Source organism: Glutamicibacter sp. MNS18, assembly GCF_026107515.2.
Taxonomy (GTDB): Bacteria; Actinomycetota; Actinomycetes; order Actinomycetales; family Micrococcaceae; genus Glutamicibacter.
This window is the reverse complement of record NZ_JAPCHW010000001.1, coordinates 1-57,465: the sequence shown is the minus strand read 5'-3', so window position 1 is coordinate 57,465 and position 57,465 is coordinate 1. Positions and strand designations below refer to the sequence as shown.

Sequence of the window (57,465 nt, the reverse complement as noted above, 5' to 3'; positions counted from 1 at the left end):
GCCTGGAACTGTTCCACATAGGAATCCATGCGACCTGCGGTGGTCGGCCCGAAGGATCCCGAAGCCATGCCATCGGGGGTCTTGGCCGGGCCGGCATAGTAGACCGGGTGGTCCTTCAGGTATTGCGGCATCTCCTCGCCGGCATCCAGCCGTTCCTTGATCTTGGCGTGCGCGATATCGCGGGCCACCACCAACGGGCCGGTCAAGGACAGCCGGGTCTTGACCGGGAACTTGGTCAGTTCGGCCAGGATCTGATCCATTGGCTTGTTCAGGTCGACCTTGACCACCGATCCCCCACCGGTGCCCGAGACGCCCTGGCTGTCGTCCCCGTAGGCGGCCACGGCCGGGTGGGACTCGTCCGGCATGAAACGGGCCGGGTCGGTTTCCAGCTGCTCAACGAAGATGCCCTCTTCGGTGATCTTGGCCAGCATCTGGCGGTCGGCGGAGCAGGAAACGGCGATGGCCACCGGCATCGAGGCACCGTGTCGGGGCAGACGCACCACGCGCACGTCGTGGCAGAAGTACTTTCCGCCGAACTGGGCGCCGATCCCGAAGTTGCGGGTCAGTTCCAGGACCTTCTCCTCCAGATCGGTGTCGCGGAATCCGCGTCCGGTGATCGCCCCTTCGGTGGGCAGAGAATCCAGGTACTTGGCAGAACCGTACTTGGCGGTCTTCAGCGCCATTTCGGCGCTGGTGCCGCCGATGACGATGGACAGGTGGTACGGCGGGCAGGCCGCGGTCCCCAGCGAGCGCAGCTTCTCGTCGAGGAACCTCAGCATCGAGTTCTCGTTCAGGATGGCCTTGGTTTCCTGGTACAGGAAGGACTTGTTGGCGCTGCCGCCGCCCTTGGCCATGAACAGGAACTTGTAGCTGGTGTCCGCCTCGGGCTTGGTGTTGGCGTACAGGTCGATCTGTGCCGGCAGGTTGTTGCCGGTCTGCTTTTCATCCCAGGTGGTGATCGGGGCCAGCTGCGAGTAGCGCAGGTTCAGCTTGGTGTAGGCGTTGTAGATGCCGCGGGAGAGCGAGATCTCGTCCTGTTCCTCGGTCAGCACCCGCTGTCCGCGCTTGCCCATCACGATCGCGGTTCCGGTGTCCTGGCACATCGGCAGGATGCCGCCGGCGGCGATGTTCGCGTTCTTCAGCAGGTCCAGGGCCACGAACTTGTCATTCGGGCTGGCTTCCTCGTCGTCGAGGATATTGCGCAACTGCTGCAGGTGGGCGGGGCGCAGGTAGTGCGAGATGTCGCGCAGCGCGGTTTCGGCCAGCAGCTCAAGGGCTTCGGGAGCCACCTGGAGGAAGTTCTTGCCGTCCGGGCCGGTGACGACAGTGACACCCTCGGCGGAGATCCTTCGGTAGTTGGTGGTGTCCTGGCCAATCGGCAGGAGGTCTTCATAACGGAATTCAGGCATGCTCGGTCCTTGCATCTCTTTGTGGTTGCTCGTCTGTCATTTTAGGCGCAATTGGCAATTTTGCGGATTCCGCGGTTGCACGTGACGTTGGCACCACGACATGCTTGGGGATATGAGCAACCAGAAACCCGATCCCACCAATGCTTCCGGAGCTTCGAGTGAAACACCGCACTCCCCCGGGGAAGCGTCACCGACCCCGGACCCGGCGGGCACCATCAACCACTTCGAGACCGTGATTGCCGCCGGGTTGAACAAGCCCGAGCTGTCCGGGTCGGTGGTCGGCGCGTTCATGAGCGCGGAAGTGTACTTCCTGTCCCGGGAGGAAGTCACCGGCGAGAACCCCAATGCGCAGCCGTTGCTGCTGAGCAATGCGGCTGGGGCGGCGATGGTCGCGGTCTTCACTTCCCTGGAACGCATTCCCGGCGCCTATATCGACCAGGCCCCCTATGGGGTGAAGGTCCAGGGCGCGGCGATCATCCGCTCGCTGTCGAAGACCGGGGTGGTCATCAATCCGGGCGATGAGTTGAGCTTCCAGATCCCGGCGGACGGGGTGGCGGTCTTGCAGCAGGAGCTGCTGGACCACGGCGGGGATGGCCGCTAACGCCACACCCCGAGGGAATATGTGACTCTGATCATATTTCACCCCGTGATGGGGGCGGGAATTCCGCGCAACAACTGGCTCCACGCCGCTCGACGGAACCTGATCGGGATATCAACAGGTCATCAACTTGGAAACCACCATCAGTGGTGCGCTATGCTGGGATACGCCCGGGCCGCCAGCAGGCCGCTCGGAGCATTGCGGGCGTAGCTCAATGGTAGAGCGCTAGCTTCCCAAGCTCGATACGCGGGTTCGATTCCCGTCGCCCGCTCGCATGAATCAGACGCCGGGGTCCCATGGGACCCCGGCGTCTGGCGTTTCCACGACAGCTGCCCCATCGCGAATCCCTGGAGGTCATTGATGACCGGAGTGTTATCCGGATTCTCGATCATCTGGGTTGTCATCCTGGTCGGCTACTTCGTCGGACGCACCGGGGTCCTGGGCGAACAGGGCCGCTGGGTACTGAACCGGTTGACCTTCTTCGTCGCCAGCCCGGCCCTGCTCTTCATGACCATCGCCGATTCGGAACCCACCCAGGTTCTCGGGCCGCTGCTCTGGATTGCGACCATCTCCGCGTCACTGACCGCGGTGGTCTACCACCTGGCTACCTTCAAATGGCTCAAGCGGACCCCGGCCGAACGTATCATTGCGGCAATGAGCGCCTCCACGGTGAATTCCGCGAACCTCGGGCTGCCCATAGCCTTGTACGTGTTGGGCGACATGTCCCATGCCGCACCGGTCATCCTCTTCCAGCTGGCGCTCTACCAACCGGTGAACCTGGCCATGCTGGATGCGACCACGTTGACCCACCGCACCACCTTCCTGGCCCTGCTCACGGCCACGGCCAAGAACCCGATGATCATCGGCTCCATGGCCGGGCTGGTGGTGGCGCTGAGCGGCTGGCAGGTGCCGCAACTCGTCCTGGAACCCATCGAGCTGATTGCCGGGGCCTCGATTCCGGCGATGCTGTTGGCCTTCGGCATCTCGCTGGTGGGGTCCAAACCGCTGGATCGGGCCACCGGTCGACGGGCCGACGTGGTGGTCGGTACGGTGGCCAAGCTGGTTCTCCATCCGCTCATCGCCTGGCTGCTGGCCGCCTTTGTCTTCCAGCTGTCCACTCCGATGGTCATCTCCTCGGTGATCATGGCCGGACTGCCGACCGCCCAGAACATCTTCGTCACCGCCTCACGCTACGAACAAGGAGTGGTCATCGCCAAGGACACCGTCATGTTGACCACGATCTGCGCGATCCCGGTGATGATGCTGCTGGCCTCGATCCTGGGGATCTAGCCGGCCCGCCCCGGGATGATGAATATTTATGACCCGCCCCTTCCGATGCCGGGACACTTTATCGGGCCGTGGGGAATACTGGATGCTGACGGCAACGTTATGCCGTTTGAACCACACCCGCTTTCGAGTCCCGCTGAGGTCAAAATGAAACGATCCCTGACTGCCCTTTCCACTGCCGCCGTACTGGCATTGACACTCAGCGCCTGCGGCTCGGGTGGTTCCGGGGATACCCAGGGCCAGTCCGATTCACTGCTGGAGCATGTACAGGAATCCGGTGTGCTCACGGTGGGCACCGAGGGCACCTACCGCCCGTTCTCCTACCACGAGGGCAACGACCTGGTCGGCTTCGATGTGGAGATCATCGAGGCGGTGGGTGACAAGCTGGGCGTGGACGTCCAGTTCGAGGAAACCCAGTGGGACGGCATCTTTGCCGGGTTGGACGCCAAGCGTTTCGACGTGATCGCCAACCAGGTCACCATCAACCCCGAACGCGAGGAGAAGTACCTGTTCTCCGCCCCGTACACCGTCTCCAACGGCGTGGTGGTGACCGGCAGCGACAACACCGACATCACCTCCTTCGAATCCCTTGAGGGCAAGACCACCGCCCAGTCGCTCACCAGCAACTGGTACGAGGCCGCCCAGGAAGCCGGAGCCAACGTCGAGGCCGTCGAGGGCTGGGCCCAGGCGGTGACACTGCTGAAGCAGGGCCGTGTGGACGCCACGATCAACGACAAGCTCACCTACTTGGATTCCCAGAACACCAGCCCGGATGACTCGATCAAGATCGCCGCCGAGTCCGAGGAACAGTCGAGGGTCGGCGTGGCACTGCGCCAGGAGGACAGCGACCTGCGCGACGCCATCAACACGGCCCTGGAGGAATTGCGCAGCGAGGGAACCCTGGCCGAGATCTCCGCGAAGTACTTCGACGCCGACGTCACCGAGTAAACGGGTGGCTCCCCGGTAGCCCCTGCGTAGACTTGCCCCTAGGACCTTTCCTGGGGGCAAGTGCCCGTGATCAGTGAATCGGAAGAAGGACAATGGACGAGACCTGGCAGTTGGTGCTTGATTCGCTGTGGCCTTTGGCCAAGGGAGCATTGACCGGAACCATTCCCCTGACGCTGGCCAGTTTCTCCCTCGGGCTGATGCTGGCCTTGGTGGTGGCACTGATGCGGATCAGCACCAGCCGGGTGCTCTCGGCGATTGCGCGGATCTATATCTCTATCATTCGCGGTACCCCGCTGCTGGTACAGCTGTTCGTGATCTTCTACGGGTTGCCTTCCCTGGGCGTGACCATCGATCCGTGGCCCAGCGCCATCATCGCCTTCACCCTGAACGTGGCAGGCTATGCCGCCGAAATCATCCGTGCCGCGATCCTCTCGGTACCCAACGGGCAGTGGGAGGCCGGCTACACCATCGGGATGTCCCGGACGCGGACCCTCTACCGGCTGATCCTTCCCCAGGCGACACGGGTGGCCATCCCGCCGTTGTCTAATACCTTCATCTCGCTGGTGAAGGACACCTCGCTGGCCTCGCTGATCCTCGTCACCGAAATGTTCCGCCGCGCCCAGGAGGTCGCGGCGACCTCGCTGGAATTCATGACCCTCTACCTCACTGCAGCGGCACTGTACTGGGTGATCTGCCTGGTGCTGTCCACCATCCAGACTCGTATGGAAGGCAGGCTCGAGAAGTATGTCGCCTAAAACCGGATCTCCCCTGCTCACCGTCACCGGCCTGCACAAGTCCTTCGGCACCAACCAGGTGCTGCGCGGCATCGACTTCACCGTGCACGAAGGCGAGGTCCTGGCGCTGATCGGCCCGTCCGGCTCCGGGAAAACCACCGCTTTACGCTGCCTGAACGGGCTGGAAATCGCCGACAACGGAGTGGTGGCCTTTGCCGGTGGCCCCTCGGTGAGCTTCCACCCCGATACCCGAAAGAAGACGGCAAGCATCCTGCGGCAGCGATCGGCCATGGTGTTCCAGGGCCACCACCTCTTTCCGCACCTGACGGTGCTGCAGAATGTGAGCATCGGCCCGTTGGAAGTCCAGCGGCGCCCGAAATCCGCGGTGCTGGAGCAGGCCGCCAAACTGCTTGACCGTGTGGGATTGGCCGAAAAGGCGTCGGCCTTCCCCTCCTCGCTCTCCGGCGGTCAGCAGCAACGGGTGGGGATCGTGCGGGCGCTGATGCAGGAACCGGATTTGCTGCTGTTCGACGAGCCGACCAGTGCGCTGGATCCGGAGCTGGTAGGCGAAGTGCTCACCGTCATCAAGGAACTGGCCGCCGAAGGCTGGTCCATGGTCCTGGTCACCCACGAGCTGGCCTTTGCCCGGGATGTGGCCGACACCGTGGTGTTCATGGACGGTGGGCACGTGATCGAGCACGGCCCGGCGGCCCAGGTGCTACGCAACCCCGGCAACCAGCGTACCCAGTCCTTCGTCCAGCGTCTGCTCAACCCGTTCTGACAAATCCTGGCCGGGCCTCCCGCCGTGAAACACGCAGGCAACCGGTCCGGGACAGGCACGGGCGCGAGGGATCTCCGACACGCGTAAACGTCGCCGGGCCGGTCGTTGATTTAATAACTGGACTGTACAACCGCTAGCCTTAGTGGGACATGAACGAACCAAATCCCGTGACCCGCATCGCCTTACGCTGGGCTCTTGCCGCGCTGGCCGTCGTGATCCTGCTGATCCTTTCGATCATCATTTCCAATCGCACGGTCTTTTCGGCGTCCGCCCAGGTCAAGACCCTCCAGCAGTTGTTGGTCGAAGGCCGGGGCGGTGAGGCGCTCGGGTTGTTGAACGCGACCGTCCCGGAAGGGGATGCGGTAGCCCTGGATGGCGTGGTGCTCCAACGCACCCAGCAGGGCATCACCGATTTCACGGTTGACCGGCCACTACCCGATGCCCAGGACGCCGATCTGGTGAGCGTGACAGCGCATTACAAGGCCGGCGGGGTGCCGATGGAGTCCAGCTACCGGCTGCGCCACGACGGGAAGTCCTGGTTCTTCTTCGACACCTGGAAGTTCGAGGAAACGGTGCTGCCAACCGTATTGGTCAAGGCCAATACGGTCAATGAGATCGAACTGAACGAACAGAAGATCCCCCTGGACCAGGGGCGGACCACCCTGCCGGTCTTTTTCCCTGCGGTCCTGGATGCCGGCTTCGAAACCAGGAATTTCCAGGCCGACACCCGGGGCATGGTGGTGACCGGGCCTTCGGATGAGCCGGTGGAAATCGCATTGCGTACTGAGCCGACACCACATTTCACCGAAACGGTTAACCAGCAAGTCCGGGACTACCTGGACAAGTGCACCGAGCAGAAGGTGCTGATGCCCAGCAACTGCCCCTTCGCCTATCACACCTCCGCCCGGGTGGATGCCGAGTCCATCAACTGGAAAATCGCCGACTACCCCGATCCCGAGGTCTCCTACTACGACGGCACGTGGGTTCTCGGACCGCTGACCGTGACCACCGAACTTCATCTGACCGAACAGGACCTGCGCACCGGGGCCAAGGAAAACAAGGTCATCAAATCCGATTTCGGGTTCAACGCCAAATTGGAAACCAGCACCACCGAGGTCAGTGTCCGCCCGCAGTCCACGACCGAGCAGCAGGTGGCTAGCGCGCCCGCCAGGTAAGGATTCGTTGCATCTGCCGGCGCAACGGTATCGCATCGGCCCGGTATTTCTGCCACATCACCACGGCGAGCACACCGGCGATCAGCGACAGCCCACCACCGACCCCCACCGCCATTCGCGGTCCGAAGAGCGTGGCCAGCCAGCCCACCAAGGGCGCACCGAGCGGCGTCCCACCCTGCACCACCATCAGGTACAGGGCCAGCACCCTGGCCCGGTAATGACCGGGGACCGATGTCTGGACCATGACATTGCAGCTGTTCAGGAACGTCAAGGCGAACAGTCCCACCGGAACCAGCGAGAGCATGAACAGCGTATAGCTGGGCATCAGGGCCGAGGCCAGGGCGCTGGCGCCGAAGAAGACTGCTCCGAAAATGATGTAGCGCCATCTGGGCCGGGAGCGCCGGGCCGCCAGCAGCGCCCCGGCAAAGGTCCCCACGGCCATCACCGACCCCAGGATCCCGTATTCACCGGCCCCTACGCCGAAGACCTCCGCGGCCATCATCGCGTTGGTCAGCTGGAAGTTCAGGCCGAAGGTGCCCACCACGAAGGCCAGCGAGAAGATCAGCAACAGGTCCCGCCGGCCACGGACAAACCTGAAGCCCTCGACGATCTGGCCCCTGCCGCGCTCGACCCGCGTGGCAGCAGTGATCTGCTCCCGGTCAAGGGCGGTAAGCGAAAACAGCACGGCAATGAACGAGGCACCGTTGATCAGGAAGGCCGGCCCGGTTCCGAATGCTGCGATCACCAGCCCGGCGATACCGGGCCCCGCCAGCCGGGCCAGGTTGAAGTTGGCGCTGTTCAACGCCACCGCGTTGGTCAGGTAGGAGCCCGGGACGATCTCGGAGACAAAGGCCTGACGGGCCGGGGCGTCAAAGGCCGAGCCGATGCCGAGGGCCGTGGCCAGCAGGTACACATGCCATAATTCGGCGGAATCGGTAATAACCAGCACTCCCAGGACCAGGGCGCACACGGCCATGAAGCTCTGGGTACAGAGCAATACCTTGCGTTTGTCGTAGCGGTCCGCGATCAGTCCCGCGTAGGGGCCCAGCACCAGCACCGGCAGGAACTGCAGCCCGGTCACAATCCCGGTCGCCGTCCCGTCATGATCGGTCAGCTCGGTCAGCACCAGCCAGTCCTGGGCCACCCGTTGCATCCAGGTGCCGACATTCGAGACGAGAGCGCCAATCACCCACAGGCGGTAGTTGCGGATCGACAGTGCCCGGAACATCTTGCTCGCCACGAATTCACATAGCCGAAACGCTCAGGTCCCGGCATCCTCCTCCCGCACCAGTCTAACCACATGCCGCCGGTCGTCCCGCGTGGGCGTGGGCGGCTGGGGCGCGGGCGGAACACTTGGCGGTCCACCCACCGAATATCGCGGCGCCGGCCCGTCAAATGGTATTTTCGATGCGGACCAAAGGAGCAAGCAGATGGACAACAAGAACGGCCTCATGGAACTGGGCGGTGCCACCCGCCGCATCGGCGACAGGCTCATCCTCGAGTTCGACGAGGCTTCCAGCAGGCGATTGCCCAGCCGCGGACAGGTCGCGGTGCAGGGCACCATCAACGGGCAGGAACACACCCTGGTCATCGAACCCGACGGGCGGCGCGGGCATTGGCTACCGCTTGACCGGCCCGAGGCCGCGGCCCTGGCCTCCGCGCCGGGCCAGCAGGTAGGTTTCACGGCGCAGCTGGCCGCCCGGTGGCCCGAGACCGCTCTTCCCGCCGATCTGGCCGCCGCGCTGCAGGAGGCCACCGATCTGGAAGACACGTGGCAGTCGTTGACCCCCATGGCCCGCTGGGAATGGGTGCGCTGGGTGAAATCCACCAAGAACCCCGATACCCGGCAACGCCGGGTCGAGGTCAGTATCTCCAAGCTGCGCGATGGCAAGCGCCGCCCCTGCTGCTTCGACCTGTCCTCCTGCACCGATCCGGAGGTCGCCAAGAGCGGCAAACTGGCCCTTTGACAAGGCCGGCGACCGACGCACCGCACCGGTCGCCGGGCACAAGCCAAACCCTCCCAGAATTCCAGGTATCCGGGGAGGGTTTGGCTGTTGCCGGCTAGTTCACGCCGCGCAGATCCAGCGCCAGCTCATCCTCGCCCTCGGTATCCAGCAGCACCGGGATGCCCCAATCCTGCTGGTACAGGTGGCAGGCCGCGTGGTCCGGGATATCGCCGCCCGGTTCGCCGTCGCAGGCCGCTGCGCGGGCGGTAATATGCAGTACGCCTTCGGAGACCTCCGGATTCAGCTGCAACGTACGCAGCAGGCCCACCGAGGTTCCGCCGCCCTCGAGCAGCAGTTCCTCTGGGCTGGAGGAAATCTTCAACTGGGTCGGGTCGCCCCACCGGTCATCGAGTTTCTGCCCGGTCGGGGCGGAGAAACGCACGGTGATCCGGTGTTCACCGGCGCGGACTTTGGTGCGTGGACGCTGGGTCTGGCTGGCCCCCTCGTCAACGTTCAGGGCCTCGGCCGGAACCGGGATACGCACCAGCTGGTGGGCGTTGGTTTCCACCACCAGCAGGACCGGGTCGCCGTCCACCGAGGTGTCCAACAGGACGTCCGCCGGTTCCTTCAGCCCCTTGGCCAGGGTGGAAACCGTCTTGGTCACCGGGTCGAAGCGACGCACCGCCCCGTTGTAGGAGTCGGCAACGGCCACCGAACCGTCGGGCAGGTTCGCCACACCCAACGGGTGCTGCAGGCGCGCCTGCTCGGCATCGCCGTCACGGAATCCGAAGTCGAACAGGCCGGTGCCGATCGCGGTGCTCACCGTGTCGGCGTTCCCGTCCTCGCCCACGGTGATGCTGCGCAGCGCGCTGGTCTCCGAATCGGCAACCCAGACGGTTCCCTTGTCGTCGATGCTCAGCCCCGAGGACTGGGCGAACCAGGACTCCAGCGCCGGACCATCGGCCAGCCCTTCCAGCCCGGTCCCGGCAAAAACGCTGACGGCGCTGGTACGCGGGTCGAAGGCGAAGATCTGGTGGGTACCGGCCATGGCGATGATGACCTTGCCGTTCGGGTGGTAGACCACGTCCCACGGCGAGGACAGCGAGATGTTGGTGGCGTCGGTTCCCAGCTCGATCGGCTGTTCGGCCTTGCGCGCGGTCTCGGCGTCAAGCAGTCGCTGCACCCCGTTGCCGGCCAGGGTTCCCACCTCGCCGGTGTCCAGTTTCACCGAACGCAGCCGGTGGTTGACCGTATCGGCCACCACCACGTCATAGCCGACCTGTTGCGCCAGTTTCTGCGGCAGGACGGTCAGCCCCTGCAGTTCGTTGAATTCTGCGGTGGCGGCATCACCATCGGCGTAGCCGCGTTCCCCCGAGCCGATGGTGCGCACCACGGTGCCCAGGTCGTTGGCCAGCTCCACCAGGCGGTGGTGCCCGGAGTCTCCGACCAGGAAGTTCCCGTTGGCCAAGGGCACGACCTTGCCCGGAAAGCGCAGGTCCCCTTCGCGTGCCTCGGGGGCCACGTAGGGTCCATCGCCGCGGTGCAGGGTTCCCTTGGCCTCGTGCTCCGCGACGAGTTCATCCACCAGGGATTCCAGACCGGAGGCGTGACCTTCACCGGAGAGGTGGGCCACGATGTAGCCTTCCGGATCCAGCACCACCAGGGTCGGCCAGGCACGAGCCGCGTAGGCCTGCCAGGTCTCCAGTTCCGGGTCATCCAGTACCGGGTGTTCGATCTGGTAGCGTTCCACGGCGGCGGCCAGCGCCTCGGGATCCGCCTCATGCTCGAACTTGGGAGAGTGGACACCCACGGTGACCAAAACGTCGCGGTACTTCTCTTCCAGCGGTCGCAGTTCATCGAGCACGTGCAAGCAGTTGATGCAGCAGAAGGTCCAGAAGTCCAGGATCACGATCTTGCCGCGCAGCGCCTCGAGATCCAGTTGCTGTCCACCGGTATTCAACCAGTTGCGTCCGACCAGTTCGGAACCGCGCACCTTGTAGGAGGTGCGGACGGAAGAAGTTTCAGGGCTCACGGTGGGGGCTCCTCACATTGACAACGGGATTACCGGGATTAACCCAATGGTAGTCGCGTGTATTCCGCGATCGCGCGAGGATGACGTGAGGCTACGCAAGCGGCATCCCTCCGACCCCGCAGCCGCACCAGGCATTAACGGGTTGACCTGGGTCTCGGCGTGATTCCCGGGGAACCTCCGGCGGTTGAGAGCACGCTCACCCCGACCGTTGGGAGACATGGATGGGGTCGGGTAACGGGCACGGCAGGAGGACGCCTCAGCGCAACAGGTTCCACGACGGTGCCGGGCTGCGGCGGTACCTAGAGTTGGGCCAGGACGCTGTCCAGGATCTGCTTGCCCACCAGGTTGATGGTGTCATCGGCCAAGGAGGTCCCCGACATGAAGGACACCATGGCCACGTACTGCCCCGTGCTCTGGATCAACACCACGGTGTCCTGGGCGGTAGCAGAGTTGCCGCGGCGGGTGTAGGACAGCTGCGATTCGACCCCGTCCACACCCGGGTTGCTGAACTTCAGGGTTTCGGTGAACTCCACCCAGTTCAACTTGATCGAGGAGCAATCGGTGCGCATCTTCAGCACCGTGCGGAAGTGCTCCTCCAGATCCACCCGATCCTCCAGTTCGGCCACCTCGATCGATCCCGCCACATTGCCGGCGGCATTGGTGAAATCGGTGCGCGCCACCTCGGTTCCCAGCTGGGCCGGTGACCAGTTCAGGGCCTCCAACGGGCCCTCGCATTGCCCCGGCAATACCACCACATCAGCGAGCGTATCGGTCGGCGGCTTGGCCAGTTCGGCCAACTGCTCCTTGGTGATCCGCTGGGACTGGTCGAATCCCAGTTCGGCGGCAAACACGGCGCCCACCTGGGTCGCCAGATCCACGGTACCCAGGTCTTCGGCGGTTGGTTCGCCGGGTGCGCCCTGATCGGTGTCCGGCTGCGCTGTCGGGCTTTCGGTCAGCGCCTGGTGCAGCTCGTCCTGCGGCATGTCCTGGGGCTGGGCCTGACTTGAGCAGGCGGTGAGCGCAAGCCCACCGGCCAGCACCAGGGCCACCCCCACTTTGGTTCGGCTAGCGGCCACGATGCTCCCTCTGGTCGTGTTTCTTCAGTTGCGCGAACATGGCGTTGTATGCTGCCAGTTCGGCATCTCCATCGCGGTCCGCCTGCCGGTCCACGCGTTTCTTTTCCCGGTCGTCGCTGCGCGACCAGGACACCATTACGGCGATGGCGATCACCAGGGTTGGCACTTCGCCGATGGCCCACATGATCCCGGCACCGACCACCTGGTCCTCCAACGCGCTACCGCCCCAGGTGCGCCCCATATTGCCGAACCAGTCCCCGGCCAGCAGGGTTTCCATGCCCATCAGCGCCACCCCGAAGAAGGCGTGGAACGCTACCGTGGCCAGCAGGATCAGCAACCGGAACGGATAGTTGAAACGGAACGGGATCGGATCGGCATCGATATGGCTGAGCACGAACAGGTATCCGGTCAGCAGGAAGTGCACGATCATCAGCTCATGTCCGGCATGGTACCGCATCGCCGGTTCCAGGATCGGGGTGAAGTAGAAGATGATGATCGACCCGGCGAAGTTCACGGCCGCGAAGATCGGGTGGGTGATGACCTTGGAGTACCGGGAGTGCACCAGCCACAGGATCCATTCACGGGCCCCGCGGGTTCCATCGGTACGGCTGGGCAGCACCTTCAGGGCCAGGGTGACCGGCATGCCCAGCACCAGGAAGATCGGCACGATCATCGTCAGGGACATGTGGTCGATCATGTGCACGGAGAACTGGATCTTGCCGTAGACGGCCGGGGCACCGCTGGTGACATAGAACAACGCCACCAGCCCCACAATCCAGCTGATCAGGCGCAGTACGCTGGCCTGGTCCCCACGGCGGCGGAGGGTTATGAATGCCCACAGGTAGAAGGAGAGCAGGAAGACGATGATCGCTGCCCATAACCAGTCGATGCGCCACACCGTGAACCAGCTGGAACTCACCAGTGGTTCGGGTAGCTCATAACCGGTCAGCAACCGGGCAGGGGTGGCTTCCACCGGCGGGGTATCCGGGGTTGGCGGCGGGGTCCGTGCCAGCACCGTGGCGACCGACATGGTCGCACCCATCAGAGCCACTTCCACCATCACGACCCGCCAGGCGGCAGCCAACGCGCCGAGCTTTCCGGCCAGGAGCCTGGGGATAATCCAGTTCCGGTGGGCCAGGCCCAGGGCGCCAAGCGCCAGGGTCAACACGATCTTGGTGATGACCAGCCCGCCATACGGGGTGAGCCACTGCTCCGGGCTGGTGATGCGGATCAGCGCGGAAACCAGCCCGGACCCTGCCATCAGCACGATGGCCAGCGCGGCCATGGTCGAGTAGCGGCGCAACACCACACCCAGTAGCAGCGGACGGTCCTGGTAGCGTCCCGGGGCCTTGCCGGCCAGGGTGGGGGTCAGCAGGCCCAGCACCATGATCCCGCCGAACCAGAGCACCACGGCCAACAGGTGCAGGCCAATGCCGTTCACCGCCGCATAGTGGTCGTCTCCCCCGGCGGCGTGCCCGATGAACGCCAACGGAACGATCCCCAGGAAGGAGAACGCCGCGCTGAGCCCGACCCCGAGCTGCGAGCGGACCGCCAGGGCCAGCGAGGTGACGATTGCGGCGATCACCACCATCCAGGCCCAGGCCCGCCCGGTGGTGATCTGCAGGATGTAGTCCAGGATCGCGGACGTGTAATTCGCGGCGAAGCTGATTTGCAGGCCTGCCAGGTCCCAGAAGGTCAGCAGCATCACGCAAGCGGCCGAAAGCGTCCAGATCACACCGGCACCAGCGGCGATATTCAGGGCACGGGTGAATGAGGGGTGCTCTTCACCGGCATCGGTATGGGGATTCTCCGGAGTCGGACGCCGCGACTTGGTACTACGCGGGATGATGCAGGCAGCGAAAACCAGGCTTGCGATCGCAATGGACATCGCCGTGTGGTGGATGACACGGCTAATCGGCAGCACCCAGCGCACCAAGGCACCGGGATCGGCCAGCAGACGTGGCGCGGCAATGCCACTGACCAGCACCGCCAGCAGGAACGCCACCACCATGAACAGGATTCCGGGCAGGACGAAGCGGCTCAGGGAAGGGGCATCGGTACCCGGGGATACCTGCCGCGGTTCGCGTGATTGTGTGGCCATAACCTCTCCATCATCTCATTGTGCGCACCGTCGGGCCGTTGCCCTTACGGCGCGAGCGGTGCATCTCACACCGGACGGTCCCCCGCCCGTGGCGGGGGACCGTCCGGTGCTAGCTGCGCCCCGCCGCCTCGAACAGCTGCTGCCCCAGGTACATGCCTTCCGCGACCCCCGGAAGGATCCCGTAGACCGCCGATCCAATCGGCGTGGTCCATTCGTTCAGCGCATCCAGTTCGGCCAGCCTGCTCTGCACCGGAATGAAGCTCTCTGCCACATCCCGCTGGTAGCTGGCGAAGAGCAGACCGGCGTTGGAACCGTCCAGATAGCTGTATCCGCGACGCCACAGGACCTCCTGAGCACCGTGTGGCATGGCCCGCGCAACATGGGCGTGCGCCGAGATCCGCGGCAGGCCCATCTCGTTGACTGCGTTCAGGTCCACCGGATCCTGTACCTGGTTTCCCGAAAGCGGGGAGCCGTCGGTTTGCCGGCGCCCCAAGGCGAAATCACGCCCCGGCCGGTCCACTTCATCCCAGCTATCCAGATCCATGGAGATCCGCCGCAGTACCAGGGTGGTCGCGTCGGGGAACCAGGTGTCCCCCGGTTCGAATCCGAACACCGCGATCTCCCGGTTCCCGCCCACCGGGTTGTTGATCCCGTCAACCTGGCCGAACAGGTTTCGGAACGGGGACCCGGCCGGTCGCGATGACGTGGCGTGGGTGAACCCGCGCTGCTCGAATTTCACCGTGGTGATGGAGCGCAGGTTCTTGCGTAACGCGCGCACCGCATGGGCAAGCACCGTGGGGTCCTCGGCACACAGCTGGATGATCACATCGGATTGCCCGTACTCCTCGCGCAGTTCATCGATTCCGAAGTCCGGGAGTGGGCCCAGGCTGTCGGGGGCCAAGGAATCGCCAATCAGTTCGATCATCGTTCGGCTCAGCCCCACCGTGAGGGTCAGGTTCGCCGGCATCACGGCCATTTCCGGCTCGGTGTCGGCCAGGACCCCCTGCCCTGACATCAGCCGCTGCGCGTCCTCGGTGAGCAACTTGAGAATGGATCGCAGCCGTTCGCGTTGCCCGGAGGCGTCCAGGTCACCGGGCACCAGGTCGATTCCCAGAAACACCGCATGGGCCTGGGCATCGTCCAGGATTCCGGCCTGGTGGCGTCCGTGGAAACCACGGTAGCCGGCGGAAGGTGCCGCCGGATCCGTGGTGTTCCCGGCCTCGGCCCTCCCGGTGGTGATCTGGCCGATCCCGAATCCGCCGACCAGCCCGCCCAGCGCCGCGGCCGCCGAACCGGTCAGCACCACTCGACGTGAGGGCCGGGGCGCGGGGTTTGTCATCTAGTGGCCGCCTTCCCCGTGTTCCGCCTGCTCGGCGTGATCCGCATGCTCCCCGTCGCCGTGGTAGCTTTCATTGGCACCGTCGTAGTTGCGGATGGCGAAATCCACATCCTTGCTTGACCCATCGGAGAAGTTCAGCGTCAGCGTGGAGGTTTCGGCCGGAACCAGGGGCTCGGACAGGTCCATGTACATGATGTGGTTGCCGCCCGGGGCCAGTTCCACCCGGTGCCCGGCGTCGATCAGCAATGGGCCGTCGATCTGCTGCATCACCATGTCGGTTCCCTCGCCGTCCATTTCATGGATCTCCATGGTGGTTCCGTGGTCCTTCTCGGTCACCGATTCGAGTTCCACGGGCAGTTCCGAAACGTTGTTCAACATCGCGAACGCTGCGCTCATCCCCGAGTCTGCGGCCTTCGCCCAGCTCTCGGTGACTTGCAGGGCGTCGGCCTGGAGCGGTGAATTATCGGGTTGTACCGCTGCTTCGGAATCGGTGCCCTGCGCGCACCCGGTGAGCAGCAGGCCCGATCCCAGGGCCAATGCGCCCAGGGTCTTGGTGGTCTTCTTGGAAAAAATCATTGGGAATTCACTTTCGTGCACACCGCTTCCGGGCCATGGCGGCCTGGGGCATCGCCCGTGACCCTTGTGGGGTGTGGCTGGTAGGGCCCTGCCCGGCGCTCGTGGGGGCGCCGGTGGGCCTGGGAAGGGGAAGTTACCTGGTGTTGTTCCGGCGGGTGAAGTTCACCAGCACGGCGATCGCCGTACCGGCAATGGCGACACCGATGACGATCCACAGCACGGGGCTGATTCCGCCGGTCGCGGCGGTCTCATCGGCCGGAGCGGGTTCCTCGGCGGGGGCTGCGGTGGATTCGTCGGCGGATACGGTTTCAGGGGCGGCGCTTTCGATCGGGGCGGCGGAGTTCTCGCCGCTCTCAACCGTGAAGCTGATGGCCTTTTCAATCGGGTGGCCGTCCGAGGAAATCACCCTGCTGGCCACGGTGTACTCGCCGCTGACCAGTTCGGTGGCAGGGGTGATGTGCACATCACGTCCTTCGACCTCGAAATCGTTCCCGATCTCGTCCCCCGCCTGGTTGCTGATGACAACGACGGTTCCGCCGTCATCGGCCAGGGTCTGGAGTTCGCCTGAGAAGTTCAGGACGATCTCCTTGGGGCTCTCGGTCAGGGTTGTGCCGGCCTCGGGAGTGGAACCGATCAGTTCATCGTGCGCGTGGGCGGCTGTACCTATCGTAAAGAGGGCCAACAGCGAAATCATCGCGGCGGCGAAAAGCCGGGTCAGGAGGGTACGTTGGCGGGGTATGGCAAAGCTGTTCATGGATTCGTGTCCTTTTCCCTGCCCGTGGGGCTGATGCCGCGGTCTGCGGGCAGGGCTTGGTATTGATGTGCTGGTTCTAGGCGTGGATCAATACCGTGGACGGTGGGCCACGAAGCAGGGGCAACGAATCCCTGTCCCGGGAGAGGAACGGGTGCCGCTGGACATCAACGGCCGCAGGCTTGTATCCCAATGGCAAGGCCAGATGCAATACTGCCAGGATGCGGCGGACCGTAGCCAGGCTCAGGGTGTCAACCAGGGCCACGGCAATCCGTTCGCCCTGGCGCAGGATGAAGATGCTGACCACAGCGGCCAGCAGGTGGGCCAGGACCATGGAATTCGATTCCGGGGCCCCTGCCGCATTCGTCACGCCCAGGGCGGTCACATGGTGCGCATGGGCGCCGGTCCCGGTGGTGGCCACCAGCTCGGCTCCCTGGTGGGACATCACCGACAGCGCGAAGTGGTACATGCCCTGGCTGGCCAAGGCCACCAGGCTGGTGGTCAACAAGTTGATTTTTCGCCCCAGCAGGGCCATGGCGATAACGGCAGAGATACAGGTGATCAGCAGCATGACCACGGCGGAAGCCGCCGTGGGGGTGGCTTGGGCGTGGGCCGCGAACGCGGTCCACGAGCACACCGAGGCAGCGATCCACCCGCGCACGACGCGAGGTGCTGCTGAGCTGTTATGCATGCTGTCCTTTGCTGGCCGGTCCACCACCGCAATCTATTCTACGACAGGTAGAAGCCGGGGTGAAACGCAGGCAGGAGCCGCGAGTTAAAACTATTGCGGGTGGCCTCCTGTTCCCAGGAAGCCACCCGCAATATTTGATACCTCATACGGCATCACAAGTCTGAAAAGAGACTACTTCTTGGCGACAGCAGCCTTCAGCTTCGAACCAGCGGTCAGCTTGACCGAGTGGCCAGCTGGGATCTGGATGGCTTCGCCGGTCTGTGGGTTACGACCGGTGCGAGCTGCACGGTCGGTGCGCTCCACTGCCAACCAACCTGGGATGGAAACCTTCTCGCCCTGGGAGATCTGCTCGACGAAAACATCGAACACGGCATCCAGCACACCGTTGACGGCAACCTGGGAGTTATCGGTCTTTGCTGCAACAGCAGCAACAAGTTCGCTACGGTTCATAGCCAATGTATGGTCCTCCTGGACTAGTTTTCCTTGGCCCGTTCAAGCCTTGGACGCCACGCGGTCGCGCGGTCTTCTAGAAAATGAACCTATCAAATGATTCGGGGCGAAACGCTCGAAATCACCGGAAATCTAGGGATTTTTTTGGAGATCGGACGAATTTCACGCTCAGCGGAGAGTTCTGGGAGGCAAATGGATGCTTCCGGGGTGTTTCCGGACACGTAAAGGCCCATTCGGCGCGTGTGTGGATTCTCCGCGCACCCTGTGCCTGGGTGCCCACCCTGTGCCGTCCTTGCCAGCTACCCGATCCCTCAGCGGGGTAGTCGACCTGCGGTGCCCCACGGGTGCCCTCAGAGTTCGAAGGGGTCCAACCCGTCGTTGGCTTCCGTGAACATCTCCCACACCGGGTCCAGCAGCTTCTTGCGACGGGTCAGGTTCGCCGGTTTCACCATCCGTGTTTGTCCCGTGGATAGCCATTGTGGCCCGAGATAGATGCCTCGTGCGGTACTGGATATTCCCGGATTCAACGCCGCTTCAACAATCGGCACCACACCGTGGTGCTTGCCCTGGGCGAACCCGCGCTGAAGTTGCCCGACGAACCGCTTGCCGAATCCGGGGTCGTTAACACCGGGCACCTGCACTGTCAGGCCGGATACGGAATAGCCCGGGTGCACGGCGATCGATCGTGCGGGCCAGGACAACAGCTTGAGCCGGTGGTCCAGGCCCAGGGTGAATGACTGCAGGGCCGCCTTGGATTGTGTATAGGAACGATAGGCACCGTACCCGTGGTGCAGCATCAGGTTCTGTGGTTGGGCGGGCAGGATCCGGGTGGCCATCGAGCCCAGACCGATGAACCGTAGCGGACGCGCCTTGAACTGCGGTGCCAGTTTCCCCACCAGCCGGACATGGCCGAGGTAGTTGGTGGCCATAACCAGTTCGTGTCCGGCAGCATTCTCCTGCCTGCTGGTCGGGGTGTGGATGATTCCGGCGTTGGCGATGATGATATCCAGGTCTACCGGTTCCAGCTGTTCGGCCAGCCGGTCCACCGAGGAATAGTCGCTGGTGTCCAGGAGTCTGGTGGTGATTTTGGCGTCGGGGACCCGTTGCTCGATCTGCAGCCGGGCCCGATCGGCCCGCTCGCTGGATCGACAGGCCATGATCACATGTGCACCACTGGCGGCAAGGGCCAGGCTGGTGAAATAGCCCAGACCGGCATTGGCTCCGGTCACCAAGGCGGTTTGCCCTGCTCCCCAGCCTTCCCACCGCATCCGGTTGGCATGAACGGAGTCCAACGGCTCGCCGTGGCCAAGCTGCTCCAGGGACCCGTAACGCGGTGTTGTGTTCATGCTTTCCACGCTACTACGCGCGCCGGTCCGCCATCGGTTTCCTTCCCCAGGGTGTTGCCCGGGAGCGCCGGCGATGAAAGCATGGATGGATGGGCAGCGAATCCGAATATCCGCAGCGTGATGCATCCCTGAATGCGGCGCGCTACCGGGCGAAACGTGCGGACCAGACACCATTACCCGTTGATGAATACGCGCAGCGCACCGGGCGACACCACCCGGTGGAGGAACCGCGCACTCCACTGCAGATCCATGCCGCGGACGAGGCGTGGGAAGTGGCCAATTCCGTATTGGATGAGGCCTTTGCCCGGGGGGACTTCGACAATTTGGCCTTGGCCGGGCAGAAAATCGATCATCTCATTGGCGGTAATGATCCAGATTGGTGGATCAAGGGCCTGATGCAACGCGAAAAGATCAGTGGCCTGGGCCCGCCGGCGCTGACCCTTCGCGTCGAGGACCGGCAATTGGAGCAGACCCTGGACCAACTCGCCGGGGAGGCACAGGTCCGTGAGTACCTATTGGACTTCAACCGCAGGATCATCGAAGCCCGGCGCCAGTTGCAGGGCGGACCTCCTGTGGTGACCGATGTGCGGGATCTGGACGTCGAGGTCGCCCATTGGCAGGCCCGTCGGCGGGGACGGGCCGCGGAAGCGGAACCACAGCCCCTCCCCCAGGCACGCCGCCGCTGGTGGCGTCGGCGGGGTGACTCTTGAGTTCTGCTGGCGGTTGAAGCCCCGCCGTTGTGGATAAACGAGAACACCGCCGCCCTTCCCCGTCTCGGGGATGGGCGGCGGTGTTCGCCAGGGTTCTAGACCCCTAGGCTTTGGTGCTTACCAGGAAGACTTGGTAATGCCCGGCAGCTCACCGCGGTGAGCCATATCGCGGAAGCGAACACGGGAAATACCGAACTTCTGGAAGGTGCCGCGTGGGCGACCGTCGATCGAGTCGCGGTTGCGGACGCGAACTGGCGAAGCGTTGCGTGGAAGCTTCTGCAGTCCAACGCGGGCCGCCTCGCGGGCCTCGTCCGATGCGTTCGGGTCAACCAGGGTCTTCTTCAGTTCGAGGCGCTTTTCAGCGTAACGCTCGACGATGACCTTGCGCTGTTCGTTCTTTGCGATCTTGGACTTCTTGGCCATGTCTTAGCGCTCCTCTCGGAATTCAACGTGCTTACGGACAACTGGGTCGTACTTCTTCAGAACCATGCGGTCTGGGTTGTTACGACGGTTCTTGCGGGTCACGTAGGTGAATCCGGTACCGGCGGTCGACTTCAGCTTGATGATCGGACGTACGTCCTTATCCTTCTTCGCCATGTTAGAGCTTCACACCCTTCGCAAGCAGGTCGGTGATGACTGCGTCGATACCGCGCACGTCGATCAGCTTAATGCCCTTGACGGACACGTTCAGGGTTACCTTGCGGCGCAGGGAAGGCACGTAGTAGGTCTTCTTCTGCACGTTCGGATCGAACCGACGCTTGGTGCGACGATGCGAGTGGGAGATGCTGTGTCCGAAGTTCGGAACTGCACCGGTCACCTGGCATACAGCTGCCATGATCACTCCTCAGTTAGTAGTAGTAAAATTTGACGGTACTCGCGCGTAATGCGGGACCGAATCCCACATCACTGATGCGTTAGTGAGTCCCGCCAACCAGTGAAACACCGTTAATACTGCACACTATGAAGGTAACCAGGCTGGGTGAGAACCAACCGAAGCGCCTTGAAGTATGTAAGACGGTGAACTTCGCAATCTGTCGAGCATTTTCCCCGTACTCGGGCGATCACGATATTCGGTATTACGGGCTACGCGCACACGCTTTGCCACCACCGTAGGGGCATCACGAAGCGCGCGATTAACGCCTACTCATGATAGCCAGTTAATCTCCGGCAATCCAAATCGGGTTAGGCCGGATCCAGGATCCAATGTTCCTCGTCCAGGGCCCGGACAATCTTTCGCGAAATCCGCGAAAGATCCTTAACATCCTTGTCATCCAGCGAATCAAAGACCAGGGACCGCACTGTTGCCACATGGTGCGGAGCTATCTGCACCAGCACGTCCCAGCCCTTGGTGGTTAATGAGGCGATCTTCACACGGGCATCTTCCTTGGACTGCAACCGCACGACCCAGCCGCGTGCTTCCAGCTTCTTGACCACATGTGAAAGCCGGGACAGCGAGGCGCTGGTTCGCGCCGCCAGATCAGTCATGCTCAGGTTGCGTTCTGGCGCTTCGGAAAGCATGGCCAGCATATGGTAGTCGAACAACGTGATGCCCTGCAGTCCTTGCAGATCGGTGTCCAAGACCCCCGGCAACAAGGTGAACAGGCTTTGCAGTCCCAGCCATGCCTCGCGTTCCTCGTCGTTCAACCAGGCCTGCTGTTCGTCCATGGCTCTGATTCCTCATTCATTCTCGGTCTGTTCGGTGCGTGGGTGGCTCCCAACAGTCCAGTGTAGACGTTTCCGTATCGTGGGACGGCTGTATCTCAAGATGGTGGGCTTACGCGCTTCCAGTACGCCCTGCAGCGAACGTGTCGGGGTTCCAGCCCTCCAGCCCCGGCTGGCCTACTGTGCCTTTTCCAGCGCCTTGCGTTTACGGTAGGACATGATCTGGGCGATGATGACCACGAGCAGGGCCAGGAGGAACATCGCCGAACCGATGACATTGGCCTGGGCGGGGATACCACGGGTCGCGGCCACGTAGATGAATTTCGGGAAGGTCTGCACGTTGCCCGAGTTGAAGTTGGTGATGATGAAATCATCGAAACTCATCGCGAAGCTGAGCATCGCCGCGGCGATGATCCCGGGCAACAGCAGTGGGAAGGTGACCTTCCAGAAGGTCGTGCGCGGGTTCGCGTAAAGATCTGCGGCCGCTTCCTCCAACCGCGGGTCCAGGGCCGAGACCCGGGCCCGCACCGTGACGATCACGAAAGCCATGCAGAACACCACATGGGAAATCACGATGGTGGTGAAGCCCAGTTCCCATCCCAGGTTCAGGAACTGCGCCAGCAGGGCCGCGCCGAGCACGACTTCGGGTGTGGCCAGCGGGAGAATAATCAGGATATCGGTGGCATTGCGGAACCGGAACTTGTAACGCACCAGGCCCAGGGCCACGCAGGTACCCAGCGCGGTGGCGATCACCGTGGCCAGCAAGCCGATCTGCAACGAATTCACCAGGGATTCGCAAACCGCCGGAGCGCCACAGGGGTTCTGCCAGTTCGACCAGGTGAATCCCCGCCATTCCAGGTTGGTCCGGCCGGCATCATTAAAGGAATAGACGAAGATGTAGGCGATGGGCACCAGCAGGTAGACGAAGGCCAACCCTCCCAGCACCGGAATGATCCAGCGTCCCAGCTTTTGTTTCATCGTCAGCTCCTACATCAATTCCCTGGTGCCGAAGCGCCGAATATAGATGATCACCAGAATCAGGATCGAGACCATCAGCACGAAGCTCAGTGCCGCGGCTCCCGGGTAGTCGATGACCCGGAAGAATCGTGAGTCGATGACCTGCCCGATCATGGTGGTGTTGCGGTTGTTGCCCAGCAACGAGGCATTGATATAGTCACCGGCCGCGGGAATGAAGGTCAGCAGTGTTCCGGCGAAAACCCCCGAGGCGGACAAGGGCAGGGTGACCTTGGTGAACGTGGTCACGGGGTTGGCGTACAGATCTCCGGAGGCCTCCAGCAAGCGGGTGTCGAGCCGATCCAGATTGGCGTAGATCGGCAACACCATGAAGGGCAGGAAATTGTAGGTCAGACCGGCAACCACCGCGATAGGTGTCGCGGTCAGGTGGCCATCGGCAGGCAGCAGGGACACCGCCTTCAATGTCTGGGCGATAAACCCCTCATCGGACAGGATCTGTTTCCACGCCTGGGTCCGCAGGATGAAGCTGGAGAAGAACGGGGCGATGAGCAGGACCAGCAGGATCCCCTTAAGCAGTCCGTGTTGCCGCAAGCGGACCGCCACCAGGTAGGCCATCGGGTATCCGATGAGCAATGCCAGCACCGTGGCGATCAGCGCAAACCAAAAGGAGCGCAACAGCACCGGCCAATAGGCCTCGAGCATCACCGCATAGTTGCTGAATTGCAGGGCAGGGACGAACTCGCCGATCTCGGCACCCGGCGGTTTGGTGTAGAGGGACATCGCCAGCAGCACCAGGACGGGCAGTGCGAAGAACAGCGCCAGGCCGATCATCCCGGGAAGCACCAGATACTGTCCGGTGCGCCCCTTCCGGCGTTCGGCCCGTAATTCCTCCGCGCTACGCAGATCCAGTTTTTTCCCCCGTCTGCCAAGAACCCGGGAACTCATGCCTCTTCCACCCCGGCCAATTCGCTTTCACTGCCCCGTAGCCCGAAGGTGTGGACCGGATCCCAGGACAGGAAGACCCGTTGCCCCATCTCGCCGGGCTGCTGGCCGCGATTCTGCGCGAAGGTGCCGATCAAGCCGATACCCTCGACCTCGATCAGGTATTCGGTGGTGGTCCCGGTAAAGGAGGCGTCCTTGACAATGCCGTCCAGCCGGTTCATTCCGGCGGTTGTGTCCTCGGTTGCCGAGATCTGCAGTTTCTCCGGGCGGATCCCCACCATGATCTCCCCTTCGGTGGCCACCGCCCTGGCCGCCGGAAGCAGGATCCTGTTACCTGCGACATCCACGCTGAGCAGCTGGTCCTCCTGGCCGCTGACGGTGCCGCGCATCAGGTTTGATTTTCCCAGGAAATTCGCCACGAAGGCGGTGCGGGGCAGCTCGTACAATTCTCGCGGCGGCCCCAACTGCTCGATGCGTCCTTCGTTCATCACCGCGACCACATCGGCCATGGTCATCGCCTCCTCCTGGTCGTGGGTGACGTGGATGAAGGTCAGGCCGACCTCGGTCTGTATGGTTTTCAATTCCAACTGCATCTGACGGCGCAGTTTCATGTCCAGGGCACCGAGCGGCTCGTCCAGCAGCAATACCTGCGGCCGGTTCACCAGCGCCCTGGCCAGTGCGACGCGTTGCTGCTGCCCGCCGGAGAGCTGGGCGGGTTTGCGCGTGGCCAGATGTCCCAGTTCGACCATTTCCAGGGCCGCCTTGGCCTTGGGCATCGCCTCGCGGTCCTTCTTGCGCTTAAGCCCGAAGGCGACATTTTCCAGGACGCTCATATGCGGAAACAACGCATAGGACTGGAATACGGTATTGACCGGACGTTTGTGGCTGGGTAGCTCGGTCACGTCCTGGCCACCAATGGAAATACTGCCTTCGCTGGGGGCCTCAAGCCCGGCGATCATCCGCAAGGTGGTCGACTTGCCGCATCCAGAGGGCCCCAGCAGGGCGAAGAACTTGCCCGAGGGAACCACCAGGTCCAGTTGGTCCACGGCGATGAATTCCGCGAAGCGTTTGCAGATACCGGTCAGTTCAAGGTCCGCGCCCTCGGATGAACCGCGGGCCCGACGTCGAGTGGTCTGTGTTTCTGTATCCATCTGGCCTATACCCCGATAACGGCTTGGAATTGGTTTTGCAGGTCGGTTTCCTCGTCCACCGACAGTTCACGTTCAGTGGTGGCTTTTTCCAGGAACTCCGCGTCCGGGAAGATCAGCGGATCGTCGACCAGCTCCGGGTCGATCTTCTCCATTGCCTCCTGGGCCCCCACCACCGGACACAGGTAGTTCACGTAGGCGGCCACCTCCGCGGCCACCTCGGGATCGTAGTAGAAGTTCATCAGCTCTTCAGCATTGGCCTTGTGCCTGGCACCGATGGGAACCAGGAAGTTATCGGACCAAATCAATCCGCGCCTTTCGGGCAAGGTGAACTCCCACTGGTCCCCTTCCTCGAAATTCAGCTGGGTGATATCCCCCGAGTACACGATGCCGGCCAGTGCATCACCAGTGACGAAGTCCTGCTTGTACGAATTGCCCTTGACCTGGCGGATCTGGCCGTTGCTGATATTGCGTTCGAGCACCTCCAAGGCCGCGGCGTATTCGTCTTGCCCCCAGTCCCCGGCGATGTCCACCCCCTGATCCAGCATCAGCATCGGCATGGTGTCACGCATTTCATCCAGCACGGTGATCCGGCCCTTCAACTGCGGATCCCACAGGTCCTCGACATTGCGCAGGCCTTTCGGGAAGGCCTTCTTGTTCCACGCCAGTCCGGTATACCCTGACTGCCAGGTCAGCGAGTGCCTCCGGCCCGGATCGAACCGTACGTCCTTCAGTTCAGGCAGCAGGTTGGTGATGTTCGGGATATTGGCGTGGTCCAGTTCCTGCACGTAGCCGCGCCGGATGAGCCTTTCGCTCATCCAGTCGGTCAGGGTGACCAGGTCCTGGCCGATATCCTGGCCCGCCGAAAGCTGACCTTGGATCTTCCCGTAGTAGGAATCGTTCGAGTCGATGTCCTCGGCATAGCGCACATCGATGCCGGAGCGTTCCATGAACTTTTCCAGCGTGGGATAGTTCTTGGCCTGGTCGTCGTAGTCCAGGTACAGGGTCCAGTTGGCCCAACCCAGCCGTTTGTCCGTCGCCGAGATATCCTCGGCCGGGGAAAGACCCGAACCGGTGGAACCGGTGTCGCCGGTCCCACCGGTGCCGCAGGAAGCAAGCAGTCCGGCCAGTGCGAGGCCTGCTGCACCGGACAGGACTCCGCGACGGCTGAGCCGGGCCTCTGTCAACGCCAAGGACAACTGCCTGTGCTGGTTGGCCACCGCCTGTTTGCGGGTCATGACTATTCCACCCCTGTCTTCTCAGGCTCCGATGCTTTGCTGGAATTCCGAGGTGAACGAGGTTTCCTCGTCCGCGTCCAGGGACCTGAACGCATAGGCATGTTCCAGGTCATCGTCCGTCGGGAAGATCAACGGGTTATCCACGAGTTCGGGGTCAATGGCTTCCATGGCCTCTCGGGCCCCGACCACCGGGGATATGAAGTTCACATAGGCGGCGACCTGGGCGGCGACTTCCGGCTGGTAGTAGAAGTCCATGAGCCGTTCGGCGTTGGCCTTGTGCGGCGAGGCGACCGGGACCAGCATGTTGTCGCTCCACAGCGTTCCACCGCCTTCGGGAATGACGAATTCCCATTGGTCGTCATTTTCGAAGTTCATCTGCACGATGTCCCCGGACCATACGATCCCGGCAATGGCATCCCCGGAAATGAAGTCCTCCTTGTAGGAGTTGCCCTTGACCTGGCGGATCTGTCCGCTGGCGATGTTCTCACGCAGCACATCCAGACCGGCACCGAATTCCGATTCGCCCCATTGGCCGGAGATGTCCACCCCGGCGTCCAACAGCAGCAGGCCCATGGTGTCACGCATTTCATCCAAGACCGTGATCCGCCCCTTCAGCTCCGGCTGCCACAGGTCGGAGACCGATTTCAGGCCCTTGGGGAAGCGCGACTTGTTCCAGGCGATGCCGGCATAGCCCGACTGCCAGGTCAACGAGTGATGGCGTCCGGGGTCGAAGTCGACCTCCTGCAGATTAGGCAGCAGGTTGGAGATGTTAGGGATATTGGCGTGGTCCAGCTCCTGGGTGAATCCCTGGCGGATGATCCGGGCAGCCATCCAGTCGGTGAGGGTCACGATGTCCTGGCCGATGTCCTGGCCCGCGTTTAATTGCGCCTGGACCTTGCCGTAGTAGGTGTCGTTGCCGTCGATGTCCTCGGAGTAGTTGGTGCTGATGCCCGTCAGTTCCTTGAACTGCTCCAGGGTCGGATACTTCTTGGTCCCATCGTCGTAATCCAGATACAGGGTCCAGTTGGCCCAGTTCACGATCTTCTCCGACTCGGACAGATCCGTGACATCCACCGGGGCTGCGGAAGTGCCCCCGCCCCCGGAGGTGCCGCTGGTACCGCAGGCGGCCAGCAACCCCGTCACCCCCAGGGCACCGGCCGCCCCCAATACCGAACGGCGGGACATCGACCGGGAGGCAATCATCTGGGCCAATGCGCGGATCTGCGGATCTTCTGGACGTCGTCTTTGCGAGTGAGACATGAGGTTTCCTTTGCCAGCAAGGTTCCAATATGAGGTATATGGCCTGGGCCACATGCTGATTGTGTCGCTCATCATTCCAGCAAACACAGCGTGAAACAAGAGTTGCACCCAAGAATCCACCATCAATTGCGAAGCTTCTCAACGAAATCTTTTTCAGTCAGGCACTTCCACAACCGTTTCCGTGGCTGTATGGTCGGTCGTATGCTCGATTTGCCGCACACCAAGGCGGTGTCGGGCGCATCGGTGGTGACCGGGGAGGTCGATGGGATATGACGGTACCGCACAATGGTGGGCCCGGGAACGCGATTGACGCGATTTCCAAACAGATCATTGAACAGCTCCAGGAGGATGGCCGCCGATCCTACGCGGCGATCGGCAAGGCAGTGGGGCTCAGCGAGGCCGCAGTCCGGCAACGGGTGCAGAAGCTCGTGGAGAACCGGACCATGCAAATCGTGGCCGTCACCGATCCGCTGCAGTTGGGTTTCACGCGCCAGGCCATGATCGGCATCGTGGCCGCCCAGGACATCAACGCGACCGCCGATCGGATCGCGGCTCTGCCCGAGGTCGACTACTGCGTCGTGACCGCCGGGCCCAGTGACATCCTGGCCGAGGTCATCTGCGCGAACGACGAGGACCTGCTGAGGGTCGTCACCAAGATCCGGGGTATCGAAGGTGTGCAAAGCACCACGACCTTCATGTACCTCTCACTGAAAAAACAGGAATACAACTGGGGAACACGATGAGTAGCACTCCACGCGGTACGGACCGCCAACAAGCTGCACGCGACCACCTTTGGATGCATATGGCACGGCATTCCTCACTGGCTGCCGGAGGAAAAGTCCCCATCATCTCCCGCGGTGAGGGGCACCATATCTATGATGACCGGGGCAGGGAATACTTCGACGGACTGTCGGGATTGTTCGTTGTCAATGCCGGGCACGGGCGAACGGAACTGGCCGAGGTCATGGCCAAGCAGGCAGAGCAACTGGCGTTCATGCCGCTGTGGTCATATGCCCATGAACCGGCCATCGACTTGGCCGAACGGTTGGCAGGCTACGCACCCGGGGATCTGAACCGGGTCTTCTTCACCACCGGCGGCGGAGAAGCGGTCGAGTCGGCCTTCAAACTGGCCAAACAGCATTTCAAGATGAAGGGCAAGCCGGGAAAAACCAAGGTGATCTCCCGTGCGCTGGCCTACCATGGCACCCCGCAGGGGGCCTTGGCCATCACCTCCCTTCCCGATATGAAGACCCCTTTCGAGCCGTTGGTCCCGGGGACATTCCGGGTGCCGAACACGAACTTCTACCGCGCGCCGGAGATGTTTGCCGACAACGAAAAGGACTTCGGCCTGTGGGCTGCCGAACGGATCCGTGAAGCCATCGAATTCGAGGGAGCCGATTCGGTGGCCGCGGTGTTCCTGGAACCGGTGCAGAACTCGGGCGGATGCTTCCCGCCGCCGCCGGGCTACTTCGAACGGGTACGGGAAATCTGCGACGAGAACGACGTACTGCTGGTCTCGGATGAGACCATCTGCGCCTTCGGTCGCATCGGCTCGATGTTCGCCTGCAACGACTTCAACTACGTCCCGGATATCATCACCACAGCTAAGGCCATCACCAGCGGCTACGTCCCGCTGGGCGCCATGGTGGTTTCCGACCGGCTTTTCGAACCGTTCGCCAAGGAGCAGAACACCTTCTACCACGGGTACACTTTCGGCGGGCACCCGGTCGCGGCGGCTGTGGCCATGGCCAACCTGGATATCTTCGAACGCGAGGGCCTGAACGAGAACGTCAGGGAGAATGCCGACAAGTTCAAGGAAACCCTGGAGAAGCTCAAGGATCTGGACATCGTCGGGGATGTGCGCGGTGCCGGGTACTTCTACGGCATCGAGTTGGTCAAGGACAAATCCACCAAGGAAACCTTCAACGATGAGGAATCCGAACGGCTACTGCGCCAATACCTCTCCCCCGCCCTGTGGGAGGCGGGACTGTACTGCCGTGCCGATGACCGCGGCGACCCGGTGATCCAGCTGGCTCCCCCGATCACGATTGGGCAACCAGAATTCGATGAGATCGAATCGATCCTGCGTTCGGTACTCGGCGAGGCGGCGAACAAGATCTAACCCGGAATCCGGCATCGAACCGTTGTCCAGCAAACAGCGCGGGGCAACGGATCGATGCAGCCCGGTTACCCGGACGGTTTGCACCATCGGTCGTCTCTGCCGGGCACCCCTACCGGTCAGTCACTTTCGGCGCTAGGCTGGGGACACCCCCAACGGTACGGCAAGTCTGCTGGTCGCCGGCAGACAGTGCACTGGTGCAAAGGATCTGCCATGAACCATCAAGCCGGTACGTCAACCCACCATGTCGATGCGGCGCGAGCCCGTGAAGTCGCCGAGCAGTCCAGGGACCAGGAGTGGCAGCGCCCCAGCTTCGCCAAGGGCCTGTATATGGGGGATGTGGATTTCTCCCTTATCGATCCCTTCCCGCAACCCGACCCGGAAGCCGCGGCGCGTGGCGAGCAGTTCCTGCAAGTGCTCGACGATGTCGTTGATTCCATCGACGCCACCCGCATCGAGACCGAGGGCCGTATCCCGGACGAGACCGTGGCCGCGCTCCGCGAGATCGGTGCCTTCGGGATGAAGATCCCCCGCAAGTACGGCGGGTTGGAACTGAGCCTGCTGGACTACGGCCGGGCCTTGATGCGCATCGGTTCGGTATCCCCTGCCATCGGGGCGCTGCTCTCGGCGCACCAGTCCATTGGCGTTCCCGAGCCGGTTAAGAGCTTCGGCACCGAGGAACAGAAGCAGGCCTACCTTCCGCGGTGTGCGGCCGGGGCCATCAGCGCCTTCCTGCTCACCGAAAACGATGTCGGATCGGATCCGGCCAGGTTGGGCACCACCGCCAGGCTGGGCGATGACGGGGAACACTATGTCATTGATGGGGCCAAACTGTGGACCACCAACGGGGTGGTCGCCGAATTGCTGGTGGTGATGGCCGCCGTTGAACCCCACGAGGCCCACGGTGATGCCCCTGCAGGTAAGGGCGGGATCACCGCATTTATCGTCGAGGCCGACACCGAGGGCGTTACGGTGGAAAACCGCAACGCCTTCATGGGGCTGCGCGGGATCGAAAACGGGGTCACCCGCTTCCGCCAGGTACGGGTCCCGACCGCCAACCGCCTGGGCAAGGAGGGTAGCGGGCTGAAGATCGCACTGAGCACCCTGAACACCGGAAGGCTGTCCATTCCGGCCATGTGTGCAGGAGCCGGCAAGTGGGCCACCAAGATCGCCCGCGAATGGTCGGCCGCCCGTGTGCAGTGGGGGCACCCAGTCGGCAAGCACCAGGCCATCGCCTCCAAGCTGTCCTATATCGCCTCCAGCACCTATGCACTGGAAGCGGTGTTCGAGCTCAGCGCCTCGCTGGCGGATGCCGGCATGAAGGACGTGCGGATCGAGGCCGCGCTGGCCAAGCTCTACAGTTCCGAGGTCTCGTGCACGATCGCCGACGAACTGCTGCAGATCCGTGGTGGGCGCGGCTACGAGACCGCCGCCTCCCAGGCAGCCCGCGGCGAGCGTGCCGTACCGGTGGAACAGCTGCTCCGTGATCTGCGCATCAACCGGATCTTCGAAGGCTCCACCGAGATCATGCACCTGCTGATCGCCCGCGAGGCAGTGGATGCCCACCTGCAGGCCGCCGGCGATTTGGCCAAGGCCGATTCGACCATGGAGGAAAAGGCCAAGGCCGCGTGGGGTGCCTCCGGGTTCTACGCCAAGTGGTTGCCGCAGCTGGCCCTGGGCTCGGGCAACCTGCCCAACGCCTATTCGGGGCATGGTCCGCTGGCCAGGCACCTGCGCTTCGTGGAGCGGGCCTCGCGCCGCATCGCCCGCCAATCCTTCGCCGGCATGGCGCGCTGGCAGGCCGGTATGGAACGCCAACAGGTCTTCCTGGGGCACATCGTGGATATCGGTGCCGAGCTCTTCGCCATGTCCGCGGTCATCACCAAGACCCATGCCCTGGAAATGAACGGTTCCCCCGAGCACGCCTCGGCGCTGGTATTGGCCGAGGCCTTCTGCGAACAGGCCACCGAACGCTGCGAGGAACATTTCGAACGGCTCTGGGACAACACCACGCAGACCGATGAACAAGTGGCCAAACAGCTGCTGAACGGGGATTTCCGCTGGCTTGAAGCCGGGATCCGGGATGTCTCGGAAGGCACCGGACCGTGGATCGCCGAATGGTCCACCGGGGATCAGGAGGACCGCCGGCAGCTGTACGGCGACTCCTAACGTAGCTGCATCGTCATCGTTTGGTTTTGCTTTGCTTTGGTGTTCCTCCTTGAACGATCGAAGTTCCTGTATCTTTTCTTGGATGCGTCGTACCCAGGAAGTGCAGCTGATCAAGGTCAAATGACAGGAAAGCAGTGAGCCAGTGAGCTACATAGGAAACATTGAATATCAACGTCTGTATTTCGAGGGTGTCGCTGCTTCTCAAGAAGTAGCGACGACAGTCGGGGGTCTGGTAACGATTGACGATGAAGGGTTTCTTTCCGTCAACGTCGCCACAATGTATGGCCCCATCAGCGTCGAAGTGCAGGTAATTGATAAGTCACCTGGATCACTCGACCCGTCGTGGGCAGACGTGACCGAAGTCAGCGCAACCAAAGTCGAAGGAATCGTGGCACGATTAGTCAACGGATCTGGCGACGAGCTTCAGCAACCAGAAGTAATCTTTGGAAGCGGTACATCAGGAGTATTCCGCTTACGGTTACACCGCAAAGGTGAAGGATTTGCTGAGGGGCGGGCACCGACAGGCCCAGGGGATCCTCGAATGGAGAGTCTGCTCATCGGCACCCAGAGGTGCTGCTTATGACATCTGATTCGGCAATGGAGACTCAGCAATGGGCCGACGAGCACGGAGACGAGCCAAACTGGTATGTCGAAAGCGACAATGATGAGGAAGAACGCTTGGAACAAGAACGACTTTCGAACGGACTCGGATGAGTCACGTAACTTATGGATAGGCTCGCTGAAACCTGAGGGCTCAGGCGAGATGGACAAAGACTCGGAGTACTCACAGAGGCCATTTATGACTGGGGAAATGAAAACTGCGTGAGAAGAGCTGAAAAAACGAACCGTGATCCTTCGGTGCGTCCCTCGACACTCCTCTACTAGCCGTGCAGCCGGTACCACATCAAGGCCACCTGCAAACTGGCCCTTGACTCTGCAGTTTCCAGGGACAGGCCGAGTTTTTCCTCCAGCTTCGCGAGCCTGGCGTAGAGCGTGGGACGCGAGAGGTAGCCGGCCTTGGCCAACGCCGACTTGTTGCCGCCATGGCTCAGGTACAGTTCCAGCAATTCCAGGCCCTCCGGGTCCGGGGGCGAGAGCAGCCCGGCCAATTCGGTATGGGCGAAACCACGCATCCGCCCATCGGTTCCCATGGCGGCCAGTACCCCCCGCAAACGCAGGTCGGCAAAGCGGTAATAGGGACGGGCGCGGGTGGGCAGGTTCGGCACGATCTCCGCCACCTGGGCCGCTTCCTCCAGGTTGCGGGCGCACTCGGCGATCAGCGACGCCCCGGTGCCCACCCCCACGGCCACCGGCCTGCTCAGGCTCTCACCCAGTTGCCGGGCGAATCGCTGCAGCGTCCCATCCACCAGTTCCCGGGCTGCCACCGGCAGGATCACCGCCAGGATGCCCGAACGCAGGGACCCGGAGAGTACACCCAGGCGCATGGTCTCGGCCACCTGGTCCACCACTTCCAGCACCTCACGTTCCCTCAGCTGCATGCTCGTTGGGCTTTGCCCCTGCGGCAACATCAGTCCGACCGCCACCGGGACGTAGTGGATAGCGGTATCCAACCCCAGGGCCTCGGACCGGACCTGGACTTCCTTGTCCGTCAGCGAGTGGTGCTGGAGCAGTTCGTGTAACAGCGAAGTCCTGGCCTGGTAGAGCAGTTCGCGTTGGTCCCGTCCGGACAAGCGGGAGATCGTCAGGGTTTGTCCGGCACGTTCGAGCACCAGTGCGGCGCTGGATTCGTCTTCCAGCACGGCCGGGACCACCAGCCTGCCCCAGCGGCTCTTGACGGCCCCGACCGGCGTCTGCAACCAGTCCTCGGCGCCATGGCTGCGTCCGGTGGACTCGGCATACCCCACGAACCGCGAACGGCCGACCCAATGCTCCAGCACGGATTCGGCCCCCTGCCCCGCCCCGGCGTGGGCCAGCACGCGGTGGCGCACATCCTCCAGCACTACCGGGGCATGCAGTAGCTGCGCGGTCCTTTCGACAATGGTGTGCTCGTCGGCTTCGCTCAACGACAATTCGGTGTAGATCTCGTGCACGGTACGGGAGAACTCGACCACGCGCAGTTGTTCGGCCACCAGCAGTTTGTGGATCACCTCGGTGATCTGCACGAAACGCACCTGGCGGCGCAGCCAGATCACCGGTAGCTCCAGCCCCCCGGTGGCCTGGATGAAGAGTACATGGGAAGCCCGCCGGTCCCCGCTGTAGTGCTCGATCAGCACGCCCGCAGCCCCGGCGGCGCGCAACCCCTCCAGGAACTCGCGCAGGCGCCGCGGGTTGGGCTCGACATTGCGCAGGGTGGTCAGCACGAGTTCACGGCCTTCAAGCAACCCGGCGTTCTCGGTGGATTCGGTGACATGAACCCACCGCACCGGGACATCCATCGCGGTGTCGCCACAGAGTACCAAGGGGTCCGCGGCCTGGACGATTCCCAACTCCAGCACATGCCCCATCGTCAAATCAGCCATCATCGACCTTTACATATCGTCAAAGCTAGTACATAAATCATGACACAGTGTTTGTGTGGTCGGTCATACTTATGGCCCATGATGATTCCAAGAGCATCAACCTGCCCCACGAAAGGACCGTTTCGATGACCACCACGATGACCGAAACCCTGCAGCACTGGATCAACAACGCCCCGTTCACCGCCGAGGGCGATACCCGCACCGGCAAGGTCTACAACCCGGCCACCGGTGAGGTCGCCCGCCACGTCGCCCTGGCTTCCAAGGCCACCACCGAGGCGGCGATCGCCGCGGCAGCGGCAGCGTTCCCGAAGTGGCGCGACACCTCGTTGACCCGTCGTACCGCCATCATGTTCAACTTCCGCCAGCTGCTGGCCGAGCGCAAGGGCGAGTTGGCGGCCATCATCACCGCCGAGCACGGCAAGGTGCTGGACGACGCCCTGGGCGAGGTCGCCCGCGGCCTGGAAGTTGTCGAGCTGGCCTGCAACGCCCCCTACCTGCTCAAGGGCGAGTACTCGGAAAACGCCTCCACCGGGGTGGATGTGCAGTCCCAGCGCCAGCCGGTCGGAGTGTCCGCCATCATCTCACCCTTCAACTTCCCTGCCATGGTTCCGCTGTGGTTCTTCCCGGTGGCCATCGCCTCCGGTAACGCCGTGGTACTCAAGCCCTCGGAGAAGGATCCCACCGCCGCCAACTGGCTCGCCGAGCTGTTTGCCGAAGCAGGGCTGCCCGAGGGCGTGCTGAACGTGGTGCATGGTGACAAGGAATCGGTGGACACCCTGCTGAATGACGAGCGCGTCTCCTCGGTGTCCTTCGTCGGCTCCACCCCGATCGCCCAGTACGTCTACTCCACCGGCACCGCCAACGGCAAGCGTGTCCAGGCGTTCGGCGGCGCGAAGAACCACATGCTGGTGTTGCCCGACGCCGACCTGGACCTGGCCGCCGACATGGCCATCAATGCGGGCTTCGGTGCCGCCGGCGAGCGCTGCATGGCGATCTCGGTGGTGGTCGCCCTGGAAAACATCGCCGATGAGCTGGTGGCCAAGATCGCCGAGCGGTCCAGGAAGCTGCGCGTGGGTGACGGTACCCGCGGTTGCGACATGGGCCCGTTGATCACCGGCGAGCACCGCGACAAGGTGGCCGGATACATTGACGCGGGCATCGCGGCCGGGGCCGAGGTGGTGGTCGATGGTCGTGGTGGCTCGGTGGACGCCGACGGCGAGGGCTTCTTCCTGCACCCGACCCTGTTCGACAAGGTGACAACCGATATGTCGATCTACACGGACGAGATTTTCGGCCCGGTGCTCTCCGTGGTCCGTGTCGAGTCCTTCAACGAGGGCATCGACCTGATCAACGCCTCGAAGTACGGCAACGGCACCGCGATCTTCACCAACGACGGTGGGGCCGCCCGCCGCTTCGAGAACGAAATCCAGGTGGGCATGGTCGGGGTGAACGTGCCGATCCCGGTTCCGGTGGGATACCACTCCTTCGGCGGCTGGAAGGCCTCGCTGTTCGGCGACCAGCACGCCTACGGGCCTGAAGGGTTCAAGTTCTTCACCCGCAACAAGGTGGTGACCAAGCGCTGGCTGGACCCCAGCCACGGCGGCATCAACCTCGGCTTCCCGCAGAACGACTAGTTCGCCCCTCACGGCACCGGTTTTTTGAGATAAGGAAAGAATTCATGACCGAACAATTGACTTCGGTGATTTCCGCGGAGGAGATCGCCGCCGGGAAGCGGGCGCACGAACTGGACAAGGCCCATGTCTTCCATTCATGGCAGGCCCAGGGCCCGTTCAACCCGATGACCATCCTGCGGGCCGAGGGCTCCCATGTCTGGGACGGCGAGGGGCGCAAGCTCATTGACATCTCCAGCCAGCTGGTCAACACGAATATCGGCCACCAGCACCCGAAGGTGGTTGCCGCCATCCAGGAGCAGGCCGGCAAACTGGCCACCATCGCCCCGCAGCATGTCAATGACGCCCGTTCGGAAGCCGCCCGGCTGATTGCCGAACGCACCCCAGGGGACCTGGACAAGGTCTTCTTCACCAACGGTGGTGCCGACGCGGTGGAACATGCGGTGCGCATGGCCCGGCTGCACACCGGCAGGCACAAGGTCCTTTCGGCTTACCGCTCCTACCATGGCGGGACCCACCTGGCGGTGAATATCACCGGGGATCCGCGGCGTTTCGCGTCGGATAAGGCCACCGACGGGATCGTGCATTTCTTCCCGGCCTACCCGTACCGTTCCTACTTCAATTCGACCACCGAGGCCGAGGAGACCGAACGGGCGCTGAAGCACCTGGAAGACACCATCATCCTGGAAGGTCCCGCGACGATCGCCGCGTTGATCCTGGAATCCATTCCGGGCACCGCTGGGATCTACCTCCCGCCGGCAGGGTACATGGAAGGTGTGCGCGAGCTGACCCGCAAGTACGGCATCGTGTACATCGCCGACGAGGTCATGGCCGGATTCGGCAGGGCTGGCGAATGGTTCGCGATCAACCGGTGGGGCATCACCCCGGACCTGATCACCTTCGCCAAGGGGGTGAACTCCGGCTACGTCCCGCTGGGCGGGGTGGCCATCAGCAATGCCATCTTCGAAACCTTCCGCGAACGGGCCTACCCTGGAGGCCTGACGTACTCGGGACACCCGCTGGCCTGCGCGGCGGCGGTCGCCACGATCAACGCGATGCAGGACGAGGGTCTGGTGGCCAACGCCAAACGGCTGGGGGACGAGATCATCGGCCCACGGTTGCGCCAGTTTGCTGCCGACCACCGATCGGTGGGAGAGGTGCGCGGCGCCGGGGTCTTCTGGGCCATCGAGCTGGTGAAGAACCGCGAAACCCGTGAGCCGCTGGCGGCCTACGGGGGCAGTTCCCCGGAGATGAACGAGGTGGTGGCCGCGGCCAAGGCCGCCGGCTTGCTGCCTTTCGCGAACTTCAACCGGTTGCATGTCGTTCCGGCGATGAACATCCCGGATGAAGTGCTCATCGAGGCGCTGGACCGTCTGGAGCAAGCCCTGGTGGTAGCCGACGGGTACGCCACCGCATAGGCCACCGGGAAAACCGGATTCGACCCGGGTGGGGCACTGACGTGCCCCACCCGGGTCGCTGGCTTCCCAGACCGGTCTTACATTGGCTAAAAGTCTTCACATGCCGGCCTCACCGGGATAGATTAAACCCATGGAGGCACAAAATTATGCGGTAGTAGATTTCATGACCCCGATGATGCACTTGGGTGTTGGAGGCATACTGCTGGTGTTCGCCATTCCCTTGATCATCCACGCGCTGTTCCGCAGGCGTCGATTCGCCCGGCTCACTGAGGGCTATCAGACCTACAAGTCACGATCCTCGATCCGCACCGAAATGCTCACCGGGGCCCTGTGCCTGGCCGCGGCCCTGGTCTTCGGGGTGCTGGCGTGGACCAATTACTCCACCGCCACCAGCAATCTGACCGCGAATATCGAACAGCGCTACCAGCCCGCGGAGTTCACCCTGGGTTCCTGGAACGGATCCTGGGCCACGGTGGATATCACATTGGAGGACGGGACCCGGTTCGCCGACAGCGTGGTGGTGGTCCGTGCGGGCAACGAACCGTTCATCGAGGACGTCTGGTACCACACCAGGGACAACGCGGACTGATGGTCACTCCCGAATCACCTTAACGGCCCGATGCCTTGGGCCCGCGAGATGTCGGCGCCCGCTCGTTGCGCACGCCCGCAAGCACATGGTTCCGCCCGAGGCAGGCACCTGTGCGTCCTTCCCCGGTTGCTCCCCGTCTCCGGCTGGTGGTTAACCTGACCAGGGCGCCGCACCCGTGGGGTGCGGCGCCCTGGTGATCGCCTGTTAGCCGTTGATGATCTGCGGCTGGGCCAGGGCCTTGAGCCCATCCAGGCCGAATTCCAGCCCGTAGCCCGACTGCTTGGCCCCGCCGAAGGGGACCCGCGGGTCGATGGTGCCGTGGGAGTTGATCCACACCGTCCCGGCCTGCAGCCTGGATGCCACTTCGGCGGCCTTGGCCCGATCCGCGGACCAGACCGATGCGCCCAGGCCGACCTCCAAGGCGTTGGCGTGTTCAATGGCCTCTTCCACGTCCTTGACCTTGATGATCGGCAATGCGGGACCGAATTGCTCCTCGGTGACCAGCCGGTTGCCCGGATCGATGTCCCCTATCAGGGTGGTCGGGTAGAAGTTCCCGGTGGCCTGCTCATCCGGGTTGGCGCCCAGCAGCACCGTGGCCCCGGAATCCACCGCATCCTTCACCAGGTCGGCCACGATCTCGTACTGCGCCTTGTTCTGCAACGGCCCGAGCACGTTCTGCTCCTCCAGCCCCGGACCCATCGGCATCTTGGCGGCCACCTCCACCAACGCCTGGCAAACCTGGTCGTAGATCGATTCCGGGACATAAAGCCGTTTCAGGGCCGCGCAGGTCTGTCCGGTATTGATGAACGCGCCCCAGAAGAGCCCTTCGGCGATAGCCGCGGGATCGGCGTCGGGCAGCACCACCCCGGCGTCGTTGCCGCCCAGTTCCAGGGTCAGCCGCTTCACGGTATCGGCCGAGGAACGGATGATCGCCTTGCCGGTACGGGTCGAACCGGTGAACATCACCTTGTCGATCTCCGGGTGCGCGGCCAGCCGCTCGCCCACCTCGCGGCCGCCGGCGATCACCTGCAGCACCCCGGCTGGCAGGACCTGGTTCAGCACATGCCCCAGGGCCAGCACCGACAGCGGGGTGTACTCGCTGGGCTTCATCACCACGGTGTTGCCCATACGCAGGCTGGGAGCCAGCTGCCAGATGGAGATCATCATCGGCCAATTCCATGGGCCGATCGCACCGATGACACCCAGCGCCCGGTAGTGCTTGACCGCATGGGTTTCCCCGTCGTCCACCACCACTTCCGGTTCCACCTCGTAGGCGGTCGCCGCCCGCAACCAGGCGGCAGCCCCGCCCACCTCGAAGCGGGCGTTCGGGCCGTTCAACGGCTTGCCCTGCTCACGCGAGAGCAACTCGGCCAGCGCCTCGGCGTTGGCCTCGATGTTATCGGCCGCGGCGTTGAGCAACCGCTTGCGCTCCTCGTGACCCAGCGCATCCCAGCCCGGCTGGGACGCACGCGCCGTGTCGATCGCGGCATCCAGCTCGGCGACGGTGGCTTCGGCCACCCGGCCCACCACCTCGCCGGTGGCCGGGTCACGGACTTCGGTGCCTCCGCTCTCCGGTTGGATGGCTGCCAGCAGTTCTTCGGCGTTTGCATATGACATGGAGTTCTCCTCGTTCTACTTGATCTCTAGGTCGACGTCGGACAGGTTGTTGGTGGTGCGGTTCCTGGTGCGCAGCAGCGCGGCCACCGCGAAACCGATGATGCCCGGCAGGATCACGATCCCCTGCAGCACGTACTGCAGCGCTCCGGCCTCCTCCAGGCCGATCAACACGTCGAAATTCACCACGATCTGGCTGAATACGTAGCTCAGCGCGATCCCGGCCGCCACCGGGGCGATGACGCGGGTGATCAGCGAATCGGTGGTGCGGTTCCGGGCGAAGTACCCCACCACGGCAAAGGAGGTCAGCGCCATCAGCAGCACCAGGCCGTAGGCCCCCGAATTGGTCATCCAGGTGAACATCGTGAAGACGATGAACATGGGATCCTGGCCGCTGGAGACGACGGCGAAGACGATGATGACCAGCAACGCCAACAGGGACTGGGCCAGCGAACCGGCCACCGGGGCGTGGGTGCGGGGCGAGGTGATGGCCAGGGCCTTGGGCAGCGCCCCGCCGCGGCCCATCGCGTAGAAGTAGCGGGCCACCACATTGTGGAAGGCCAGCAGGGCGGCAAAGAGGCTGGTGATGAACAGCAGGTTGGCCAGATCGATAAACCAGCCCGGGGCGTAGCTGCCCAGGAAGACGAAGATCAGGTCAGGTCCGAACTCCTGAGAGGCTTCCACCACGTTGTCCGGGCCGAGCGCCATGGACACCGCCCAGGCGGAGAAGGCGTAGAAGGAGGCGATGATGCACACCGCGATGATGGTTGCCCTGCGGGCGGTGCGCTGCGGGTCCTTGACTTCCTCGTTGTAGATGGTGCCCGATTCGAAGCCCATGAACGCGGCAATCGAGAAGGCCAGCACCGCCCCGAGCCCGGGGGCGAACAGGTCCCCGGCAACGAATCCGGTACTGCTCACTCCCTGTGGTGCCTGGCTGAAGGCCACCGCATCGAAGATGATGACCACCAGGAATTCCAGGCCCACCACGATGCCCAGCACCTTGGCGGAGAAGTCCACCCGGTTCATCCCCAGGAAACCCACGATGACCCAGCAACCCAGGGCGCAGGCCCACCAAGGCAGGTTGGTTCCCGCCATCGAGTTCACGAAGGAGGCCGTGGCGAAGCCGAAGAGCCCGTAGATCCCGATTTGCATCAGGTTGTAGCTGACCACGGCGACCATGGCCGCGCCGACGCCGGCCGGCTTGCCCAGCCCTTCGGCGATGTAGGCGTAGAAGGCGCCCGCATTGGTGATATGCCGGCTCATGGCGGTGTATCCGAGGCTGAATACCAGCAGGATCAGACCCAACACCACGAAGGACAGTGGCACACCCATCAACCCGGTCACCGCGAAATTGGTGGTCACCCCACCGGCCACGACGGTCAATGGAGCGCTGGCGGCGATGATCATGACGACCAGGGCCGGGACGGTCAGCGTGCGTTGTTCGTTACCCATGAGGCACCCCCCCTATCAGATGACGTTCATCCAAGCATCTGTGATGCCCTTCGCCCGCGTCTTGTCATCCGGTGCATACCCCTAGGCATTGCGTGCCATTAGGCCGCGACGCTGCGGTACCGACTGGGGCTCAGTCCGAAGTGGCCCGAGAAGGCCCTGGTGAAACTCGCGCCATCGGGCATGCCCACCCGGGTACCGATCAACTGGATCGGCACACCCGCCAGCAATGGGTCACGCAGCAAATCGGCCGCGGTCTCCAGGCGGCGCCGGCGGATGATCGCGGCCACGGATTCGGGTTGGTCCGCGAACAGGGCATGTAGCGACCGCACGGAGATGAAATGGGCCTGGGCGACACTGCGCGGGTTCAGGGCCGGGTCGGCCAGATGCGCTTCCAGGTAGTCCAGGATCCGCTCGCGCTGCCCCTCGCGGTGGTTCATCCCGGTAGCCGTTCCCAAGGCCCCACCCAGGACCGTGGCCAGCAGGTCCGTGGCGTTTCGTGCCAGCGCCGCTCCACCATGCTCGTCCCAGAGCTCCAGGTTGGCGCCCAGATGCTGGAGCATCGGGGTGACGGTTCCGGTCAGCGGATGCCCGCTGTCCAGGCGCATCGCGGTGATCTGGTTGACCTGTTCATGACTCAAACGGAACTTGTCGTGGGGAATCATGACCACCAGGATGGTTGCATCCTTGTCGAAGGACAGTGTGTAGGGCCGCTGCGTATCGTAGATCGCCAATTCACCCGGCGCCAGGACCACTTCGCGGCCATCCTGGACCAGCAGGCCATGGCCGTGCATCTGCAGCGAAACCTTGAAATAGCGGCCGTCTCCGGCCGCGGCCAACCCGTCGGTGCGCACCACGGCATGCGGCTTGGCGTTGACCTTCATCAGCCCGATATCCCCCAGCATATTGATCCCCAGGCTGGCGCTGAAATGTCCGGAGCGAACCGGTTCGCTGTGCAACGGCACGAAAGCCGTGGAAACCAGCTTCGACCAGGCCGTGAACGAATCAACATGTTGTATGTGGTACATCTGAACTTCCCCCGCGAGTGGGCAACGACGTAATGCGTGTCACTGAAGAATGTACGACACAAAACCGCGGATGTCACCCGCGACCGGTTCCCCGCGCCCGGCCAGCACCCCGTTAGTGCAGGGATTCAAGAATGTACTCCAGTTGCGTCAGCTGCTCCTGGGCGCTGGTTCCCACATGGTCCAGCACCGCGGTGATCTGGGCTCCCAGGAGGAAGGTCATCAGGGTGTTGCGCGCCGTTTCCACGCGGGAGGCCTCCACCCCGGGCACCTGCCCCAGCCACTGGTCGAGCATCTGCCGCCAGTCGTCCATCGAGGTGCCGTTCAGTTCCGCCATCTCGGCATCCTGCAAGGCCACATGCCAGAAATGGATGACCACCCGGGCTTCATCCCGGCGTTCCTCATCCAGCGGCAGGACCTCGTGGGCGAACGCGCGGATCGCCTCCATCCCCCCCAGCCCACGGGTGACCCGCGCGATACGGTTTCCGGTGGATTCGAAGACGTAGTTGAACGTGGCGGAAAGGATCGAATTGCGGGTCGGGAAATACGGTTTCAGGGCCCCGTTCGCATACCCGGCCGAGGCCGCCAGATCCCGCAGGTTGAGCTTGTCGAACCCGCGTTGCGCAATGAACCGCCAGGTGGCTTCGACGATTTCCCGGCGGCGCTGCGCATGATCAACAATTTTCGGCATGCCACCAGTCTAGGCCGCAGAACTTCTTCGCCGCCCCTTGCCAATGCCGGCCACACTCCGTATTCTCTACAAGTAGAGAATTAAAAGTGCCCTTCCTCACATCACCCGAAAGGTCGTACCGATGAAAACCCGAACCGTGGACTACACACTGCTCTGCGCAGACGAAGTCGCCCGAGCCCGCGAACTGCTCGAATCCCACGGGCTTTTCACCGCAACCTCCCGCATCGCCTACCTCGGCCTGGAGGACCCGGATCCGCAGGCTCCGGCCCGCCGGGTGCGTGCCATGCTGATGGATGCAAAGGCGAACGAGCCCAAGGACGTGGTGTTGGATCTGACCGGTGGCGCAGTCCTCTCCGTCACCGACATCGATCCGGCAGCCGTCGGCCAGCTACCGGTCCTGGAAGAGGAATTCGAGAAGGTCGAGGCCATCGTGGCCTCCGACGAGGGGTGGATCCAGGCCCTGGCCAAACGCAACCTCACCGTCGACCAGGTGCGCGTCGCCCCGCTGTCCGCCGGTGTTTTCGAATACCCGGAGGAATCCGGTCGCCGCATCCTGCGCGGCCTGGCCTTCCGCCAGGACTTCGCCGAGGACTCGGCATGGGCCCACCCGGTGGATGGGCTTGTCGTCTACATCGACACCATCGCCGGGGTGGTGGACCAGATCCTGGACTTCGGTCCGGTGGACATCCCGTCCGACCACGGCAACTACACCGATCCCGAGCTGACCGGCCCGATCCGCGAAACCCAGAAACCACTGCTGATCACCCAGCCGGAGGGTCCGAGCTTCACCGTCAGCGACGGCAACCACGTCGAGTGGGAAAAGTGGAGCCTGGACGTGGGCTTCGACATGCGCGAGGGACTGGTGCTCTACAACATCGGTTTTGATGACCAGGGCCAGCGTCGACGTATCCTGGACCGCGCCTCGATCGCCGAGATGGTCGTCCCCTACGGAGACCCCTCCCCGGTGCGCAGCTGGCAGAACTACTTCGACACCGGCGAATACCTCATCGGGCGCATGGCCAATTCCCTGGAACTGGGCTGCGACTGCCTGGGCGAGATCCACTACATCTCCCCGGTGGTGGCCACCGCCCGCGGCGAGGCGCGCACCATCCACAACGGCATCTGCATGCACGAGGAGGACGCCTCGATCCTCTCCAAGCACGCCGATGACTGGTCCGGGGTGAAGTACACCCGACGCAACCGCCGCCTGGTGATCAGCTTCTTCACCACCGTGGGCAACTACGACTACGGCTTCTACTGGTACCTGTACCTGGATGGCACCATCGAGTTCGAGGCCAAGGCCACCGGTATCGTGTTCACCTCCGCGATGCGCGATGAGCGCTTCGCCTCGGAGATGGCTCCCGGTCTGGGCGCCCCGTTCCACCAGCACATCTTCGGTGCCCGACTGGACTTCGCCCTGGACGGCGGACCGAGCCAGGTCATCGAGGAGGAAGCCGTCCGCCTGCCGATCAGCGAGGAGAACCCGCGCGGCAACGCCTTCACCCGGAGCCACACCGTACTGGCCACCGCGGGGCAGGCGGTACGTGATGCCAACATGCCCGCCGGACGAAGCTGGGTGGTGACCAATCCCGAATCGGTGAACTACCTGGGCAAACCCGTGGGCTACAAGCTCCACCCGCAGGGGTTGCCGACCCTCCTGGCCGCCGAGGGCTCCTCGATCCACAAACGCGCCGCCTTCGCCGCCAAGGCGCTGTGGGTCACCGAACGCGATGCCGGGCACCGCTACCCCACCGGCGATTTCGTGAACCAGAACCCCGGTGTGGACGGGATCAACGACTGGATCGCCGATGACCACAGCGTGGATACCAAGCAGATCAGCCTGTGGCACACCTTCGCCCTGACGCATTTCCCGCGGACCGAGGATTGGCCGATCATGCCGGTGGACACCGTGGGCTTCAAGATCCGTCCCGAGGGCTTCTTCGACCGCTCCCCGGTACTTGATGTGCCCGAACCGGTGAAGCACGGTTGCTGCTCGACGGACCAGGCCGATGGTTGCGGCTGCGGCCACTAGCACCGTCGGTGTCGCGCACCGCCAGGGATCACCGGCCCAACGCCTGCTGGGCGCGGCCTCCCTGGCCCTGGCGGCCGCACACCTGCTGATCCTGGTCCTGATCCCGCACTCGCTGCCCTGGATGCTGGGCCTGCTGGCCATGACCCTGTGGTGCGCCAAGTGCTCCTGGTGTGTCTGGCGCGGCGGGTCGGCCGGCAGCCTGATGGCCATGTGCGCGCTCATGGGTGTGGCCCATATGGCGATGGTGCTCGGCATGCCGTGGTTCGCCGGCCACCACGGGGCACACGCACAGCACCCGCCCGGCCACGCCGCGGTGATGCTGCTGGTCGCCTTGGGGGAATTCATCCTGATGTTCGCCGCCGCCCTGGTCATCCGTGGACGCCGCAGCCGGGTTCCCTGGAACACCGCCGGCCCTTGACAGCCGGTTAAACCACGGGCGATATTGGGTAATGAATCACATTCACTATGTGGGTTCCCGGCGACGATACCCGGTGACCGCAGCCCTTTGCGGTCACCGGCCCGGTTCCCCGGCGGCCGCCCTAGGAGAACGCATGGCCAGCAGCAGCCCCACCACCTTCGACCGGCATGAAGCGCGTATCGATGCCCGGCTCATCACCGACGCGCTCGCCGGGGCCACCCACACCAGCTACTGGCTCGAGCACAACGACCGCCCCGCCGCCCGGCCGGCGCTGCACGGCGTGGTGGACACCGACCTGCTGGTCATCGGCGGTGGCTACACCGGATTGTGGACCGCGTTGCAGGCCAAGGAACGCGAACCGCACCGCGAGGTCATCCTGATCGAGGCCCAGCGCATCGGCTGGGCTGCATCCGGGCGCAACGGCGGGTTCTGCGAAGCCTCCCTGGTGCATGGCGAGGCCAATGGGGCCAACCACCTTCCCGGGGAAAACCAGCGGCTATCCGAACTGGGCGCGCAGAACCTCGATGAGCTCCAGGCGACCATCGAACGCTATGCCATGGATGTGGACTTCATCCGCGAGGGTGTACTCACCGTGGCCACCGAGGACCACCAGGTGGCGTGGGTGGCCGAGGAAGCCGGGACCGACGGTGTCGAGTTCCTGGACCGTCCGCAGGTGCGCAAGATGGTCGATTCCCCGGACTTCCTGGCTGGCAGCTGGGACCACGATTCCTGCGCCCTTCTCCACCCGGCCAAGCTGGCCTGGGAATTGGCCCGCGTCTGTAGCGAACTCGGGGTGCGGATCCATGAACACACCCAGGGGCTGGAATTGGGTGAAGAGGGGTCATCCCTTCAGGTGCTGACCGCCGATGGTCGGATTCGCGCCCGCCAGGTCGCGCTGGCCACGAATGTGTTCCCCTCACTGCTCAAGAGGCACCGCAGCCGGATCATTCCGGTCTACGATTACGCGCTGATGACCGAACCGCTAACCGCTGCCCAGCGTGAAGCGATCGGTTGGGATCGGATGGTGGGCCTGGCGGATCTGAACAACCGGTTCCACTACGCGCGGCCCACCATCGATGACGCGGGCGGCTTCCGGATCCTCTACGGCGGGTACGACGCGGTCTACCATTTCGGCGGCAACGTCCGGTCCAGCTACGATTCGAACACCGCGACCTTTCGGAAGCTGGCCGCCCATTTCCTCGGCAGTTTCCCGCAGTTGCAGCAGGTGCGCTTCTCCCATGCCTGGGGCGGCGCCATCGACACCTGTTCACGGTTCTTCTCGTTCTTCGACCTGTCCCACGGCGGGCGAGTGGCCTATTGCGCAGGATTCACCGGCCTCGGGGTCGGGGCCACACGTTTCGGGGCCAAGGTCATGCTCGACCTGCTGTCCGGGCAGCAGACCGAACTGACCGGCCTGCAGATGGTCCGCAGCAAACCGATTCCCTTTCCACCCGAACCGGCCGCATGGCTGGGTGTCAACCTGATGACCAGCCATCTGGTCCGTGCCGATCGCCAGCAGGGCCGGCGTTCGGCCTTCCTGAAATCCATGGACAGGATCGGGATGGGATTCGACTCCTGAGCCGACCCGACGGCTATTCTTCCCCGCAGACCAGCCGGCGCAGCAGTTCGGTGGCCTCACCCGCTGCGGTGGTGGCGAAGAAGTACCGGGCCAGCTCACCTTGGACGGTACTGCCGGTAGCCGCCAGGGCCAGGACCCGTTCGGCCAGGTCCGTGCAGTCCGCCAGTTGCTGGCTGGCCGGCAACCGTTTGGTCAGTTCGCATTCCTCGGTGCCCGCAAGCAGCAGCGGGATGTTCAACGCCAACGCGTCATAGGCCATCGCCGAGATATCGCAGATCACCACATCGCTGTCGGCCAGGGATTGGCCCGCATCGTCCACCGGGTCAAGTAGTGCCGCGTACTTGCGCCGCAGCGAGGCGATCAGTTTCGCCATGGCCGCCGAGCTGCCCCCGGTTTTCGGGTGCGGCCTGAAACGCACATCGATGCGCTCATCGGCGCAGAGGCCTGCCAGGATGTCTTCCCCATGGGCCAGTAGCGAGGAATACCCCATGGCCTTGGAGTCCCCTTCCCAGGTCGGCGCGTACAGCACCCGCACCCGTCCCCGGCCGGGGCTGGCCGTGACGGCATCGAGTTGCGGCCGCCCGATGGGTACCAGCTTCCCCGCATCGAAGCGCGCAATACCCCGGCCGATCCGCTCGAGGGCCGCTGCTCCCGCCACCGCGACCTGGTCATAGGCCTTGAGCTGGTTGGAGACCATGGAGGACTTCTCGCTCTCGCCATGGTTCAGGTGGATATGCCGTGGACCGTTGAAACGGAGCATGGTGAAGTTCGCCTGCGCGTTGTTGACGTAGCAGATGGCCCGGGTCCCGGCGCTACGCAACCGGTGTTCGACCTGTTCCATGTTCCTGGAGTAGAACACCGGCAGGGTGGTCTTCTCCAGCAGTGCGGTGGCGGTCAGCGCGTTCATCACCACGATCCCCACCCGGTGGCCTGCGGCGGCCAGGCGTTCGAAGGGTGCCAGCCAGACTTCCAGCTGATAGATCTGGCTGGGGGGCTCGGAGAAGAACAGGACCGTCTCGGCCGTGTGCAGCTCACGCCGGTGGTGCGCGATCCTGCGTTCGAGCCCGGGCTCGGCGGCCAAGGCCCGGGCACGGGCCACGGCGAGGGAAAGTTGTCTGGAGATCAGCGACATATTCCCAGTTTACGGATCCCCCGGGCCGCTAGTGCCCCATGACCTCGGACAGCGCGTTGATGTGCCCGGCCATCCACTGCACGTAGTGCTGGTCGGTGTCCATGGTCTCGGCGAACTCTACCACCGGCACCGAGCCGGCTTCGGCCGTGGCGCGGATGGAGATGCTGTCGGCACCTTCGGTCTGGATGTTGTAGGCCAGCAGGTCGATCGAACCGGAGGCCAAGGCGTCATTGAGCTGTTTGAGGATCTGCGGTGGGATATCCGAACCGGATTCCACGGCGGCACTGAGCCCCTCCGGGGTGGCATCCACCATGCCGGCGTCAACCAGCAGGTGGTACGGCACCGGCTCGGTCATGGCAAAGCTCCGCCCCTGAAGCCCAGCGGATTCCAGCTGACCGGCCAACTGCTCGATCTGGGCCGCGAATTCTCCGGCATTGGCCTCGAACACGTCGGCATGTTCCGGGTCCAAGGCCGCAAATTGCTCGGCCAGTTCCCCTGCCAGTGCACTCATCGATTCGAGGTCGAACCAGATGTGCTCGTTGTAGCCGGCGTGGTCGTGGCCCTCATGCCCCTCTTCGTCATGGTCGTGACCCTCATGGACATGGTCTTCCCCGGCATGCTGGTGGTCGGTGGAGTCCTGGGCATGATCGGACTCACCGGGCACCGGGGAGGAATCAACGGCGTACACGGTCTGGGCCCGGCTGTCCTCGGGCAGCGAGGACACCAATTGGGTCATGAAGTCGTCATAGCCCCCGCCATTGGCCAGGACCAACTGCGCATTGGAGACAGCCAATTTATCCCGCGCACTTGGCTCGTAGGAATGCGGATCCTGCGCCGTGGAGGAAATGATCTCGGTGGCCTGGACGTGCTCGCCACCGATGCTCTGGGCAATATCCCGGTAGACATTGGTGGTTGCCACCACCTCGATACCTGCCCCGTCCCCGGGGTCCTCGGAGCCCGACTGCAGCTGGGCTGCACCTTGCGTGCACCCGGCCAGGACCAGCGCCGTGAGGGGCAGGGCCAGTATCGACAGGGCAAGACGGCGGGACTTCATAGGCGGGACTCCATTCCAGCTGATCACTAATGAGAACTATTCTACATTGATATGAGAATCATTCACAACAGCGCGTGATGCCGCACGTCGCCCGGTCCGTACCGGCCGGGTTCCATGGGCGCCTCCGGTACCGGTGGCCTTCACCACCACTACCGCGATCAGGGTGGTGACCGGGATGGCCAGGACCAGGCCGATCGATCCGATCAGGATACGGATCACTTCCTCGGCCATGGACCCGGTGGTCAGCGTGTTGCCGAAACTCTGGTCGCTCATCGCGGCAATCGCCAGGATCGGCAGTGCGGCACCGGCATAGGCGAAGGCGATGGTGTAGACCGTCGAAGCGATGTGGTCCCGCCCGATGCGCATCCCCTTGAAGAACAGGTCCCGGGCCGTGGCGTGCGGCGCGGTCTCGGCCAGCTCCCACACGGTGGCGGACTGGGTAATGGTCACGTCGTTGAGCACACCCATCCCACCGATCAGCAACCCGCAGATCAACAGCCCGGTCAGCGAGACCTGGGGCGCCACCGTGGACAGGGTCATGGCATGTTCATCGGTGGCTCCGGTCAGCGCCGCCGAATCGGTCAGCCATACCGCCAACCAGGCGGTGACCGCCAGTCCGAACAACGTTCCCAACAACGCCGTGGAGGTTTTCGCGTTCAGGCCGTGGGCGAAATACAAGGCCCCGAACATGATCACGGTTGATCCGGTCAATGCCACCAGCACCGGGTTCTGCCCCTCCAGCAGCGCCGGGATCATGAACGCCATCATGAAGGCCACACCTCCGAACAGGCCGATCAGGGCACGGCCACCACGCCACCCGGCCACCAGCACCACCACCACGGCGTAGGCGATGGCAAGCAGGAGCATCGGGGTGGTGCGCACGAAGTCCACGAAGATATAGGGGACCCCTTCACCGGTCACCTGGGACAGGTCCAGGAACCGCACTTGGTCACCGGCCTTGACCTCCCGGGAGCTGAGGGTCTCGGGAGGGACCTCCAACTGGATTTCCGCACCGCCATGGGCGGGCATCACGTAGGTCACCGGGCATTCCAGCTCCCGTCCGCCATACTCGTCCAGCCCCGCACTGGAGGGGCAGATCTCCACCTCGGTCCGGGTGACCGTCCCGGTGGACATGTTCACCCCTTCGCTGGTTTCCATGGGATTGTTCAACGCGAAACGGTCGTAGTTTCCCTGCGGCCACAGCGCAATGACCATGACCATGGCGATGATCCCCACCGGGGCCAGCAACGCCCACAAGATGATCGAGGCCCGCTGACGGCGTTTGGGATCCTGCAGGATCGGGGAATGATCGTGATGATGGCCCAAGAGCCCACCTACTCCTTCAGGGTCGGGGTCGCAACAGTCGCTACCGACCCAGTTTAGCCACGAATACCGAGGCCGCCAGCAACACACCACCCTTGCGGACGACCCCCGATATCGTCCCAAAGGTTCATGGGAAATCGGCGGCGCAGGGGTGAGAATTACTGTATGAGCCAATCGTTGCCGTTCCCTCCCGACCAGCCCCGACATTGGCCGCAGGACGCCGAAACCCCGACCGGAGAACCGCGTTTCGCCTATCATCGGCTGATGCGCCGCGATCCGGCGTACCGCTGGTGGCGTCCATTGGCCCTCGGCAGTACGGCCCTGGGCTTCTACCTGGTCCTGTTGGTGGTGCTCGTGGTGGCCATGGTCATCATGCTCATGACCAGCCCGTCCATGTGGATGAACTCGGATGCCAGCAGCGCCCTGGAAACCGCCGAGAGCCTGGATATGACCGATCCCTCGGAATTCATCCTCACAATGCTTTCGCTGATCATCCTGATCCCGGCCTGTTTCGTCGCCTACCTGCTGCTTGGCCCCAAACCCGTGGGCCTGCTCTGGTCCGTGCTGGGCAAACTGCGTTTCAAGTGGCTGGGCATCGCCACGCTGGCCTCGCTGATCGTCTACATCATCTATTTCGGGATCAGCTTCGCCCTGCAGGCCGCCGGGGTTATCGAAGCCGAGAAGGTCCCGGCCGAGAGCATCCCCGATTCGCCGCTGCTGATGATCGTGCTGGTGCTGACGCTGGTACCGTTCCAGGCCGCCGCCGAGGAGTACCTGTTCCGCGGCCTGCTGATGCAAACGATCGGCAGCTGGCTCAGGCACCCGCTGTTCGCGATCCTGCTGCCCATTCCCTTGTTCGTGATCGGGCACCTGTATGACGTGTACGGGCAAATCGATGTGGCGGTCTTCGCGCTGGCGGCCGGATACCTGACCTGGCGTACTGGCGGACTGGAAGCGGCCATTGGCCTGCATGTTGTCAACAACGTGGTGTTGTTCCTGCTGGGCAGCGTCGGCCTGCTGGACATGAACGCCACCGGTTCCACCCTGGGCAGCCTGATCTCCTCGGTCTGCCTCACCGCCGTGGTCACCTTCCTGATGGTGCGCCTGGCCATCCGTTTCAACGTCGAACGGACCGCTGGACCGGCCCCGCTGCCGCCACGTACGCAGTACCTCGTTCCATGGCCGGCCCCGCAGCATCCGGGCTACCAGCAGCCTCCTGGCACCCAGGCGCCCTACGGCTACTACCAGCCACAGCAGCAGCCGACACCCCCGCCACCGGGACACCCCACCGGTGCCTACTGGTCGCCTCCCCCGGGCCCGGTGCCACCTGCCGCAGCACAACCGGATCCCGGTCCGGCCCTGGCCGACCGGCCCGATACGGACCGGGATCCGCAGGACCGGAGCTAGGCAAAAGGCGTGAGCATTATGCTCACGCCTTCATGCGTGTCCCGACCGGGGCTATCCGGCGTTGCGTGGCCAGCGCAGCAACGCCGCGATGCCCACCCCGTCGGGTAGCAGCCCATCCGGTACATACCGGATGGTGGCATCGGTCAAAGCGGTGGCCCGTAACAACACCTCAGGGGCCGGCCACTGCCCGATCACCGCTTCGGCGTGGTTCGGGTCATCCTCGGCGGCAAGCCACGGTTCGGCGTTCAGCGCCCGCAGGGTGTGCTCGTCCTGGTACTGGCTGACCAGCACGATCTCGGCCTGGGCTTGCTGCAGCGCCTGGACGACCTGCTCGATACCCAACGCCAGATGGCTCTTGGAATTTCCGTTCTGCGCCGCCACCTTGTCGGAGAGCTCCTGCAGATCCATGGCCGTGACGTTGTCCACCAGTTTGCGGATCTCCGCATCCTGCGCCTTCCTGTCGCCACCCCCGGAGCGGTTATTCGCATCGAGCATGGCCACCAACGGCTTGAGCGAGGTATGCACCAGGTCGCTGACCAGTTCCCGGGACTTGACGTCCCCGGAGATCACGATCAGCCGCACATAGGTTTCGCTGGCCATCTCGCGGATCAGTTCGGCCACTTCCTCCGCGTTCCGCCGCGCCATCTCCTCGGCCGCGGACTGGTTCTTCGGCTGGTCGTATTCCCCGGGCACCTTGCGCGCCACATGGGTTTCCTCCGGCAGCCCCACGATCCCGCGGCTGGCCACCCGTTCGGGTGAGGTGGTGTTGTACAGGTGCACCTCCCCGCCGTCACGGCCCACCTCGGCCACCAGGTAGGAGAATGCCCCACCGCGGGCGCGGGCCAGGGAAACGAAGTTCGGGAACGGGCCCACATCCACGCTGGTGTGTTCCACCTTCAACCCGGGGATCAGTTCATTGAGCACCACTTGTCCCTCATGCACGGCCACACAGCGTGCCACCGGCGCCCTTAGTCCTTCGGCGGGGGTCAGCGCCTCGGTCATGGCGGCGATATCACGCGCGTCCGCCTGCTGGCTTTTGAGTGTTTTTGCCACCTCTGCAGGTAGCTGGTCTGCGGCTTCCTGTGCCGCGGTCGTTCCCAGTGAAGCATCTGCCAGGACAGTGCTCCAAGAGCCGGTCTTCCGATAAAGCGAAGCGTCGATTCCATTAGAATCCGCGCGCAGTGCCATGCTGACTCCCTTCCGCACGCGACCTTGATGCCGCGCAGCGACTAGATCCGTGTGACTAACCTAACACCCCAAGTGGATACCCGGAAGAGGTATCCGCCGATGAGACGCCATCATGACAGTCTGCCCCTGCTTAACAGCAAAAGGCACCGCGGATACGAAGTTCTGCGGTGCCTTTCAGGCTGTTACCAGCGCCCTCGCCAATAGTGCGGCGGGTAGGCTTTCTCCGCTCCGAGCCGCTCGGCGGCCCGGTTGGCCCACTGCGGGTCCCCCAGGGCCGCCCGTCCGATGCTGACCCCGTCTGCTTGCCCGGTGACCAGTACCTGTTCGGCCTGCACGGCCTGGGTGATTCCTCCCACGGCCGTCACGAAGGCATCTGCGGGCAGTGATTGTTTCACCGCGGCGGCCAACGGGATCTGGTAGCCGGGTCCACTGGGGCCACGGAACGGGCCAATGCCCGCACTGGAGAGGTCGAAGGCCCGGATGCCCTGGTCATAGAGTTCACCGGCCAGCCTCACTGTCTCGGCGATACCCCAACCGCCCTGGACCCAGTCCTCACCCGAAAGCCGGATGCCCAGCACCTTCTGCGCGGGCCAGACCTCGCTGATGGCGGCAAGAGCCTCCTTGAGGTATCGGGTGCGGTTTTCGTAGCTTCCCCCGTACTCGTCGGTACGCCGGTTCGATAGCGGCGAAAGGAACTGGTGGATCAGGTAGCCGTGGGCGCCATGGATCTGGATCGCATCAAAACCCGCCTGGTCGGCGCGTTGCGCGGCTGCGGCCCAATCCCGGAGGGAACGTTGGATTTGCTCCCGGGTCATGGACTCGGCCGGTGCCAGCCCGTAGAGTTCCGAATCCGAGGAGGTCACGGTCTGCCATCCGCCGTCGGACCGCGGGATACTGCCGGACCGTCCCTGGCCCGCTTCCCCCGGAAGCCAGGCGTAGGTCGAGGCCTTGGCCCCGGCGTGGGCCAACTGGATCGATATCCTGGCACCGTGCCCATGCACGTAGTCCACGATCCCGGCCCAGGCCTGCTCCTGTTCGGTGTTCCAGATCCCCACGTCCTTGTCCGAGATCCGGCCTTCCGCGGCTACCGCGGTCGCCTCGGTATGCAACAGGGAGAATCCGCCATGGGCCATGGATCCCAGGTGGACCAGCTGCCAGGAGTGCGGGATACCGTCGCGGGCTTCCACCGCGTACTGGCACATCGGGGCGAGCACAGCCCGGTTGCGTAGCGTCAGGCCGTCTCCGCGGCGGGTGGGGATGGTAACAGGGGAAAAGAGTTTGCTTTGAGCCATATCCTGTATGACGTACCGGACCGGGTGGTTTATTCCCGGGCACACCCTTCGGCACCTGCCCGCATCCCGATGGTTATCCGCCGAAGGCGTTCAGCACGCTCATCGCGACGCTGAAGTAGACCACCAGACCGGCGGCATCCACGAAGGTGGAAATGAACGGATTGGAGAAGACCGCCGGGTCCACCTTGAGCATTTTGCCGATCAGCGGCATGATCCCGCCGACACCGGCGGCAATGGTGCACAAGGCCAACAACGTGCAGCCGATAATCAGACCCATCTGCGGCCCGAAGACCAGGGAGGCGATCGCGAATCCGAGCGCTCCCAGGCCCAGCCCCAAAATGGCGCCGACCCGCACCTCGCGCCACAGCACCCGTGCAAAATCGGCGGAGCGCACATCACCCATGGCAATGGCCCGGGTGACCGTGGTCGCGGCCTGGTTGCCGGTGTTCCCGCCGATGCCGACCACCAACGGGATGAACAGGCTCAGCAGCACCATGGATTCCAGGGTTTCCTCGAAGCTGGAGAGTACCTGCACAGTCAGCGTCGCCCCGATGCCCAGGATCAGCAGCCAGACCAGCCGCGAGCGGACCAACAAGCGGATGGGGGTGTTCAGGTAGGGCCGGCGCAGCGGCTCGGCACCGGAGCTTCGGGCCGAGCGCTCTTCCTCCTCCTGCTCCAGCAACCGGATCGCGTCGTCAACAGTGAGTACCCCGACCAGTCGGCCCTCCAGGTCCAGTACCGGCATCACCATGACTCGGGTGTCGATGATCCGGCGTGCCGCAGTGGCCACCGGGGTGTTGGCACTGACCGTGTAGGCTTCCTGGACCAGCTCGCCGATCGGCGTGTTCCCCTCGGCACCCATGAGTTCACGCAGGCTGACCACACCGAGTAGTCGCTTGGCCCCATCGGTGACCATGATGGTGTAGATACTTTCGGCATTGTCCAGCTGTCGACGGATCCGGCCCAGGGTCTGTTCCACGCTTAATCCGGGATGGGTGGTGACGAAGTTGGGGCTCATCACGTGCCCCACCACGCCGGAGGTGTAGCCGAGCAAGACGTTGGTTTCGCGGCGTTCGCGGGCGCCCAGCCCCTTGAGCAGGTTGGCGGCCACCCGGGCGGGCAGTTCGTCAAGCAGGGCCACCCGGTCATCCGGGTCCATGGCGGCGAAGACCTCGGTTACCGGTGTTCCCTGCAGGGAGTCGAGCAGGTCGGCCTGCATCGGTGGATCAAGCAGTTCGAAGACAACCAGCGCCCGGTCCTTGGGCAGCATCCGGTAGGTGATGGCCGCCAGATGTTGCGGCAGGCTTTCGAGCTGGTCGAGGATCTCCGGGATTTCCAGGGTCTCCAGCAGCTGTGCGAGATCCGCCATGGCGCGCTCATCCAGGGCACGGCGGATCAGGCGGGAAGTAGTGGAGAAGTCCACCTTCTGGGGAGTGTTCACGGGCATCAGTCCAAACGCGTTTCGGGACGCGCACAGCCGTGGAGTTCAGGTATTCGACCAGGGCTCGGCACCAAAAACCGGTGCTCAGGTCCGGGGGATTAATCCACCATTATTTACGGCTCGCGTCAGATAAGGGATGAAACGTCGCGAACCCGTGACATGTCTACACGACCGCATGGCCGGGAATTCGGCCGGCGGTTCAGGAAGAAAGGGCGGGGGTTCGCGTGGTGATAGATCGACTTGGTCCGTCTTCCATGCGGTTCACCCCCTCGATACGGCAGGATCCATGATCCTGCGAATGTGTACACCTTTAGTTCTACCATCGAACCGCTCAATTCCCGAATCCGCGCCCATGCCGCAGGGTCGGGTGTTAAACGCAGCGGGGTGGCGGACACCAGTCCCCCACCCCGGCAAAACTCCTAGCCGATCAGCATTCAACCACGTTGACCGCCAGGCCGCCCATGGCGGTTTCCTTGTACTTGTCGCTCATGTCCTTGCCTGTTTCGCGCATCGTGATGATCACTTCGTCCAGTGTCACATGGTGTTGCCCGTCGCCCATCAACGCCATCTTGGCGGCGTTAACGGCCTTGGAGGCGGCAATCGCGTTGCGTTCGATACACGGGATCTGCACCAGGCCCCCGATCGGGTCGCAGGTCAATCCGAGGTTGTGTTCCATGGCGATCTCCGCCGCGTTCTCGACCTGGGCCGGGGTCCCGCCGAGCACCTCGGCCAAGCCGCCGGCGGCCATCGAGGAGGCCGAACCGACTTCACCCTGGCAGCCGACCTCGGCGCCCGAGATGGAGGCCTGTTCCTTGTACAGGACGCCGACGGCCCCGGCGGTGAGCAGGAACTTGACCACGGCCTCGTTCCGTTCCTCCTCGTTCCAGAACTTGGCTCCCGGTGCGTAGTGGGTGGCGTAGAAAAGGACGGCCGGGATGATTCCGGCAGCGCCATTGGTCGGGGCGGTGACCACGCGCCCTCCGGAGGCGTTTTCCTCGTTGACTGCCAGGGCCACGAGGTTGATCCATTCCTGCCAGTAGACCGGATCGCGGTCCTTGTCTTCCTTGCGCAACCGTTCATGCCATTCCGGGGCGCGGCGGCGCACATTCAGTCCGCCGGGTAGCACCCCGGTGCGTTCCAGCGCTGAGTCCTTGCACTGTTCCATGACCTGGTAGATGTGTACCAGTCCGGCATGGATTTCTTCGCGGGTACGCCAGGTTTCCTCGTTGGCCATCATGATCTCGGCGAACGACTTGCCGGTTTCGGCGCTGTAATCCAGCAGCTGCTCGGCGGTGGTGAACGGGTAGGGAACGGACTTGGCCTTTTCCTCCAGGCTTTTTTCCACCCGTTCCTCGGCCCCGTCCTTGACGATGAAGCCACCACCCACCGAGTAGTAGGTTTCCTCCAGCAGTGTATTTCCGGCCGCATCGACGGCGGCGAACTTCACGCCATTGGTGTGCCGCGGAAGAATCGTGAGCGGGTGCTGGATCATGTCGGGCACCGCGTAGCTGATATCCTTGCGTGCTCCGAGCTGGTCGGCCAGGCGCAGCGGGCCGCCGTCCTCGATATCGGCCAGTCGTTCATCGACCTGGGAGGGCAGGATGCTCTCCGGTTCGAAGCCTTCCAGGCCCAGCAGGATCGCGGTGAAGGTGCCGTGGCCACGTCCGGTGGCGGCTAGCGACCCGTAGACGTCGACCTTCAGGCTCTCCAGGTCTTCAAGCACTCCCCGTTTGAGCACATGGGCTATGAAGGCGTGTGCGGCACGCATAGGTCCTACGGTGTGGCTGGACGATGGGCCGATACCCACGGAGAACAAGTCGAAGACACTGATGGCCATCGCAAATCACTTCCTTCGGTGTTGCCTGTGGCTCACGGTGGAGCCTGTGTGGTTGCTACTTCGGTACCCCGGTCGGGGTCGGTGCTCAGGGTTGTTAAAAGGGGCTGGAGAGACACGAAGGGCCCGGGAAGCACACGGCGGCGCACTTCCCGGACCCTTCATTCAGGGTCTGCCTGGGTGCCTACTTGGCGACCTGTGGCAGTTCCGGGTACAGCGGGTGGGCTGCGGCCAACGAGAGCACGCGGTCCTTCAGCCCGGCCAAAGCGGCGGTGTCACCGTCCGCGCCGGCAATCAACGCCTGCGCAATCACCTCAGCCACCTCGGCAAACGCCTCCACCGAGAAACCACGCGTCGCCAACGCCGGAGTACCAATACGCAACCCACTGGTCACCATCGGCGGAC

General features: G+C 63.6%; 51 protein-coding genes, 1 tRNA gene and 1 pseudogene (1 of these 53 only partly in view). 20 read left to right on the top strand and 33 right to left on the bottom strand.

Features of this window, described 5'->3' with window-relative positions; translation table 11 throughout:
• Positions 1-1,409: the 5' portion of a fumarate hydratase gene (locus OK351_RS00265; protein WP_265155319.1), read on the bottom strand. It extends 298 nt beyond the left edge of the window; only the first 1,409 of its 1,707 coding nucleotides appear in the window; the start codon lies at positions 1,407-1,409; the stop codon falls past the left edge of the window.
• A 112-nt stretch (positions 1,410-1,521) separates the two neighbouring features.
• Here OK351_RS00265 and OK351_RS00260 point away from each other — a divergent pair, with 112 nt between their 5' ends.
• From OK351_RS00260 to OK351_RS00230, 7 genes are all read left to right on the top strand, one after another.
• Positions 1,522-2,010 (top strand): SseB family protein, encoded by a 489-nt coding sequence (locus tag OK351_RS00260; protein WP_265155317.1) that lies wholly within the window; start codon positions 1,522-1,524, stop codon positions 2,008-2,010.
• A 197-nt stretch (positions 2,011-2,207) separates the two neighbouring features.
• A tRNA-Gly gene (locus OK351_RS00255) sits at positions 2,208-2,278 on the top strand.
• Positions 2,279-2,367: 89 nt separating this feature from the next.
• On the top strand, positions 2,368-3,297 hold the full coding sequence (locus OK351_RS00250) for an AEC family transporter (RefSeq protein WP_265155316.1): 930 nt from the start codon (positions 2,368-2,370) through the stop codon (positions 3,295-3,297).
• Positions 3,298-3,441: 144 nt separating this feature from the next.
• Positions 3,442-4,242, top strand: coding sequence for an amino acid ABC transporter substrate-binding protein (locus OK351_RS00245; protein ID WP_265155315.1), 801 nt, complete (start codon positions 3,442-3,444; stop codon positions 4,240-4,242).
• A 92-nt stretch (positions 4,243-4,334) separates the two neighbouring features.
• Positions 4,335-4,997 carry an amino acid ABC transporter permease gene (locus OK351_RS00240; RefSeq protein ID WP_265155314.1) on the top strand — a complete coding sequence of 221 codons (663 nt, stop codon included), beginning with the start codon at positions 4,335-4,337 and terminating at the stop codon, positions 4,995-4,997.
• On the top strand, positions 4,987-5,757 hold the full coding sequence (locus OK351_RS00235) for an amino acid ABC transporter ATP-binding protein (RefSeq protein WP_306349460.1): 771 nt from the start codon (positions 4,987-4,989) through the stop codon (positions 5,755-5,757). The genes OK351_RS00240 and OK351_RS00235 overlap by 11 nt, the downstream gene beginning before the upstream one ends.
• Positions 5,758-5,906: 149 nt before the next feature.
• Complete coding sequence (locus tag OK351_RS00230; protein ID WP_265155313.1) at positions 5,907-6,932, top strand: hypothetical protein; 1,026 nt, start codon at positions 5,907-5,909, stop codon at positions 6,930-6,932.
• Here OK351_RS00230 and OK351_RS00225 read toward each other — a convergent pair.
• A complete protein-coding gene (locus tag OK351_RS00225) occupies positions 6,913-8,172 on the bottom strand; it encodes an MFS transporter (RefSeq protein ID WP_265155312.1) in 1,260 nt (419 codons plus the stop codon). The two genes, OK351_RS00230 and OK351_RS00225, sit on opposite strands and share 20 nt — an antisense overlap.
• Before the next feature lie 190 nt (positions 8,173-8,362).
• Between OK351_RS00225 and OK351_RS00220 the strand changes: the two genes are divergently transcribed.
• Complete coding sequence (locus OK351_RS00220) at positions 8,363-8,899, top strand: YdeI/OmpD-associated family protein (protein WP_265155310.1); 537 nt, start codon at positions 8,363-8,365, stop codon at positions 8,897-8,899.
• 94 nt (positions 8,900-8,993) lie between these two features.
• On the opposite strand, the gene OK351_RS00215 is transcribed toward OK351_RS00220, so the two are convergent.
• The 9 genes from OK351_RS00215 to OK351_RS00175 all read right to left on the bottom strand — a co-directional run bounded on the left by OK351_RS00215 (position 8,994) and on the right by OK351_RS00175 (position 19,240).
• Positions 8,994-10,910, bottom strand: coding sequence for an NHL domain-containing thioredoxin family protein (locus OK351_RS00215; protein ID WP_265155309.1), 1,917 nt, complete (start codon positions 10,908-10,910; stop codon positions 8,994-8,996).
• 299 nt (positions 10,911-11,209) lie between these two features.
• Positions 11,210-11,986 (bottom strand): hypothetical protein, encoded by a 777-nt coding sequence (locus OK351_RS00210; protein ID WP_265155308.1) that lies wholly within the window; start codon positions 11,984-11,986, stop codon positions 11,210-11,212.
• Positions 11,976-14,087, bottom strand: a complete 2,112-nt coding sequence (locus tag OK351_RS00205; RefSeq protein WP_265155307.1) for a bifunctional copper resistance protein CopD/cytochrome c oxidase assembly protein — start codon at positions 14,085-14,087, stop codon at positions 11,976-11,978. The genes OK351_RS00210 and OK351_RS00205 overlap by 11 nt, the downstream gene beginning before the upstream one ends.
• A gap of 109 nt (positions 14,088-14,196) precedes the next feature.
• The gene (locus OK351_RS00200) at positions 14,197-15,426 is read right to left on the bottom strand and encodes a Dyp-type peroxidase (protein ID WP_265155306.1); all 1,230 of its coding nucleotides are present in this window, start codon (positions 15,424-15,426) and stop codon (positions 14,197-14,199) included.
• Positions 15,427-16,002 carry a copper chaperone PCu(A)C gene (locus tag OK351_RS00195; RefSeq protein WP_265155305.1) on the bottom strand — a complete coding sequence of 192 codons (576 nt, stop codon included), beginning with the start codon at positions 16,000-16,002 and terminating at the stop codon, positions 15,427-15,429. It lies immediately after the preceding gene.
• Between the two features lie 133 nt (positions 16,003-16,135).
• A complete protein-coding gene (locus OK351_RS00190) occupies positions 16,136-16,756 on the bottom strand; it encodes a copper resistance CopC family protein (RefSeq protein ID WP_265155304.1) in 621 nt (206 codons plus the stop codon).
• 76 nt (positions 16,757-16,832) lie between these two features.
• The gene (locus OK351_RS00185) at positions 16,833-17,444 is read right to left on the bottom strand and encodes an MDR/zinc-dependent alcohol dehydrogenase-like family protein (RefSeq protein WP_265155303.1); all 612 of its coding nucleotides are present in this window, start codon (positions 17,442-17,444) and stop codon (positions 16,833-16,835) included.
• Positions 17,445-17,615: 171 nt separating this feature from the next.
• The gene (locus OK351_RS00180) at positions 17,616-17,900 is read right to left on the bottom strand and encodes an HU family DNA-binding protein (RefSeq protein ID WP_306349459.1); all 285 of its coding nucleotides are present in this window, start codon (positions 17,898-17,900) and stop codon (positions 17,616-17,618) included.
• A gap of 344 nt (positions 17,901-18,244) precedes the next feature.
• Positions 18,245-19,240 carry an SDR family NAD(P)-dependent oxidoreductase gene (locus OK351_RS00175; protein ID WP_265155301.1) on the bottom strand — a complete coding sequence of 332 codons (996 nt, stop codon included), beginning with the start codon at positions 19,238-19,240 and terminating at the stop codon, positions 18,245-18,247.
• Between the two features lie 89 nt (positions 19,241-19,329).
• On the opposite strand from OK351_RS00175, the gene OK351_RS00170 reads away from it, so the two are divergent.
• Positions 19,330-19,950: a DnaJ family domain-containing protein gene (locus OK351_RS00170; RefSeq protein ID WP_265155300.1), complete on the top strand. Its 621-nt coding sequence runs from the start codon at positions 19,330-19,332 to the stop codon at positions 19,948-19,950.
• Between the two features lie 117 nt (positions 19,951-20,067).
• Here OK351_RS00170 and rpsN read toward each other — a convergent pair whose 3' ends face one another.
• The 9 genes from rpsN to OK351_RS00125 form a co-directional block, all read right to left on the bottom strand.
• Positions 20,068-20,373 (bottom strand): 30S ribosomal protein S14, encoded by a 306-nt coding sequence (gene rpsN / locus OK351_RS00165; protein WP_265155299.1) that lies wholly within the window; start codon positions 20,371-20,373, stop codon positions 20,068-20,070.
• A gap of 3 nt (positions 20,374-20,376) precedes the next feature.
• On the bottom strand, positions 20,377-20,547 hold the full coding sequence (gene rpmG, locus OK351_RS00160; protein ID WP_054821834.1) for a 50S ribosomal protein L33: 171 nt from the start codon (positions 20,545-20,547) through the stop codon (positions 20,377-20,379).
• Position 20,548: 1 nt separating this feature from the next.
• The gene (gene rpmB, locus OK351_RS00155; RefSeq protein WP_265155298.1) at positions 20,549-20,785 is read right to left on the bottom strand and encodes a 50S ribosomal protein L28; all 237 of its coding nucleotides are present in this window, start codon (positions 20,783-20,785) and stop codon (positions 20,549-20,551) included.
• A 347-nt stretch (positions 20,786-21,132) separates the two neighbouring features.
• Positions 21,133-21,615, bottom strand: coding sequence for a MarR family winged helix-turn-helix transcriptional regulator (locus OK351_RS00150; protein ID WP_265155297.1), 483 nt, complete (start codon positions 21,613-21,615; stop codon positions 21,133-21,135).
• 174 nt (positions 21,616-21,789) lie between these two features.
• Positions 21,790-22,590 (bottom strand): ABC transporter permease, encoded by an 801-nt coding sequence (locus OK351_RS00145; protein ID WP_265155296.1) that lies wholly within the window; start codon positions 22,588-22,590, stop codon positions 21,790-21,792.
• Between the two features lie 9 nt (positions 22,591-22,599).
• Positions 22,600-23,532 (bottom strand): ABC transporter permease, encoded by a 933-nt coding sequence (locus OK351_RS00140; protein ID WP_265155295.1) that lies wholly within the window; start codon positions 23,530-23,532, stop codon positions 22,600-22,602.
• Positions 23,529-24,680: an ABC transporter ATP-binding protein gene (locus OK351_RS00135; protein WP_265155294.1), complete on the bottom strand. Its 1,152-nt coding sequence runs from the start codon at positions 24,678-24,680 to the stop codon at positions 23,529-23,531. Before OK351_RS00135 ends, OK351_RS00140 begins: the two co-directional genes overlap by 4 nt.
• Before the next feature lie 5 nt (positions 24,681-24,685).
• Positions 24,686-25,915: an ABC transporter substrate-binding protein gene (locus OK351_RS00130; RefSeq protein WP_265155293.1), complete on the bottom strand. Its 1,230-nt coding sequence runs from the start codon at positions 25,913-25,915 to the stop codon at positions 24,686-24,688.
• A gap of 21 nt (positions 25,916-25,936) precedes the next feature.
• On the bottom strand, positions 25,937-27,175 hold the full coding sequence (locus OK351_RS00125; RefSeq protein WP_265155292.1) for an ABC transporter substrate-binding protein: 1,239 nt from the start codon (positions 27,173-27,175) through the stop codon (positions 25,937-25,939).
• 269 nt (positions 27,176-27,444) lie between these two features.
• Here OK351_RS00125 and OK351_RS00120 point away from each other — a divergent pair, with 269 nt between their 5' ends.
• The 4 genes from OK351_RS00120 (at position 27,445) to OK351_RS00105 (ending at position 32,046) form a co-directional block, all read left to right on the top strand.
• Positions 27,445-27,918, top strand: a complete 474-nt coding sequence (locus OK351_RS00120) for an Lrp/AsnC family transcriptional regulator (protein ID WP_265155291.1) — start codon at positions 27,445-27,447, stop codon at positions 27,916-27,918.
• The gene (locus OK351_RS00115) at positions 27,915-29,297 is read left to right on the top strand and encodes an aspartate aminotransferase family protein (RefSeq protein ID WP_265155290.1); all 1,383 of its coding nucleotides are present in this window, start codon (positions 27,915-27,917) and stop codon (positions 29,295-29,297) included. The genes OK351_RS00120 and OK351_RS00115 overlap by 4 nt, the downstream gene beginning before the upstream one ends.
• Before the next feature lie 210 nt (positions 29,298-29,507).
• Positions 29,508-31,463 carry an acyl-CoA dehydrogenase family protein gene (locus tag OK351_RS00110; protein ID WP_265155289.1) on the top strand — a complete coding sequence of 652 codons (1,956 nt, stop codon included), beginning with the start codon at positions 29,508-29,510 and terminating at the stop codon, positions 31,461-31,463.
• Between the two features lie 142 nt (positions 31,464-31,605).
• Positions 31,606-32,046: a hypothetical protein gene (locus OK351_RS00105; protein ID WP_265155288.1), complete on the top strand. Its 441-nt coding sequence runs from the start codon at positions 31,606-31,608 to the stop codon at positions 32,044-32,046.
• A gap of 298 nt (positions 32,047-32,344) precedes the next feature.
• On the opposite strand, the gene OK351_RS00100 is transcribed toward OK351_RS00105, so the two are convergent.
• Positions 32,345-33,943 carry a PucR family transcriptional regulator gene (locus OK351_RS00100; protein ID WP_265155287.1) on the bottom strand — a complete coding sequence of 533 codons (1,599 nt, stop codon included), beginning with the start codon at positions 33,941-33,943 and terminating at the stop codon, positions 32,345-32,347.
• Between the two features lie 125 nt (positions 33,944-34,068).
• Here OK351_RS00100 and OK351_RS00095 point away from each other — a divergent pair, with 125 nt between their 5' ends.
• The 3 genes from OK351_RS00095 to OK351_RS00085 all read left to right on the top strand — a co-directional run bounded on the left by OK351_RS00095 (position 34,069) and on the right by OK351_RS00085 (position 37,581).
• A complete protein-coding gene (locus OK351_RS00095; protein WP_265155285.1) occupies positions 34,069-35,577 on the top strand; it encodes a CoA-acylating methylmalonate-semialdehyde dehydrogenase in 1,509 nt (502 codons plus the stop codon).
• 44 nt (positions 35,578-35,621) lie between these two features.
• A complete protein-coding gene (locus OK351_RS00090) occupies positions 35,622-36,992 on the top strand; it encodes an aspartate aminotransferase family protein (protein ID WP_265155284.1) in 1,371 nt (456 codons plus the stop codon).
• A gap of 130 nt (positions 36,993-37,122) precedes the next feature.
• The gene (locus tag OK351_RS00085) at positions 37,123-37,581 is read left to right on the top strand and encodes a hypothetical protein (protein WP_265155282.1); all 459 of its coding nucleotides are present in this window, start codon (positions 37,123-37,125) and stop codon (positions 37,579-37,581) included.
• A gap of 204 nt (positions 37,582-37,785) precedes the next feature.
• Here the strand turns inward: OK351_RS00085 and OK351_RS00080 are convergent, their stop codons facing one another.
• The 4 genes from OK351_RS00080 to OK351_RS00065 all read right to left on the bottom strand — a co-directional run bounded on the left by OK351_RS00080 (position 37,786) and on the right by OK351_RS00065 (position 42,360).
• Positions 37,786-39,198: an aldehyde dehydrogenase family protein gene (locus OK351_RS00080; protein WP_265155281.1), complete on the bottom strand. Its 1,413-nt coding sequence runs from the start codon at positions 39,196-39,198 to the stop codon at positions 37,786-37,788.
• A gap of 15 nt (positions 39,199-39,213) precedes the next feature.
• Positions 39,214-40,647 (bottom strand): APC family permease, encoded by a 1,434-nt coding sequence (locus tag OK351_RS00075; RefSeq protein ID WP_265155280.1) that lies wholly within the window; start codon positions 40,645-40,647, stop codon positions 39,214-39,216.
• A gap of 98 nt (positions 40,648-40,745) precedes the next feature.
• Positions 40,746-41,672 carry an AraC-like ligand-binding domain-containing protein gene (locus tag OK351_RS00070; protein ID WP_265155279.1) on the bottom strand — a complete coding sequence of 309 codons (927 nt, stop codon included), beginning with the start codon at positions 41,670-41,672 and terminating at the stop codon, positions 40,746-40,748.
• Between the two features lie 112 nt (positions 41,673-41,784).
• A complete protein-coding gene (locus OK351_RS00065; RefSeq protein ID WP_265155278.1) occupies positions 41,785-42,360 on the bottom strand; it encodes a TetR/AcrR family transcriptional regulator in 576 nt (191 codons plus the stop codon).
• Positions 42,361-42,481: 121 nt separating this feature from the next.
• On the opposite strand from OK351_RS00065, the gene OK351_RS00060 reads away from it, so the two are divergent.
• The 3 genes from OK351_RS00060 (at position 42,482) to OK351_RS00050 (ending at position 46,389) form a co-directional block, all read left to right on the top strand.
• Positions 42,482-44,392, top strand: a complete 1,911-nt coding sequence (locus tag OK351_RS00060; RefSeq protein ID WP_265155277.1) for a primary-amine oxidase — start codon at positions 42,482-42,484, stop codon at positions 44,390-44,392.
• Positions 44,370-44,810 carry a hypothetical protein gene (locus OK351_RS00055; protein WP_265155275.1) on the top strand — a complete coding sequence of 147 codons (441 nt, stop codon included), beginning with the start codon at positions 44,370-44,372 and terminating at the stop codon, positions 44,808-44,810. Before OK351_RS00060 ends, OK351_RS00055 begins: the two co-directional genes overlap by 23 nt.
• A gap of 133 nt (positions 44,811-44,943) precedes the next feature.
• A complete protein-coding gene (locus OK351_RS00050) occupies positions 44,944-46,389 on the top strand; it encodes an NAD(P)/FAD-dependent oxidoreductase (protein WP_265155274.1) in 1,446 nt (481 codons plus the stop codon).
• 13 nt (positions 46,390-46,402) lie between these two features.
• Here OK351_RS00050 and OK351_RS00045 read toward each other — a convergent pair whose 3' ends face one another.
• The 3 genes from OK351_RS00045 to OK351_RS00035 are packed head-to-tail and all read right to left on the bottom strand — an operon-like array spanning position 46,403 to position 49,901.
• Positions 46,403-47,521, bottom strand: coding sequence for a CDP-glycerol glycerophosphotransferase family protein (locus tag OK351_RS00045; protein ID WP_265155272.1), 1,119 nt, complete (start codon positions 47,519-47,521; stop codon positions 46,403-46,405).
• Positions 47,522-47,549: 28 nt separating this feature from the next.
• On the bottom strand, positions 47,550-48,575 hold the full coding sequence (locus tag OK351_RS00040; RefSeq protein ID WP_265155271.1) for a metal ABC transporter solute-binding protein, Zn/Mn family: 1,026 nt from the start codon (positions 48,573-48,575) through the stop codon (positions 47,550-47,552).
• Positions 48,576-48,611: 36 nt separating this feature from the next.
• Entirely contained in the window at positions 48,612-49,901 is a 1,290-nt protein-coding gene (locus tag OK351_RS00035; RefSeq protein WP_265155270.1) for a YibE/F family protein, read from the bottom strand.
• Positions 49,902-50,063: 162 nt separating this feature from the next.
• On the opposite strand from OK351_RS00035, the gene OK351_RS00030 reads away from it, so the two are divergent.
• On the top strand, positions 50,064-51,305 hold the full coding sequence (locus tag OK351_RS00030) for a CPBP family intramembrane glutamic endopeptidase (protein WP_265155269.1): 1,242 nt from the start codon (positions 50,064-50,066) through the stop codon (positions 51,303-51,305).
• A 51-nt stretch (positions 51,306-51,356) separates the two neighbouring features.
• Here OK351_RS00030 and OK351_RS00025 read toward each other — a convergent pair whose 3' ends face one another.
• From OK351_RS00025 to OK351_RS00005, 5 genes and pseudogenes are all read right to left on the bottom strand, one after another.
• Positions 51,357-52,493 (bottom strand): baeRF2 domain-containing protein, encoded by a 1,137-nt coding sequence (locus OK351_RS00025; RefSeq protein WP_265155268.1) that lies wholly within the window; start codon positions 52,491-52,493, stop codon positions 51,357-51,359.
• Between the two features lie 182 nt (positions 52,494-52,675).
• A complete protein-coding gene (locus OK351_RS00020) occupies positions 52,676-53,785 on the bottom strand; it encodes an oxidoreductase (RefSeq protein WP_265155267.1) in 1,110 nt (369 codons plus the stop codon).
• 73 nt (positions 53,786-53,858) lie between these two features.
• Positions 53,859-55,226 carry a magnesium transporter gene (gene mgtE, locus OK351_RS00015; RefSeq protein ID WP_371931356.1) on the bottom strand — a complete coding sequence of 456 codons (1,368 nt, stop codon included), beginning with the start codon at positions 55,224-55,226 and terminating at the stop codon, positions 53,859-53,861.
• A 427-nt stretch (positions 55,227-55,653) separates the two neighbouring features.
• A complete protein-coding gene (locus tag OK351_RS00010) occupies positions 55,654-57,063 on the bottom strand; it encodes an L-serine ammonia-lyase (RefSeq protein ID WP_265155265.1) in 1,410 nt (469 codons plus the stop codon).
• Positions 57,064-57,244: 181 nt separating this feature from the next.
• A pseudogene (locus OK351_RS00005) lies at positions 57,245-57,465 on the bottom strand (serine hydroxymethyltransferase); the annotation flags it as partial.

Excerpts from the sequence above, each read along its gene's own strand:
- OK351_RS00055 (WP_265155275.1), top strand. The coding sequence starts at position 44,370 with ATGGTTGCGGCTGCGGCCACTAGCACCGTCGGTGTCGCGCACCGCCAG.
- OK351_RS00020 (WP_265155267.1), bottom strand. The coding sequence starts at position 53,785 with ATGGCTCAAAGCAAACTCTTTTCCCCTGTTACCATCCCCACCCGCCGC.
- OK351_RS00085 (WP_265155282.1), top strand. The coding sequence starts at position 37,123 with ATGGAGGCACAAAATTATGCGGTAGTAGATTTCATGACCCCGATGATG.
- OK351_RS00205 (WP_265155307.1), bottom strand. The coding sequence starts at position 14,087 with ATGGCCACACAATCACGCGAACCGCGGCAGGTATCCCCGGGTACCGAT.
- OK351_RS00080 (WP_265155281.1), bottom strand. The coding sequence starts at position 39,198 with ATGTCATATGCAAACGCCGAAGAACTGCTGGCAGCCATCCAACCGGAG.
- OK351_RS00060 (WP_265155277.1), top strand. The coding sequence starts at position 42,482 with ATGAAAACCCGAACCGTGGACTACACACTGCTCTGCGCAGACGAAGTC.
- OK351_RS00185 (WP_265155303.1), bottom strand. The coding sequence starts at position 17,444 with ATGCATAACAGCTCAGCAGCACCTCGCGTCGTGCGCGGGTGGATCGCT.
- OK351_RS00245 (WP_265155315.1), top strand. The coding sequence starts at position 3,442 with ATGAAACGATCCCTGACTGCCCTTTCCACTGCCGCCGTACTGGCATTG.
- OK351_RS00070 (WP_265155279.1), bottom strand. The coding sequence starts at position 41,672 with ATGTACCACATACAACATGTTGATTCGTTCACGGCCTGGTCGAAGCTG.
- OK351_RS00125 (WP_265155292.1), bottom strand. The coding sequence starts at position 27,175 with ATGTCTCACTCGCAAAGACGACGTCCAGAAGATCCGCAGATCCGCGCA.
- rpsN (WP_265155299.1), bottom strand. The coding sequence starts at position 20,373 with ATGGCCAAGAAGTCCAAGATCGCAAAGAACGAACAGCGCAAGGTCATC.
- OK351_RS00030 (WP_265155269.1), top strand. The coding sequence starts at position 50,064 with ATGAGCCAATCGTTGCCGTTCCCTCCCGACCAGCCCCGACATTGGCCG.
- OK351_RS00240 (WP_265155314.1), top strand. The coding sequence starts at position 4,335 with ATGGACGAGACCTGGCAGTTGGTGCTTGATTCGCTGTGGCCTTTGGCC.
- OK351_RS00145 (WP_265155296.1), bottom strand. The coding sequence starts at position 22,590 with ATGAAACAAAAGCTGGGACGCTGGATCATTCCGGTGCTGGGAGGGTTG.
- OK351_RS00110 (WP_265155289.1), top strand. The coding sequence starts at position 29,508 with ATGAACCATCAAGCCGGTACGTCAACCCACCATGTCGATGCGGCGCGA.
- OK351_RS00050 (WP_265155274.1), top strand. The coding sequence starts at position 44,944 with ATGGCCAGCAGCAGCCCCACCACCTTCGACCGGCATGAAGCGCGTATC.
- OK351_RS00200 (WP_265155306.1), bottom strand. The coding sequence starts at position 15,426 with ATGACAAACCCCGCGCCCCGGCCCTCACGTCGAGTGGTGCTGACCGGT.
- rpmB (WP_265155298.1), bottom strand. The coding sequence starts at position 20,785 with ATGGCAGCTGTATGCCAGGTGACCGGTGCAGTTCCGAACTTCGGACAC.
- OK351_RS00135 (WP_265155294.1), bottom strand. The coding sequence starts at position 24,680 with ATGGATACAGAAACACAGACCACTCGACGTCGGGCCCGCGGTTCATCC.
- OK351_RS00120 (WP_265155291.1), top strand. The coding sequence starts at position 27,445 with ATGACGGTACCGCACAATGGTGGGCCCGGGAACGCGATTGACGCGATT.
- OK351_RS00195 (WP_265155305.1), bottom strand. The coding sequence starts at position 16,002 with ATGATTTTTTCCAAGAAGACCACCAAGACCCTGGGCGCATTGGCCCTG.
- OK351_RS00175 (WP_265155301.1), bottom strand. The coding sequence starts at position 19,240 with ATGAACACAACACCGCGTTACGGGTCCCTGGAGCAGCTTGGCCACGGC.
- OK351_RS00130 (WP_265155293.1), bottom strand. The coding sequence starts at position 25,915 with ATGACCCGCAAACAGGCGGTGGCCAACCAGCACAGGCAGTTGTCCTTG.
- OK351_RS00095 (WP_265155285.1), top strand. The coding sequence starts at position 34,069 with ATGACCACCACGATGACCGAAACCCTGCAGCACTGGATCAACAACGCC.
- OK351_RS00170 (WP_265155300.1), top strand. The coding sequence starts at position 19,330 with ATGGGCAGCGAATCCGAATATCCGCAGCGTGATGCATCCCTGAATGCG.
- OK351_RS00235 (WP_306349460.1), top strand. The coding sequence starts at position 4,987 with ATGTCGCCTAAAACCGGATCTCCCCTGCTCACCGTCACCGGCCTGCAC.
- OK351_RS00075 (WP_265155280.1), bottom strand. The coding sequence starts at position 40,647 with ATGGGTAACGAACAACGCACGCTGACCGTCCCGGCCCTGGTCGTCATG.
- OK351_RS00090 (WP_265155284.1), top strand. The coding sequence starts at position 35,622 with ATGACCGAACAATTGACTTCGGTGATTTCCGCGGAGGAGATCGCCGCC.
- OK351_RS00115 (WP_265155290.1), top strand. The coding sequence starts at position 27,915 with ATGAGTAGCACTCCACGCGGTACGGACCGCCAACAAGCTGCACGCGAC.
- OK351_RS00140 (WP_265155295.1), bottom strand. The coding sequence starts at position 23,532 with ATGAGTTCCCGGGTTCTTGGCAGACGGGGGAAAAAACTGGATCTGCGT.
- OK351_RS00045 (WP_265155272.1), bottom strand. The coding sequence starts at position 47,521 with ATGTCGCTGATCTCCAGACAACTTTCCCTCGCCGTGGCCCGTGCCCGG.
- rpmG (WP_054821834.1), bottom strand. The coding sequence starts at position 20,547 with ATGGCGAAGAAGGATAAGGACGTACGTCCGATCATCAAGCTGAAGTCG.
- OK351_RS00010 (WP_265155265.1), bottom strand. The coding sequence starts at position 57,063 with ATGGCCATCAGTGTCTTCGACTTGTTCTCCGTGGGTATCGGCCCATCG.
- OK351_RS00150 (WP_265155297.1), bottom strand. The coding sequence starts at position 21,615 with ATGGACGAACAGCAGGCCTGGTTGAACGACGAGGAACGCGAGGCATGG.
- OK351_RS00065 (WP_265155278.1), bottom strand. The coding sequence starts at position 42,360 with ATGCCGAAAATTGTTGATCATGCGCAGCGCCGCCGGGAAATCGTCGAA.
- OK351_RS00100 (WP_265155287.1), bottom strand. The coding sequence starts at position 33,943 with ATGGCTGATTTGACGATGGGGCATGTGCTGGAGTTGGGAATCGTCCAG.
- OK351_RS00260 (WP_265155317.1), top strand. The coding sequence starts at position 1,522 with ATGAGCAACCAGAAACCCGATCCCACCAATGCTTCCGGAGCTTCGAGT.
- OK351_RS00250 (WP_265155316.1), top strand. The coding sequence starts at position 2,368 with ATGACCGGAGTGTTATCCGGATTCTCGATCATCTGGGTTGTCATCCTG.
- OK351_RS00025 (WP_265155268.1), bottom strand. The coding sequence starts at position 52,493 with ATGGCACTGCGCGCGGATTCTAATGGAATCGACGCTTCGCTTTATCGG.
- OK351_RS00040 (WP_265155271.1), bottom strand. The coding sequence starts at position 48,575 with ATGAAGTCCCGCCGTCTTGCCCTGTCGATACTGGCCCTGCCCCTCACG.
- OK351_RS00190 (WP_265155304.1), bottom strand. The coding sequence starts at position 16,756 with ATGAACAGCTTTGCCATACCCCGCCAACGTACCCTCCTGACCCGGCTT.
- OK351_RS00220 (WP_265155310.1), top strand. The coding sequence starts at position 8,363 with ATGGACAACAAGAACGGCCTCATGGAACTGGGCGGTGCCACCCGCCGC.
- OK351_RS00230 (WP_265155313.1), top strand. The coding sequence starts at position 5,907 with ATGAACGAACCAAATCCCGTGACCCGCATCGCCTTACGCTGGGCTCTT.